This window comes from Streptomyces drozdowiczii (assembly GCF_026167665.1).
GTDB lineage: Bacteria > Actinomycetota > Actinomycetes > Streptomycetales > Streptomycetaceae > Streptomyces > Streptomyces drozdowiczii_A.
In genome coordinates this window covers 569,220-626,420 of record NZ_CP098740.1, presented here as the reverse complement: position 1 = coordinate 626,420, position 57,201 = coordinate 569,220, and the positions used below count along the sequence as shown (strand labels likewise).

At 72.2% G+C, this 57,201-nt stretch carries 46 protein-coding genes, 6 pseudogenes and 2 riboswitches (2 of these 54 running past the window's edge); of the genes and pseudogenes, 26 read left to right on the top strand and 26 right to left on the bottom strand.

The genetic code is table 11. From position 1 onward, the window contains the following. The 6 genes and pseudogenes from NEH16_RS02850 to NEH16_RS02825 all read left to right on the top strand — a co-directional run. Positions 1–2,112: pseudogene (locus tag NEH16_RS02850) on the top strand (prenyltransferase/squalene oxidase repeat-containing protein); it begins 602 nt to the left of the window's first position. A gap of 32 nt (positions 2,113–2,144) precedes the next feature. Further along, a complete protein-coding gene (locus NEH16_RS02845; RefSeq protein ID WP_265538912.1) occupies positions 2,145–3,107 on the top strand; it encodes a hypothetical protein in 963 nt (320 codons plus the stop codon). Then, positions 3,104–4,282, top strand: a complete 1,179-nt coding sequence (locus tag NEH16_RS02840; RefSeq protein WP_265538911.1) for an energy-coupling factor transporter transmembrane component T — start codon at positions 3,104–3,106, stop codon at positions 4,280–4,282. The genes NEH16_RS02845 and NEH16_RS02840 overlap by 4 nt, the downstream gene beginning before the upstream one ends. Next, positions 4,279–5,925, top strand: a complete 1,647-nt coding sequence (locus NEH16_RS02835) for an ABC transporter ATP-binding protein (protein WP_265538910.1) — start codon at positions 4,279–4,281, stop codon at positions 5,923–5,925. The genes NEH16_RS02840 and NEH16_RS02835 overlap by 4 nt, the downstream gene beginning before the upstream one ends. Positions 5,926–5,990: 65 nt before the next feature. Next, positions 5,991–6,791: an ECF transporter S component gene (locus NEH16_RS02830; protein WP_265547039.1), complete on the top strand. Its 801-nt coding sequence runs from the start codon at positions 5,991–5,993 to the stop codon at positions 6,789–6,791. Further along, positions 6,750–6,873: riboswitch (cobalamin riboswitch) on the top strand. It overlaps the preceding gene by 42 nt. A gap of 46 nt (positions 6,874–6,919) precedes the next feature. Beyond that, positions 6,920–7,303, top strand: coding sequence for a hypothetical protein (locus NEH16_RS02825; RefSeq protein WP_265538909.1), 384 nt, complete (start codon positions 6,920–6,922; stop codon positions 7,301–7,303). A gap of 24 nt (positions 7,304–7,327) precedes the next feature. On the opposite strand, the gene metE is transcribed toward NEH16_RS02825, so the two are convergent. From metE to NEH16_RS02810, 3 genes and pseudogenes are all read right to left on the bottom strand, one after another. Further along, positions 7,328–9,646, bottom strand: a complete 2,319-nt coding sequence (gene metE, locus NEH16_RS02820; RefSeq protein ID WP_265538908.1) for a 5-methyltetrahydropteroyltriglutamate--homocysteine S-methyltransferase — start codon at positions 9,644–9,646, stop codon at positions 7,328–7,330. Between the two features lie 181 nt (positions 9,647–9,827). Beyond that, positions 9,828–10,019: riboswitch (cobalamin riboswitch) on the bottom strand. A gap of 11 nt (positions 10,020–10,030) precedes the next feature. Continuing rightward, complete coding sequence (locus tag NEH16_RS02815; RefSeq protein ID WP_265538907.1) at positions 10,031–10,450, bottom strand: TetR-like C-terminal domain-containing protein; 420 nt, start codon at positions 10,448–10,450, stop codon at positions 10,031–10,033. Further along, positions 10,408–10,656 (bottom strand): annotated as a pseudogene (locus NEH16_RS02810) (TetR/AcrR family transcriptional regulator); the annotation flags it as partial. The gene NEH16_RS02815 and the pseudogene NEH16_RS02810, both read right to left, overlap by 43 nt. Before the next feature lie 198 nt (positions 10,657–10,854). On the opposite strand from NEH16_RS02810, the gene NEH16_RS02805 reads away from it, so the two are divergent. The 4 genes from NEH16_RS02805 to NEH16_RS02790 all read left to right on the top strand — a co-directional run bounded on the left by NEH16_RS02805 (position 10,855) and on the right by NEH16_RS02790 (position 13,156). After that, complete coding sequence (locus tag NEH16_RS02805; protein ID WP_265538906.1) at positions 10,855–11,556, top strand: NAD(P)-dependent oxidoreductase; 702 nt, start codon at positions 10,855–10,857, stop codon at positions 11,554–11,556. 130 nt (positions 11,557–11,686) lie between these two features. After that, positions 11,687–12,112, top strand: coding sequence for an aspartate 1-decarboxylase (gene panD / locus NEH16_RS02800; RefSeq protein WP_265538905.1), 426 nt, complete (start codon positions 11,687–11,689; stop codon positions 12,110–12,112). A gap of 30 nt (positions 12,113–12,142) precedes the next feature. Next, a complete protein-coding gene (locus NEH16_RS02795) occupies positions 12,143–12,496 on the top strand; it encodes a GNAT family N-acetyltransferase (RefSeq protein ID WP_265538904.1) in 354 nt (117 codons plus the stop codon). Between the two features lie 21 nt (positions 12,497–12,517). Beyond that, a complete protein-coding gene (locus NEH16_RS02790) occupies positions 12,518–13,156 on the top strand; it encodes an aspartate/glutamate racemase family protein (protein WP_073967298.1) in 639 nt (212 codons plus the stop codon). Positions 13,157–13,538: 382 nt separating this feature from the next. Here NEH16_RS02790 and NEH16_RS02785 read toward each other — a convergent pair whose 3' ends face one another. The 7 genes from NEH16_RS02785 to NEH16_RS02755 all read right to left on the bottom strand — a co-directional run bounded on the left by NEH16_RS02785 (position 13,539) and on the right by NEH16_RS02755 (position 20,998). Beyond that, entirely contained in the window at positions 13,539–13,973 is a 435-nt protein-coding gene (locus NEH16_RS02785; RefSeq protein ID WP_265538903.1) for a hypothetical protein, read from the bottom strand. Further along, positions 13,970–14,452: a MarR family winged helix-turn-helix transcriptional regulator gene (locus NEH16_RS02780; protein ID WP_265538902.1), complete on the bottom strand. Its 483-nt coding sequence runs from the start codon at positions 14,450–14,452 to the stop codon at positions 13,970–13,972. Before NEH16_RS02780 ends, NEH16_RS02785 begins: the two co-directional genes overlap by 4 nt. A gap of 77 nt (positions 14,453–14,529) precedes the next feature. Beyond that, positions 14,530–15,906, bottom strand: coding sequence for a diaminopimelate decarboxylase (locus tag NEH16_RS02775; protein ID WP_265538901.1), 1,377 nt, complete (start codon positions 15,904–15,906; stop codon positions 14,530–14,532). A gap of 120 nt (positions 15,907–16,026) precedes the next feature. After that, positions 16,027–17,643, bottom strand: a complete 1,617-nt coding sequence (locus NEH16_RS02770; RefSeq protein WP_265538900.1) for a PucR family transcriptional regulator — start codon at positions 17,641–17,643, stop codon at positions 16,027–16,029. A 42-nt stretch (positions 17,644–17,685) separates the two neighbouring features. Continuing rightward, on the bottom strand, positions 17,686–18,426 hold the full coding sequence (locus NEH16_RS02765) for an MgtC/SapB family protein (protein ID WP_073967292.1): 741 nt from the start codon (positions 18,424–18,426) through the stop codon (positions 17,686–17,688). A gap of 162 nt (positions 18,427–18,588) precedes the next feature. Then, positions 18,589–19,701 carry a lytic polysaccharide monooxygenase auxiliary activity family 9 protein gene (locus NEH16_RS02760; protein ID WP_265538899.1) on the bottom strand — a complete coding sequence of 371 codons (1,113 nt, stop codon included), beginning with the start codon at positions 19,699–19,701 and terminating at the stop codon, positions 18,589–18,591. Positions 19,702–19,975: 274 nt separating this feature from the next. Next, a complete protein-coding gene (locus tag NEH16_RS02755) occupies positions 19,976–20,998 on the bottom strand; it encodes a LacI family DNA-binding transcriptional regulator (RefSeq protein ID WP_073967289.1) in 1,023 nt (340 codons plus the stop codon). A 241-nt stretch (positions 20,999–21,239) separates the two neighbouring features. Here NEH16_RS02755 and NEH16_RS02750 point away from each other — a divergent pair, with 241 nt between their 5' ends. Further along, a complete protein-coding gene (locus NEH16_RS02750) occupies positions 21,240–22,628 on the top strand; it encodes a cellulase family glycosylhydrolase (protein ID WP_265538898.1) in 1,389 nt (462 codons plus the stop codon). A 272-nt stretch (positions 22,629–22,900) separates the two neighbouring features. Next, positions 22,901–23,485, top strand: a complete 585-nt coding sequence (locus NEH16_RS02745; protein ID WP_265538897.1) for a TetR/AcrR family transcriptional regulator — start codon at positions 22,901–22,903, stop codon at positions 23,483–23,485. A 43-nt stretch (positions 23,486–23,528) separates the two neighbouring features. Here NEH16_RS02745 and NEH16_RS02740 read toward each other — a convergent pair whose 3' ends face one another. From NEH16_RS02740 to NEH16_RS02715, 6 genes and pseudogenes are all read right to left on the bottom strand, one after another. Next, positions 23,529–23,711, bottom strand: coding sequence for a hypothetical protein (locus NEH16_RS02740; RefSeq protein WP_265538896.1), 183 nt, complete (start codon positions 23,709–23,711; stop codon positions 23,529–23,531). Between the two features lie 47 nt (positions 23,712–23,758). Further along, on the bottom strand, positions 23,759–24,535 hold the full coding sequence (locus NEH16_RS02735; protein ID WP_265538895.1) for a MerR family transcriptional regulator: 777 nt from the start codon (positions 24,533–24,535) through the stop codon (positions 23,759–23,761). A 162-nt stretch (positions 24,536–24,697) separates the two neighbouring features. Then, positions 24,698–26,055 (bottom strand): annotated as a pseudogene (locus NEH16_RS02730) (GH1 family beta-glucosidase). 20 nt (positions 26,056–26,075) lie between these two features. Then, positions 26,076–26,983: pseudogene (locus NEH16_RS02725) on the bottom strand (carbohydrate ABC transporter permease). Then, entirely contained in the window at positions 26,976–27,986 is a 1,011-nt protein-coding gene (locus NEH16_RS02720; protein ID WP_073967285.1) for a carbohydrate ABC transporter permease, read from the bottom strand. The pseudogene NEH16_RS02725 and the gene NEH16_RS02720 overlap by 8 nt, the downstream one beginning before the upstream one ends. A gap of 10 nt (positions 27,987–27,996) precedes the next feature. Then, the gene (locus NEH16_RS02715) at positions 27,997–29,310 is read right to left on the bottom strand and encodes an ABC transporter substrate-binding protein (protein WP_265538894.1); all 1,314 of its coding nucleotides are present in this window, start codon (positions 29,308–29,310) and stop codon (positions 27,997–27,999) included. A 145-nt stretch (positions 29,311–29,455) separates the two neighbouring features. On the opposite strand from NEH16_RS02715, the gene NEH16_RS02710 reads away from it, so the two are divergent. Continuing rightward, the gene (locus NEH16_RS02710; RefSeq protein WP_265538893.1) at positions 29,456–30,802 is read left to right on the top strand and encodes an ROK family transcriptional regulator; all 1,347 of its coding nucleotides are present in this window, start codon (positions 29,456–29,458) and stop codon (positions 30,800–30,802) included. Between the two features lie 27 nt (positions 30,803–30,829). On the opposite strand, the gene NEH16_RS02705 is transcribed toward NEH16_RS02710, so the two are convergent. Together NEH16_RS02705 and NEH16_RS02700 are read right to left on the bottom strand one after the other, a co-directional pair. Next, the gene (locus NEH16_RS02705; RefSeq protein WP_265538892.1) at positions 30,830–31,927 is read right to left on the bottom strand and encodes a LacI family DNA-binding transcriptional regulator; all 1,098 of its coding nucleotides are present in this window, start codon (positions 31,925–31,927) and stop codon (positions 30,830–30,832) included. A gap of 8 nt (positions 31,928–31,935) precedes the next feature. Then, positions 31,936–34,448, bottom strand: a pseudogene (locus NEH16_RS02700) (glycoside hydrolase family 3 C-terminal domain-containing protein). Between the two features lie 347 nt (positions 34,449–34,795). On the opposite strand from NEH16_RS02700, the gene NEH16_RS02695 reads away from it, so the two are divergent. After that, positions 34,796–36,067 (top strand): transglycosylase family protein, encoded by a 1,272-nt coding sequence (locus NEH16_RS02695; protein WP_265538891.1) that lies wholly within the window; start codon positions 34,796–34,798, stop codon positions 36,065–36,067. Here the strand turns inward: NEH16_RS02695 and NEH16_RS02690 are convergent. Further along, positions 36,037–37,185, bottom strand: coding sequence for a DMT family transporter (locus NEH16_RS02690; protein ID WP_265538890.1), 1,149 nt, complete (start codon positions 37,183–37,185; stop codon positions 36,037–36,039). The two genes, NEH16_RS02695 and NEH16_RS02690, sit on opposite strands and share 31 nt — an antisense overlap. Before the next feature lie 250 nt (positions 37,186–37,435). Between NEH16_RS02690 and NEH16_RS02685 the strand changes: the two genes are divergently transcribed. Next, the gene (locus tag NEH16_RS02685) at positions 37,436–39,784 is read left to right on the top strand and encodes a GH92 family glycosyl hydrolase (protein WP_265538889.1); all 2,349 of its coding nucleotides are present in this window, start codon (positions 37,436–37,438) and stop codon (positions 39,782–39,784) included. 72 nt (positions 39,785–39,856) lie between these two features. On the opposite strand, the gene NEH16_RS02680 is transcribed toward NEH16_RS02685, so the two are convergent. Together NEH16_RS02680 and NEH16_RS02675 are read right to left on the bottom strand one after the other, a co-directional pair. Continuing rightward, on the bottom strand, positions 39,857–40,189 hold the full coding sequence (locus tag NEH16_RS02680; RefSeq protein ID WP_073967277.1) for an STAS domain-containing protein: 333 nt from the start codon (positions 40,187–40,189) through the stop codon (positions 39,857–39,859). 260 nt (positions 40,190–40,449) lie between these two features. Next, entirely contained in the window at positions 40,450–40,962 is a 513-nt protein-coding gene (locus NEH16_RS02675) for a MarR family transcriptional regulator (protein ID WP_265538888.1), read from the bottom strand. 80 nt (positions 40,963–41,042) lie between these two features. Between NEH16_RS02675 and NEH16_RS02670 the strand changes: the two genes are divergently transcribed. Continuing rightward, a complete protein-coding gene (locus NEH16_RS02670) occupies positions 41,043–42,218 on the top strand; it encodes a PP2C family protein-serine/threonine phosphatase (protein ID WP_265538887.1) in 1,176 nt (391 codons plus the stop codon). A gap of 60 nt (positions 42,219–42,278) precedes the next feature. Here the strand turns inward: NEH16_RS02670 and NEH16_RS02665 are convergent. The 5 genes and pseudogenes from NEH16_RS02665 to NEH16_RS02645 form a co-directional block, all read right to left on the bottom strand. Next, positions 42,279–42,733, bottom strand: a pseudogene (locus NEH16_RS02665) (ATP-binding protein). Between the two features lie 98 nt (positions 42,734–42,831). Beyond that, positions 42,832–43,275: a response regulator gene (locus NEH16_RS02660; protein WP_265538886.1), complete on the bottom strand. Its 444-nt coding sequence runs from the start codon at positions 43,273–43,275 to the stop codon at positions 42,832–42,834. After that, a complete protein-coding gene (locus NEH16_RS02655) occupies positions 43,272–44,891 on the bottom strand; it encodes a sensor histidine kinase (protein WP_265538885.1) in 1,620 nt (539 codons plus the stop codon). Before NEH16_RS02655 ends, NEH16_RS02660 begins: the two co-directional genes overlap by 4 nt. Next, positions 44,881–46,140 carry a PP2C family protein-serine/threonine phosphatase gene (locus tag NEH16_RS02650; RefSeq protein WP_265547037.1) on the bottom strand — a complete coding sequence of 420 codons (1,260 nt, stop codon included), beginning with the start codon at positions 46,138–46,140 and terminating at the stop codon, positions 44,881–44,883. The genes NEH16_RS02655 and NEH16_RS02650 overlap by 11 nt, the downstream gene beginning before the upstream one ends. A 149-nt stretch (positions 46,141–46,289) precedes the next feature. Then, complete coding sequence (locus NEH16_RS02645) at positions 46,290–47,192, bottom strand: RNA polymerase sigma factor SigF (RefSeq protein ID WP_073967270.1); 903 nt, start codon at positions 47,190–47,192, stop codon at positions 46,290–46,292. 209 nt (positions 47,193–47,401) lie between these two features. Here NEH16_RS02645 and NEH16_RS02640 point away from each other — a divergent pair, with 209 nt between their 5' ends. The 10 genes from NEH16_RS02640 to NEH16_RS02595 form a co-directional block, all read left to right on the top strand. Continuing rightward, positions 47,402–48,886: an SDR family NAD(P)-dependent oxidoreductase gene (locus tag NEH16_RS02640; RefSeq protein ID WP_265538884.1), complete on the top strand. Its 1,485-nt coding sequence runs from the start codon at positions 47,402–47,404 to the stop codon at positions 48,884–48,886. Between the two features lie 346 nt (positions 48,887–49,232). Beyond that, positions 49,233–49,409 (top strand): hypothetical protein, encoded by a 177-nt coding sequence (locus NEH16_RS02635; RefSeq protein ID WP_158070809.1) that lies wholly within the window; start codon positions 49,233–49,235, stop codon positions 49,407–49,409. A gap of 242 nt (positions 49,410–49,651) precedes the next feature. Beyond that, positions 49,652–50,617 (top strand): urea transporter, encoded by a 966-nt coding sequence (locus tag NEH16_RS02630; protein ID WP_265538883.1) that lies wholly within the window; start codon positions 49,652–49,654, stop codon positions 50,615–50,617. 11 nt (positions 50,618–50,628) lie between these two features. Continuing rightward, positions 50,629–50,970 (top strand): urease subunit gamma, encoded by a 342-nt coding sequence (locus NEH16_RS02625; protein WP_265547035.1) that lies wholly within the window; start codon positions 50,629–50,631, stop codon positions 50,968–50,970. An 846-nt stretch (positions 50,971–51,816) separates the two neighbouring features. Further along, positions 51,817–52,302 carry an urease subunit beta gene (locus NEH16_RS02620; protein ID WP_265538882.1) on the top strand — a complete coding sequence of 162 codons (486 nt, stop codon included), beginning with the start codon at positions 51,817–51,819 and terminating at the stop codon, positions 52,300–52,302. Continuing rightward, positions 52,302–54,026 carry an urease subunit alpha gene (ureC, locus tag NEH16_RS02615; RefSeq protein ID WP_265538881.1) on the top strand — a complete coding sequence of 575 codons (1,725 nt, stop codon included), beginning with the start codon at positions 52,302–52,304 and terminating at the stop codon, positions 54,024–54,026. Before NEH16_RS02620 ends, ureC begins: the two co-directional genes overlap by 1 nt. Before the next feature lie 5 nt (positions 54,027–54,031). After that, on the top strand, positions 54,032–54,778 hold the full coding sequence (locus NEH16_RS02610) for an urease accessory protein UreF (protein WP_265538880.1): 747 nt from the start codon (positions 54,032–54,034) through the stop codon (positions 54,776–54,778). Between the two features lie 32 nt (positions 54,779–54,810). Then, positions 54,811–55,431, top strand: a complete 621-nt coding sequence (gene ureG / locus NEH16_RS02605) for an urease accessory protein UreG (protein WP_018523069.1) — start codon at positions 54,811–54,813, stop codon at positions 55,429–55,431. 1 nt (position 55,432) lies between these two features. Continuing rightward, on the top strand, positions 55,433–56,389 hold the full coding sequence (locus NEH16_RS02600) for an urease accessory protein UreD (protein WP_265538879.1): 957 nt from the start codon (positions 55,433–55,435) through the stop codon (positions 56,387–56,389). Positions 56,390–56,429: 40 nt separating this feature from the next. Next, positions 56,430–57,201: the 5' portion of an ammonium transporter gene (locus NEH16_RS02595; RefSeq protein ID WP_265538878.1), read on the top strand. 578 nt of this gene lie beyond the right edge of the window; the window shows 772 of its 1,350 coding nt (coding positions 1–772); the start codon lies at positions 56,430–56,432; its stop codon lies off the right edge, out of view.

Below are 57,201 nucleotides of genomic sequence, written 5' to 3'. Positions count from 1 at the left end.
GAAAAACGGCCTCACCGACAGTGAACGCATCGTGGACGAGGGCGCCGAGGCCCCCAACTACCTGCTGACCACGGAGACCGCGTACGCGCTGGCCGCCGCCGACGGCAGGAGCGACACCCTGGACAAGGTCACCTCGTTCCTCGCCGGCCACGTCGACGACTACGTCGCGCCCAACGGCAAGGACCAACCGCCCGCAACCGGCGCCGCCGCCCGGCTCGCCCTGCTCGCGGAGTCCACCGAGGGCGACGCGCGCTCCTTCGGCGGCCGGGACCTCATCGCCGACCTCACCGGCAACGTCTGTACGGAGAGGGCCCCCGGCAACGGCTGCACGGCCGCCGGAGACATCCGCGACATCACCTACGCCGACGAACAGGCCCGCGCCGTCCTCGCCCTCCTCCGCGCCGGCGAGAAGCCGCAGACCGCATCGGTCGAGCGGCTGGCCCAGGTCCAGTGCAAGGACGGCGGCATCACCAGCATCCTCATCCAACCGGGCGAGCGCTGCGAGGGCGACGCCGGCACCACCGGTCTGATCGCACTCGTCCTGCACACGGCGGGCGGCCACGAGGACGCCGTCGCCAAGGCCCGCGACTACCTCGCGAAGACGCAGCTCGACACCGGGGCCTTCCCGGGCTACGCCGGATCCACCACCGGCGACGTGATCGCCACCGCCTACGCCGCCCAGACCCTGCGCGCGCTCGGCGCCACGAAGCGGGCCGACGCCGCCGAGGGCTGGCTCTCCCGCGTCCAGCTCAAGGGCGGCGGCTTCGGGTTCGACCAGGACGCCGTCGACCCCACGCTGTACGCGACCCCCGTCGCCGTACTCGCCGGAGCGCGTACCGATCTCGCGACGCTCACCACCGAGAAGAGCGAGCCCACCGCCCCGCCGACCACCACCCCTCCCACCACGGAGGCCCCGGCCCCGGCAAGGGCCCCGACCTGAAGAAGGGCGTGGCCTACCTCACGGGCGCGGCCCAGCTCAAGCAGGCCCGGTACTACCCGGTCGGCCCCGGGTCCGGGCGCGCCGACTTCGGCCTGACCATCGACGGCGCCTACGCGCTCGCCGCCACCGGCCTGAACGACGCCAAGTTGCGCGGCATCGTGGACTTCCTGGACGACCGGGGCAAGGACGGCGAAGGACGGACGGTCAACGACTGGACGGGCGCCGGTACCGCGTACGCCGCCGGCGGATCGATCGGCAAGACCGCACTGCTGGCCGAGGCCGTCGGACGCGACCCGCGCGACTTCGCCGGGCACGACCTGATCGCCGCCCTGGACAAGGCGGTCTGCCCCGCCGCGAGCACCGCCCCGGACCGCTCCTGCGCCGCCGAGGGCGCCTACACCTACGCACCGTCCGTCTTCTCGCAGGCGCTCGCCGTCATGGCCCAGCTCCGCGCGGGGGACAAGGACAACGCGCAGGCACCGCTCGCCTACCTGGAGAGCCTTCAGAACGACGGCAACGGCGCCTGGCCGAGCCTGATCCCGCCGACCGGCGACTCCGACGTCGACTCCACCGCCATCGCCGCGATGGCCCTCGACCTCGCCGGCGGGAAGACGGCGGACGCGGCGGTCGGCAAGGCCCTGAAGTGGATCGCCTCCAAGCAGCTCCCGGACGGCGGATTCCCGGGCGCGGCGGGCAACTCCGTCAACTCCGCGGCCCTCGCCGTGCAAGGACTCTCCCTCGACAAGGCCACGTACCGGAAGGAGATCGACGCGGCGCTGACGTTCCTCGCCGGGCAGCAGAACACCGACGGCGGCTTCAAGGTCGCCAAGGAGGGCCAGCCGGGCTCCGACCTGCGGGCCTCCACCCAGGCCGTGGGCGGCGCCACCGGCATCTCCTTCGGGAAGCTGGACCGCGGCCTCGACGGCACCTCCGCCCAGCCCACCCCCAGCGACGACACCGGCGGCACCCCGCAGATCGTCACCCCGGGAGACGACAACTCCGGTTCGGGCGGCGGCATCGTGGACGCGGACGGGGGTGACGGCGGCGGGGCCCTCGCCTCCACCGGTGTCCAGGTCACCGCGCTGGCGGCCTTCGCCGTGCTGCTCACCGCCCTCGGCTGGTGGGCCGTCGTCGCTGCCCGGCGCCGGGTCGCTGCGGAGGCGGGGCGATGAGGCCGGTCCTGCGCGCGCCGAGGCCAGTCGCGATGAGGCCGGTCCCGACGAGGCCGGTCCCGCTGAAGCCGGTCCTGCGCACCCTCGCACGCCTGGTGGCCGCGCTCGGCCTCACCCTCGCGGGGCTCGGCGCGACCGCGTTCCCGGCGGCGGCCGACCCGCAGTCCATGGGCCGGTGCACCACCACGTCGGGCGCGGTCCTCGCCGTCGACTTCAGCCACTGGGGCGGGCCCATCTACCGCGCCTGCGGTACGACTCCGACGACCGGCTACGAGCTGCTGAACCAGGGCGGCTGGCGCACGGTGGGGACCGGGCACGACGGGCCCGCCTTCATCTGCCGGATCGGCTTCAGCGGCTACAGGAGCGGCAAGCAGTTCCCGCCCACGTCCGAGGAGGACTGCGTCCTCACCCCTCCGGCGTCCGCCTACTGGTCGTACTGGCACGCGAACCCCGGTGCCAACGACTGGGAGTACAGCCAGCTCGGTGCCATGCTCTACCGGCCGAAGCCGGGCAGCGTCGACCTGTGGATCTTCGGCGGCACCGACATCGGGGGCACCGAGGGCCGCCCCAAGGTCACCCCCGACCAGCTGCGGGCCCACAACACAAAGCCCACCGGGGCCGGTTCACCCGCGTCCACCGAGAAGGCGCCCGAGCTGCCGCCGGACGTAGACACGGGCCCCGCCCCGGAGCAGGGCGCCACCCAGGAGGACACACCGTCCCCGACGCACTCCAAGAAGCCGAAGGCGTCCAAGAAACCCGAGAAGAGCGAGTCGCCCTCGCCGTCGCCCTCTCCTTCGGACACTCCCACCCCCTCGGACACCCCGAGCGCGGACGCGGACGCCGCCAAGGGCAAGACGCCCGTGCTCGACGCCGAACCGACCGCCGAGGCACCTCACGACTCCGGTTCGGTCCTGCCGGTCGTCGCGGGCGCCGCCCTGGTGCTGCTCATCGGGGGCGCCGCCTTCTACGCCGCCCGCCGCAGGCCGCACGAGTGAGCGCGGTCGCCCGCACCGCCGCGCAAGCGCAGCCCGGCCCGCCCGGTCCCGTACCGGACCGGGGCGGGCGGCGGCTGCCGCGCGGCCTGCACCCGCTCGCCTGGTGGATCTGGGCGCTCGCCCTCGCCACCGCGGTCAGCCGCACCGCCAACCCGCTGCTGCTCTTCCTGGTGCTCGCCGTCCTCGGCTACGTCGTCACCGCACGCCGGACCACGGCGCCCTGGGCCCGGGGCTTCAAGTACTACCTGTTCCTGGCGCTGACCGTCGTGGCGATCCGCGTCACCTTCCGCGCGGTCTTCGCCACCGGCATCACCCCGCGCGACCACTTCCTGTTCGCCCTCCCGCACATCCCCACCCCCGACTGGTACGCGGGCATCCAGCTCGGCGGCCCGGTGTCGCTGGAGGCCGTCCTCTCCTCGGCCACGGACGGGCTCCGCCTGGCGTGCATGCTGTGCTGCATCGGCGCCGCCAACACCCTCGCCAACCCGAAACGGGCCCTGCGGGTCCTGCCGGGTGCGCTGTACGAGCTGGGCGTCGCCGTGACCGTCGCGATCAGCGTCGCCCCGCAGCTGGTGCAGAGCGTCCAACGCGTCTCCCGGGCACGGAAGCTGAGAGCCGGCCGGACCCAGGGGCTGCGCGCCCTGCGCGGCATCGTCGTACCCGTCCTGGAGGATGCCCTGGAGCGGTCGCTGCGCCTGGCCGCCGCGATGGACTCACGCGGTTACGGCCGTGCCGGCACCGCGACCCGCACCTCCCGGCGCGTCACCGGCGCCCTCATGCTCCTCGGCATGTGCGGACTGTGCGCGGGGGCGTACGGACTCCTCGACGCCACCGCCCCCGCCTTCCTGGGGCTTCCCGCGATGGGCGTCGGCGCGGCACTGTGTGTCGCCGGGCTCCGCCTCGGAGGCCGCCGTGTCACCCGCACCACCTACCGGCCCGACCTCTGGCGCGCCGCCGAGTGGCTGGTCGCCGGCAGCGGTGTGCTCTCGGCGGTCCTGCTGTTCGTGAACCTCGGCTACGACCCCGCGCAGCTCAACCCGACGTTCTACCCGCTCACCTGGCCGGACCTCCCGCTCGTGCCGACCTCGGCGATCCTGCTCGCCGGCGCGGCGGGCTTCCTCGCCCCGCCGCCCGCCGCGACCCACCGCACCGACCCGAAAGCCGGAACCGCGTGATCACCTTTGACCAGGTCACCATCGAGTACGACGACGCGGCGGCCCCAGCGCTCCGCGACGTCGACCTGACGGTCGAGGAGGGCGAGTTGTGCCTCGTCGTCGGCCACACCGGGGTCGGCAAGTCCACCCTGCTCGGCGCGGTCAACGGCCTCGTCCCGCACTTCACCGGCGGCACCCTGTACGGCAGGGTCACCGTCGACGGCCGGGACACCGCTCACCATCCTCCGCGCGAACTCGCGGACGTCGTCGGCGTGGTGGGCCAGGACCCGCTGGACGGCTTCGTCACGGACACCGTGGAGGAGGAACTCGCGTACGCCATGGAGCAGTTGGCCGTCCCGCCCGCCACCATGCGCAAGCGCGTCGAGGAGACCCTGGACCTGCTGGGGCTCGCCGACCTCCGCCACCGCGCCCTGCACGAGCTCTCCGGCGGCCAGCAGCAGCGCGTCGCCATCGGCTCGGTCCTGACGAGCCACCCCCGCGTCCTCGTCCTGGACGAACCGACGTCCGCCCTCGACCCCACCGCGGCCGAAGAGGTCCTGGCCGCCGTCACCCGCCTCGTCCACGACCTCGGCGTCACCGTCCTCATGGCGGAGCACCGCCTCGAACGCGTCGTCCAGTACGCCGACCGCGTACTCCATCTGCCCGGCGACGGCCACGTCCGCATCGGCGCCCCCGCCGACGTCCTGCGCAGCTCCACCATCGCACCCCCCATTGTGGAGCTGGGCCGAGCCGCCGGATGGGACCCCCTCCCGCTGTCCATCCGCGACGCCAGGCGCACCGCCCGCGAGCTGCGCACCCGACTGACCGGCCACACCCCGGCACCCGTCCGCCGGGCGCCCGGCCCCGACCGGCCCGACCTGCTCACCGCCCGCAAGGTGACCGTCGCCCACAAGGGGGTCCCCGCCGTCCGCGAGGTCGACCTCACCCTGCGCGCGGGCGAGGTCACCGCGCTGATGGGACGCAACGGATCCGGTAAGTCCTCGCTGCTGTGGGCGCTCCAGGGCACCGGTCCCCGGCACTCCGGCACCGTGTCCGTGGCCGACGGCACGCCACGCGGCGCCGACCCCCACACCCTGCCCGCCGCACGGGCCCGGCAACTGGTCGGCCTCGTCCCGCAGACCCCCGCCGACCTCCTCTACCTGGAAAGCGTCGGGCAGGAACTCGCCCAGGCGGACACCGAATCCGCGAACGGCCGGAAGGCACGCGAGATCCTGGACCGGCTCGCACCCGGAATCCCCGACAGCAGCCACCCGCGGGACCTGTCCGAAGGGCAGAAACTCGCCCTCGTCCTGGCCATCCAGCTCACCGCGGCCCCGGACGTCCTGCTCCTGGACGAACCGACCCGGGGCCTCGACTACCGGGCCAAGAACCGGCTCGTGGAGACGGTCGACGCCCTGGCCGCCGAAGGCCGCGCGATCGTCGTCTCCACCCACGACGTCGAGTTCGCCGCACGCGCCGCCGACCGGGTCGTCGTCATGGCCGAGGGCGAGATCGTCGCCGACGGGCCCACCACGGACGTCATCGTCGCCTCCCCGGTCTTCGCGCCCCAGACGGCGAAGATCCTGGCCCCGCTGCCCTTCCTCACCGTCGACCAGGTCACCACCGCGCTGGCCACACCTCGACCGGAGGGCGGTCAGCCGTGAGCAAGCCGACAGCACCGACCGTGCCCGCGATCGTGCTCGTGCCGCGCGCCACCGTCGTCATCGCCATGGCTGCGCTCCTAGGCATCGTCGCCTTCTTCTGGCCGTTCGTCGTGGCACCCGGGACCTTCGGGTCGAACTACGCGCCGCCCCTGATCTTCGGTGTACTGCTCGTCCTGATCCTGTGCGTCGTGCTCTCCGAGATCGCCGAGGGCGGCATCGACTCGAAGGCCCTGGCCATGCTCGGCGTCCTGTCCGCCGTCAACGCCGCGCTGCGCCCGCTCGGCGCGGGCACTGCGGGCATCGAGACCGTCTTCTTCGTCCTCGTCCTCGCCGGCCGGGTCTTCGGCCCCGGCTTCGGCTTCACCCTCGGCTGCACCTCGCTGTTCGCGTCCGCGCTCATCACCGGGGGAGTCGGCCCCTGGATGCCGTACCAGATGTTCGGCTGCGCCTTCGTCGGCATGCTCGCCGGGTTCCTCCCGCGCGCCACCGGCCGCCGCGAGGTGCTGCTGCTCGCCGTCTACGGCTCCCTGTCCGGCTATCTCTTCGGCTTCCTCCTCAACCTCTCCTTCTGGCCGTTCTCCCTCGACCCGAACAGCTCCATCGCCTACCTGCCCGGCCTGCCCTTCACCGAGCAGTGGCACCGCTACGTCGCCTTCGACCTGGCCACCTCCCTCGGCTGGGACACCGGCCGCGCCGTGACGAACTTCGTGTGCGTCCTGCTGGCGGGCCCCGCTGTGCTCACGACGTTCCGCCGCGCCGCCCGCCGCGCCCGCTTCCGGGCCCCGGCCCGCTTCACCGCACCTCAGCCGGTGGACCGCCCCGGGGGCCATGAGACGATGACCGCCGAATCGGGCGACGGGAGCTGAGGAAGCCGGTGTGAATCCGGCGCGGTCCCGCCACTGTGACCGGGCACGACCCGGGAGCCAGACACTCACACCGTCGCCACCTCCACGATGTCCGGGGCGGACCTCCCCGGTGAGAGGCGGACGGCTCCATGCCGGAATCAGCTGGACCCACCCCGACGGCCGCCGCGCCCAGCAGGGTGACGGTGTGCCGGGACTGCTGCTGCGGCACGGTCAAGGTGCCGGGCGACCACAGGGCCCAGACGGCGCGGCTGCGCTCGGCCGTCCCGGTGCGCGTCTCCGCGTGCCTGGACGTGTGCGAGCAGGCCAACGTCATCGTCGTGCAGCCATCGGCCGAGGCCCGTCGCGCCGGGGCCCGGCCGGTGTGGCTCGGCCTGGTCAACGACCCCGAGGCGACCGAGGACGTCATAGCCTGGGTCAGCGCGGGAGGCCCGGGCACGGCCCCGATGCCGGAGATCCTGGACCTGTACGCGTTCGACCCGGGCCCGGCCGGCCGGGGGCCGGGACGCGGGTGACGTCCCGGCCCCCGGCAACCCCGTTCAGGAGGCGGGCAGTTCCGCCCGGACGGTACGGGCGGCGGCGACCAGGTTCTCCAGCGAGGCGCGGGTCTCGGGCCAGCCGCGGGTCTTGAGGCCGCAGTCGGGATTCACCCAGAGCCGTTCGGCGGGGATCGCCTTCAACCCCGTACGCAGCAGCTCGGCGGCCTCCTCGGCGCTCGGGACGCGGGGCGAGTGGATGTCGTAGACGCCCGGTCCCGCCTCGCGCGGGTAGCCGTGGGCGGCCAGCTCGCGGGCCACCTGCATGTGGGAGCGGGCCGCCTCCAGGCTGATGACGTCGGCGTCCAGGTCGTCGATGGCCTGGACGATGTCACCGAACTCCGCGTAGCACATGTGCGTGTGGATCTGGGTCTCCGGCCGTACCCCGCTGGTGGTGAGCCGGAACGCCTCCGTGGCCCAGGCCAGGTAGTCCGCCCGGTCGGCGGCCCGCAGCGGCAGCGTCTCGCGCAGCGCGGGCTCGTCCACCTGGATCACCGAAGTCCCGCTCGCCTCCAGGTCGTCGACCTCGTCGCGCAGGGCGAGGGCGACCTGCCGGGCGGTCTCCCCGAGCGGCAGATCGTCGCGGACGAACGACCAGGCGAGCATGGTGACCGGGCCCGTGAGCATGCCCTTGACCGGGCGGTCGCTCAGCGACTGGGCGTACGAGGTCCAGCGCACCGTCATCGGCTCGGGGCGCGAGATGTCCCCGGCGAGGACCGGCGGACGCACGTACCGGGTGCCGTACGACTGGACCCAGCCGTGCTGGGTGGCGAGGTAGCCGGTCAGCTGCTCGGCGAAGTACTGCACCATGTCGTTGCGTTCGGGCTCGCCGTGCACCAGGACGTCGATGCCCGTCTTCTCCTGGAAGGAGATGACCTCCCGGATCTCCGTCCGGATGCGCTCCTCGTAACCCGCCGGGTCGATGCGTCCGGCCCGCAGGTCGGCACGGGCCGTCCGCAGCTCTCCGGTCTGCGGGAACGACCCGATGGTCGTCGTCGGGAGCAACGGCAGTCCCAGCTGCGCCCGTTGGGCCGCCGAGCGTTCGGCGTACGGCTGCGAACGGCGGCTGTCCGCGTCCGTCACGGCCTCGGCCCGGGCGCGCACGGCCGGGTCCCGGGTGAGGGGGGAGCCGGCCCGGGAGGCCAAGGCGGCCTTATTGGCGGAGAGTTCGGCGGCGATGAGGTCGGTGCCCTGGGCGAGCGCCTTCGCCAGGGTGACGATCTCCGCGGTCTTCTGCCGGGCGAAGGCCAGCCAACGGACGATCTGCGGGTCGATCTCCTTCTCGGCGGCGGCGTCCAGCGGTACGTGCAGCAGAGAGCAGGAGGCGGCCACGTCGACGCGGTCGGCCAGCCCCAGGAGGGTGCCGAGGGTGGACAGCGACTTCTGGAGGTCGTTGATCCAGATGTTGCGGCCGTTGACGACACCGGCGACCAGGCGCTTGCCGGGGAGCCCGCCGACGGCCGCCAGGGCGTCCAGGTTGGCGGCTGCGGCCTCGGTGAAGTCCAGCGCCAGGCCCTCGACGGGCGCCTTGGCCAGGACCGGAAGCGCCTCGCCCAGCCGGTCGAAGTAGGAGGCGACGAGCAGCTTCGGCCGGTCGGTGAGCGCGCCGAGGTCACGGTAGGCGCGTTCGGCCGCGTCGAGTTCGGCCGGGGTGCGGTCCTGGACGAGGGCCGGCTCGTCCAGCTGCACCCACTCGGCACCCGCCGCACGCAGATCCGCCAGGACCTCCGCGTACACCGGCAGCAGCCGGTCCAGCAGGGTCAGCGGCTCGAAGTCGGCGGGCACGCCGGGGGCCGGCTTGGCCAGCAGGAGGTAGGTCACGGGCCCGACCAGCACGGGCCGCGCGGTGAGGCCCTGGGCCAGGGCCTCCTTGAGCTGCGCTACCTGCTGGCTGGAGTCCGCGGTGAAGACGGTGCCGGGGCCCAGCTCGGGGACCAGGTAGTGGTAGTTCGTATCGAACCACTTGGTCATCTCCAGCGGCGCCACGTCCTGGGTGCCGCGCGCCATGGCGAAGTAGCCGTCCAGCGCGTCGGCCGCGACGGCCTCGCGGTGGCGTTCGGGGATGGCGCCGACCATGACGGTGGTGTCCAGGACGTGGTCGTACAGCGAGAAGTCACCGGTGGGGACTTCCTGGATGCCGGCGTCGGCGAGCTGCTGCCGGTTGTCGCGGCGGAGCCGTGCGGCGGTCTGCCGGAGGGCGTCCGCGGTGACGCGGCCCTTCCAGTAGCCCTCGACGGCCTTCTTGAGCTCCCGGTCGGGGCCCTGGCGGGGGTAGCCGTACACGGTGGCGCGTGCTGCCGCGGCTGCGGACTCGGTTGTCACGGAGATCTCCTTCGCGAGATGAATCCCTGAGATCCCGGGGACGGGACGAGAGCGCGAAGGTGACGACGACCCGACGGACACTGTTCTCGCGCGGCCCGGCGCGGCAGCTCCGTCTGGTGTGTACGCCGACCCGCCCTCGAGGTCACCGGAATATCCGCGTACGGAATGGTCCGCGCGCGGGCAGTTGGCAGGTCTTCGGACTCGCGGGCACACCCTCCGTACGGAGGACACCTACTGGCCGTCGCTTCCCAGACCCGTCCGGGCCCAGTGCGTATGACGGCGGTCGTTCCCGCTCACCGCTGCGGGGCAGTCCCGGATTCCCACCGGGTTCCCTCTTGCGACACCCCGCCTGGCGGACGGGGCGAACCAGCTGCTGCGGACACCTTACGCGGTGATGTCGAACGAGCGGATCAGCTGGGCCAGTTCTTCGCGGAAGAGCTTCTCCGGGCTGAGGGCCTGCCGCTGCATGTGACCGTAGACCTCCAGGGACACCAGGCCGTGCAGGTGGCTCCAGACCCGCAGGGCGAGAGCCACGGCAGCCGGGGGCAGGCCGGGGAAGGCGGGGCGGACCTTGTCCAGCAGGCCGGGGTCGAAGTCGGACCACTCGAAGTCGCTGTCCCGGTAACGGTGTTGGGCGTGCGGCCAGGCGGCGGCGGCGAGCGCCGTGATGCCGGTGCAGACCCTGCGGGCGGCATCCGGGGCGGCGCCGCCCTCGGGGGCCGGTAGCCGGGCACCGGGTCGCCGTAGATGAGCCGGAAGCCCTCCGGGTTGGCCAGCGCCCAGCTCCGGAAGGCGCGGGCCCATGCCCCGATCCGGGCGGCCGGGTCCTCGACGGGGGCAGCGGCCCAGGCGGCCTCCACGGTGTCGGCCAGCGCGGTGTAGACGTCGTTGATCAGCGTGGTGACCAGATCGTCGCGGGTGGCGAAGTACCCGTAGATGGCGTTGGCCGTCATACCCATCTCACGCGCGATGGCCCGCAGCGTGATCGCGTCCGGCCCGCCCGAGGCCATCAACGCCAGTGCGACGCTCTTGATCTCGGCCGTCGTCTCGGCCCGCAGGCGCTCACGGCGCCCCTTGGTGTTCCCCACGCTGCCCATGCCCATGGACTCTACAGAGTCACGAATCTGGGGGCCGTATCAAAACTTCACGGCGTATAGTCAACGCACGCCGTGAAGCACGGCGGTGTGAGCAGCCACCAGGGGAGAGCCATGCACATCGGAGTCATCGGGGCCACGGGCGGCATAGGAAGCCGTGTCGTCACCGAAGCCCTCGATCGGGGCCATCACGTCACGGCCTTCAGCCGGGACGCCACGCACGTCGAGGACGGCCGGAAGAACGTCGTCTGGAAGAGCGTCGACGTCCTCGACACCGACGCCGTCGCCGCCGCCCTGCCCGGCATGGACGTGCTGATCAGCGGTTTCCAGCCCGGGAACGCCGCGAAGGACATGGCGGACACCGTGACCCGCTCGATCGCCGACCCCACGGCGTACGCCACCGCCGCACGGTCACTCCTGAAGGCGTTGGAGAGCCACCCGCGGACCCGGCTCATCGTCATCGGCGGCGCCGGCAGCCTGGAGACCGAACCCGGCGTCGTCCGGGCCGATTCCGACGCGCTCCTGCACGAGACCCTGGACGCGATCGGCCTCCCCCGGGAGTACGCCGCCGCGGTACGCGGCCACCGCGACGCCCTGAACGTCCTGCGTACCTCCAACCGGCTGTGGACCTACTTCAGCCCCGCGGAGGACATCGCCCCGGGCGAGCGCACGGGCCGCTTCAGGATCGGCGGCGACCAGCCCGTGACCGACGCCGACGGACGCAGCCGGATCTCCATGGAGGACGCCGCCATCGCCCTCGTGGACGAGGCGGAACTCCCACGCTTCGTCCAGCGCCGCTTCACGATCGGCTACTGAGGGGGCGGGCCCGCACGGGTCCCGAATCACTTGAGGAGGGCTGCCCGGAGCCGACGTCTCGCTGTAGTCTGGGCAGCCAGCCCTTGACCTGTAAGAACGCAGGCAGGGAGCCGTCCTCCAGGAGTCCCGCATGCTGCGCACCATGTTCAAGTCCAAGATCCACCGTGCCACCGTGACCCAGGCCGACCTGCACTACGTGGGGTCCGTCACCGTCGACGCCGAGCTCATGGAGGCGGCGGATCTGCTGCCCGGTGAGCTGGTGCACATCGTGGACATCGACAACGGGGCCCGGCTGGAGACGTACGTCATCGAGGGCGAGCGCGGTTCCGGGGTGATCGGGATCAACGGCGCTGCCGCGCATCTGGTGCACCCGGGTGATCTGGTCATCCTCATCAGCTACGCCCAGGTCGAGGATGCCGAGGCGCGCGCCCTCGTCCCGCGTATCGTGCACGTCGACGCGGACAACCGCATCGTCGCACTCTGTGCCGACGCCTCCGCGCCCGTGCCGGGCAGTGACACCGAGCGCAGCCCGCACGCGGTGCCCGCGGCGCGCTGAGGCGGCTCGTCGAACGAGGGGCACACCGCCATGGCAGAGCAGACCGGGCCCGAGATCCATGACGACCGGGCGGCCGGCAAGCTGTCCGCGTACGAGGACGGCGAGGCCGTCGGCGTCATCGCGTACTTCGTGCTGGACGGGGAGCCCGCCGGGCTCGTCGCCGTCCACACGGTCGTCGGCTCCGGGCACGAGGGCAAGGGCATCGGCTCCGCCCTGGTCAGGGAGTTCTACGCCATGGCGGGGCGCGAGGGCGTGCCCGTCGTGCCGCTGTGCCCGTACGCCGCCAAGTGGGCCTCGCGCCATCCCGACGAGGCCCCCGAGGCGCCCGAGGGGCTGGTGGAGCGCGCGAAGACGCAGCTCGCCTCGCACCCCGAGCTGTACTGAACCGGAAGGAGCGGGCCGGCCATGACGCTCGCGCTGCTGCACACCTCACCCGTCCACGTCCCGGTCTTCGACGCCCTGCGCGACGCCGACCACCCGGGAACCGCCCTGCGCCACGTCGTACGGGAGGAGCTGCTGACCACGGCGGCGGCGCTGGGTCCCGAAGCGGTGGCCGACGAGGTGGAGGCGGTGGTCGCGGACCTGGTGGCCGAAGGGGCGGACGCCGTGCTCTGCACCTGCTCGACCATCGGGGCCGTGGCCGAGGCGGCGGGGGTCGCGGTCGGTGTCCCGGTCCTGCGCGTCGACCGGCCCATGGCCGCGGCGGCCGTCCGGGCGGGCCGGGTCACCGTCCTCGCCGCCCTCGCCTCCACCCTTGAGCCGACCCGCGCCCTGCTCACCGAGGAGGCGGCGGGAGCCGGGCTGCCGGGGGCGGACGTGCGAACCGTGCTGGTGGACGGAGCCTGGGAGCGCTTCACGGCGGGCGACAACGACGGCTTCCTCGACCTGGTCGCGGCCTCGGCCGACGCCGTGCGCGACGCGGACGTCATCGTGCTCGCCCAGGGCTCCATGGCCGGCGCGGCCGGACGTACGACCACCGGAATCCCGGTCCTGTCCAGCCCCCGCCCGGGGCTGGCCGCCGCCGTGGCGGCCGCGGGGCGGTGACCCGGCGGGGCCGTCCGCGTCGTCCTTACGCAGCAGTGTTCCGCGTTTGCACGTATGGGCTCGGCGGGCGCGGGCAGCCGCTCCGGGAGACGGTGGAAGAGGTCCACCCCCGATCGTTCGGAGGCCCGAGATGACTCATCCGTTCCCCGACCCCGTCCCTCCGGCGCCGACCCCGGGTCCGCTGCCGGAGCCGACGCCGCCCGCGCCGACCCCGCCCGCGCCCACCCCTCCGGCGCCGACGCCCACTCCGCCGGGGCCCGCGCCCGACCCGATCCCGCAGCCGCCTACGCCCAACCCCGACCCGGTGCCGCCGCCCGAGCCGGAGCCGTCACCGGTCTGACCCGGGCGCCTTCCGGGGACCGGCCGCCCGGGCCCCAAGCCCTCAGCCGGCGGCCAGCATCGCGTCGGCCCGGGCGGTGACCTCGGTCAGGACCCGGCCCGCCGCGGCCAGGTCCTCGGCCGGCAGGTCCCCGTACAGCCCGGCCGCGAGGCCGGCGACGCCCGCCTTGTACGACTGGATCAGCGCGTCGCCCGCAGGGGTGAGCGCGAGCAGCCCCCCGGGCCGCTCCTCCAGCAGGGCGGCGGAGGCCAGCTCGGCGACGGTGGCCTCCGCCGCCGGGACGCCGAGCTTCACGGCGCCGGTCAGCCGCTCGATCAGTGCGCGGCGCGCGACGGTGCCGCCCGCGGCCTCGACGGCGTTGAGCGCCAGGGCGTGGAAGAAGGTGGTGCCGGGCGGCAGGAGCCGTTCGGCGAGCGCGCGGGTGGCGTAGTGGGCCATGCCGATGACCTGGCCGTTGACAGTGGATGCGGTGCTCATGATGACTCCTCGCGGGAAGCGGTGACTGGGGGAACCGGCACGTCGAGCAGGGCCGTCAGTGCCTCGGTGAACGCCTCGGTGTCCTTGCCGCCGAGACCGCCGAGGGGCGCGAGCAGCCCGTCGACGAGCTCCCGCACCACCTCGACCGCGCGCTCCGTCGTGGCGCGGCCCTCCTCGGTCAGCGCGAGCCGGACGGCCCTGCTGTCCGAGGGGTCGGTGGTCCGTTCGACCAGGCCCGCCGCCTCCAGGGCGCGGGCCAGCTTCGAGACGTAGAGCGCTTCGAGTCCGGTGTGGTCCGCCAGCGCGCGCTGACTCGGCCGCACTCCCGCGTGCTCCATGCCCTGGAGCGAGGCGATCAGCGAATACTGCGCGTGCGTCAGGCCGAGCGGGGTCAGCGCCCGGTCGATGGCCACCCGCCACTTCATGGACAGGCGCCAGACCAGAAAACCCGGGGTCGCGCCCTCGATCGCGTTGCTCATGGCAGTTACCGTACATGGCTACTATGTCCATGGCTACTAAATTCTGCGAGGCCGAGCGCGACCCGGCCGCCGTCGGCTCAGTCCCGCAGATTCAGCAGGGCGTCGGCGTGCGCGAGGCCGCTCTCGGCGGAGACCGAGTCCAGCGACTGGGCGTCGCGTACCGGCGCGAACCGCACCATCGGCTCCTCGCGGCCGCTCGTAGCGGCGAGGCCGTATCCGTACACCGCCGGGCGCGGCAGGCTGTTGTACGACCACGGGGTGGAGAAGTAGTACGCGCCCGTGTCGTACAGCACCACGAAGTCGCCCGCCCGCAGCTCGGGCAGCTCCCGGGCGTGTGCGACGACGTCCCCGGCGAAGCAGCACGGCCCCGCGACGTCCTGGACCACCACGGGCCCGTCCTTCGGCCGTCCTTCGGCGTCGAAGGCGCCGACCCGCAGGGGCCAGGCGTCCGGCATGAAGACGGTACGGGTGGCGGTCTGCGCCCCCGCGTGGGTCAGCGCGATACGGCGGCCGCCCGCGTCCTTCGTGTACTCGACCAGCGCGCCGATGAAGCCGTTCTTCGCGAGCAGGGACCGCCCGAACTCGGTAACCAGCTCGTAGCGCCCGTCGAAGAGCCCCGGCACGGCCGCCCGCAGCGCCGCCGCGTACGCCGCGAAGGTGGGGCGCACCTCGTCGTCGGCGAAGTTGACCGGGAGGCCGCCGCCGATGTCGAGCCCGGTGACCTGCCGGCGGCCCAGCGTCTCGTTGATCTCCTCGGCCAGCGCGTACGTCTCGGCGATCCCGGCCGCGATCAGCTCCAGGGAGCAGCCCTGCGAGCCGACATGGGCGTGCAGCCGGGTCAGCCACGGGTGAGCGGCGAACGCCTTCACCACCTGTTCGCGCGCGCCGGGGTCGCGCAGCGCCACGCCGAACTTCGAGGTGGCCGTGGCCGTGCTCATCGCGCCGATCGAACCGCCGCCGACCTGCGGGTTCACCCGGAGGCCGATGGCGGACACCGCGTCCGACGGGCGCAGCGAGGCGATCCGGTGCACCTCGTCCAGATTGTCCGCGTTGATCGCCACGCCCACCGCCAGGGCGCGGCGGATCTCGTCCCGGGTCTTGGCGGGGGAGTCCAGCACGATCTTCGACGGCGCGAACCCGGCGTCCAGCGCGAGCCGCAGCTCACCCGGGCTCGCGACCTCGCAGCCCATCCCGCACCGGGCGAGCAGCCGCAACACGGGGACCAGCGAGGACGCCTTCGCGGCGAAGGTGTGCAGCACGGCGGGCACCCCGGGGAACGCCTCGTGCAGGGCGTCGACCGAGGCCCGGACGCCGTCGGTGTCGATGAAACCGGCGACCGGGTTCGCCTCGCCGAGCAGGCCGGCGGCCACGGCGTGGCGGACGACCGCCGCGACACGCGCGGAGCCCGCCTGGGCGGAGGGGGTCAGGGCGGAGGAGGGCGAAGAAGGGCTCATGGAGTCAGAGTCGGCGATGAGTGCCCCCAGGTCTCTGTCCGGGCGGCCAAGAACAGTGCGCTTGTTTGTCGGTCCGGCCAAGCCGCAGGCAGGCCCACAGCCGTACGAACAGACCGCAACCTACCCGCTGAGCCGGACGGCGAGCGTGACCAGCAGCCGGGTGTCGGGGTCCTCCAGGTCCACCCCGAACCGCTCCCGGGCGCGCCGCAGCCGGTAGCGCAGCGTGTTCGGGTGGACGACCAGCCGCGACGCGGCCCGCGCGACATCGCCGGACGCGTCCAGATAGGCCGCCAGCGAGCGGACCAGCTCCCCGCCCGCCGCCAGATCCGCCCGGACCAGCTCGTGCACGGGCCCCCGCCCCGCCTCCCAGACCGGCCGGGCGGCGTCCAGGATCCGGGCGACGTCCAGCGAGGGGCCCACGCCCGCCGCGTCCGCCGACCGCTGGGCGCCCCCCATCGCCGCCCGCTCCCGCAGCACCCGTACGACGAGCAGGGCCTCGTCGTACGAATCCCGCACCCCGGCAGCCCCGGCGGCCACCGGCCCGGCGCCCGCCAGCACCCCGGCGTCCTGCGCCTGGCCCGCCAGCTCCCGGGCCAGCGCCGCCGCGCCCCGGTCCGGCCCGGCGTCCACGGGCAGCAGCACCAGCAGCCGGTCGCCGTCGCGCAGCACCCGCACGGACGGGCGGTACGTCGCCGCCTGGAGCGCCGCCACATCGAGCGTGCGGTCGCCCGGGGCGGGCGCGGCGGCGAGGGGTTCGGCGACCACGACCGCGCAGGCGGCGTCGGGGGAGAGGCCGAGCGACCAGGCGTGCGTACGGGCGTCCCCGTCCCCGTACAGCAGCCCGCGCAGGGCGACCTCGCTGCGGCGGGCGGCGCCGCTCTCGCGCAACCGGTGCCGCACCAGCAGGGGAGCGGCGACCTCGGCGGCCCGGCGCAGCGCGTCCGGCGCGTCCGGGCGCAGCGGGCGTCCGTCACCGGCCACCCAGATCGAGCCCAGGACCTCCGGGCCGCTGCGGACCGCGATGATCAGGCGCTCGGGCCCCTCGGCGTCGGCCGCGCGGTGGATCACGTCCCGGGACGTCCACAGCGTCCGCAGCATCCCGCTGCGCCGCAGCTCCGCGACCCGCCACTCCGGGACCCGGCCGCCCAGGATGGTGGACCGGCGCAGGACGTCGGCGTCGGGACCGGTGGCGGAGTGGGCCAGGACCCGGAGGCGGGTGTCCTCGATGGTGATCGACCCGCCGGTGTACTCGGCGACCGCCGCCGCGAGCGCGCTCAGGCTCTCCGGACCCCCGGGCCCCATCCGCCCGGCGGCCCCGTCGTCCGCGCCCGCCCGGGCGCAGGCCAGCGCGGAGCGCAGCAGCGCGGCGGCGTCCGTCCAGTCGGCCCACTCCGCGCGGGTGAGCAGGGCGACCCCCGCCTCCTCGGCGGCGGCGAGCACCTGCGGCGCGGCGGCCACCCCTTCCACGGCGCGCAGCACCACACCGGAGGCGCCGCGGCGCGCGGCTTCGCGGACCGGGGCGGCGGCCGCGGGGGACGAGGCGGGCGCACCGGTGACCAGGACCAGGCAGCCGTCCAGCGACCGGGCCGGGCCCTCGTCGCCCACCGCCACCCCGCGCACCCCGATGTCACGGCCGGCGGGCGCGAGCAGCAGTCGCAGGCTTCCCCCGTCGTCGAAGGCGAGGACCTCGCGCAGCGCGACGGAGGGCTCCGGCGGGAGGGCGGCACGGCTCGTCATGGCAGCCGAGCATACGAGCACCCCGGCGCGCCGAGCGGCGGCTCACTCGTCGTTCAGGTCGCTCCGGCTGCACGCCAGGACTCCGGCCGTGCCCGCGAGCCGTGCCGTCAGCGCGTCGGGGTCACCCCGCCCCTGCACGCTCAGCGCGATCTCCACGGTCCCCTCGGTGTCCGGCTGCGCACGGCGGCGCCGGTAGCGGCCCGAGCCGGAGAGCGTGGTCAGCTCGGACACCGCGAACCCGGTCTCCGTACAGTGGTTGACCAGCTCGCGCAGAGCCCCGACGCCCTCCGTGTATGTGATGCGGTAGCCGATCGACGCGTTGCGCAGGGCGGGGAGGCGGTGGGCGAGGGGGCGTACCCCGTACGACACCAGGAAGTACGCGAGGGTGGCCAGCGTCGCGAGCACGGGCAGCCCGGCGCCGGCCGCGCAGCCCACGGCGGCGGTGAGCCAGATGGAGGCCGCCGTGGTGAGGCCCCGCACCGAGCCCCGGTGGACGAAGATGACACCGCCGCCGATGAAGCCGAGCCCGGAGACGATCTGGGCCGCGACGCGCGAGGGGTCCAGCTCCACCTGGCCGGTCACCACGACGTCGGAGAAGCCGAACTTGCTGACCAGCGTGAAGAGCGCGGCCCCGAGCCCGACGATCGTGTAGGTGCGCAGGCCGGCCGCCTTCTGGCGGATCTCACGCTCGATGCCGATCGCACACGACAGGACGAACGCGATGCCGAACTGCGCCGCGTGCGTCCAGTTCTGACCGAACGGTTCGTTGATGTCGAGTGCCACGCAGCCTCCGTGCCCGTCCGGCGGAACATGATCGGACAGAGACCACCGTACCCGGCCGATCGGGGCGCGCGAGCGCGTGGCAGGGCGGTCACGGGTCAAGGCCGGGACAAGAAGGCGGCGGCTCCCGTGTCGCCCGGGAACCGCCGCCGTCCGCGTCAGGGGTTACGGGCTGACGCAGCCGATCGAGCCGACGGGGAAGTCATTGCCCGTCGAGGTCGCCGTGAAGCCGAACGTGACGCTGCCGTCCGCGGGGATCGACCGGTTGTAGTCTGCGTTCTTCACCGTCAGCGTGCCGTCCGATCCGGTGCTCAGCACGCCGCTCCACACGCTGCTGACCTTGGTGCCGGCGCCGGGCTTCCACTGCACGGCCCAGCCGTTGAGCGCCGTCGTGTTGTGGTTCATGACCTCGACGGAGCCCTGGAAGCCGCCGCTCCACGAGTTGGTCACGTTGTAGACGGCCATGCACCCGGTGTGCGGGTCGGTGGGGTCGGTCGGGTCCGGCGTCGGGTCCGTGGGGTCCGGCGTCGGGTCGGTCGGGTCCGGCGTCGGGGTGCTGGAGCCGCGGATGCCGGTCACTTCACCGTGGCCGCCGTCGAAGACGATGTCGGAGCAGGAGAAGAAGTTCTCCTGGCTGTCCGAGCGCACCCACTGGATGTACATCACCGCGTTACCCGAGCGGCCCGAGGGCAGCGTCAGGTCCCAGTAGTAGTGACCGCCGTCGGTGCCGGGCGAGCCCACCTGGGGCGGGTTGGTCACGGTCTGGATCAACTCCAGGTCTTCCCAGCCCAGTTCGGTCGTGGGCGAGTATCCCGGCTTGGAGACGTACACCCGGAACGAACCAGGGTGCGCGGCCCAGTTGCTGTGGTCGACCTCGATCTTGGCGCCCGAGGTGAGGTGCGTACGGGGCCAGTCGCCGCGCGGCGCGTTGTAGCCGGTGAAGTTGTACGGCGAGCGGTCGCCGGCGCTGCACAGCTTGCCGTCCGGGACATAACCCTGGCCCCGGCCACCCGCGTTGGAGTCGAGCACGGCGAACCAGTTGTACAGGGAGCTCGCACCGCTCTCGGCGAGTGCGGCCTTGCACGCGGGGTTGGTCGGGTCGAGGGAGCCGGTGCTCGTCTTGGCGTCCAGCCAGCAGAGGTAGGTGCGCGAGCCCGGCGACATGGTGACACCGTGGGCCTGCGCGCTGCCCTGGCCCAGCAGCGTGAAGGCGATACCGCCGAGCAGTGTCGCCAGCACCGCCGCCAGGGAGGCGAGTTGTGTTCTGCGTCGTGCCATGGTGTCTCCTTCTGCGGGTGCGGGTGCGGGTGCGGGTGCGGGTGCGGGTGCGGGTGCGGGTGCGGGTGCGGGGGTTGTGGGGGATGCGGGGGATGCGGGGGCAGGCCGCGGAGGGGGTGCGGGGACGCGTACAGGTGGGAGCGCTCCCATGCATTCGTTGGTAGGGGACTGTAGGGCAGCCGTCGTGTCCCTGACAACCCTGCGGACGGCATCGGCCGAAACGGGGCGCGGTGAGGTGCATCGGCCCGACAGTGACCCTCAACTACGGGGAAGATCAGCCCGATTGACGCACCATCAGCCGCGTGCGCAGGATGACGTGGTGCCAGGCGACCTTCGGCCGGCTCATCTCCTCGAGAAGCAGCCGCACCATCGCCCGGCCGATCTCCTCCATCGGCTGCCGGACCGTGGTCAGCGGCGGGTCGGTCTGCTCGGCCAGCTCGAAGTCGTCGAAGCCGACCACCGCCACGTCCTCGGGCACCCGCCGCCCCGCCGCGTGCAGCGCGGCCAGCGCCCCGGCCGCCATGCTGTCCGACGCGGCGAACACCGCGTCCACCTCCGGGTGCCGCTCGATCAGCCGGGCCATCGCGCGCCGCCCGCTGGCCTCGGTGAAGTCGCCCTGGGCCACCAGGGACGGCGGCTCGGCGCAGCCCGCCTCGCGCAGGGCCTCCCGATAGCCGCGCAGCCGGCACTGGGCGACGTACATCTCGGGTGGGCCGGCGATCGCGGCGATGGTCCGGCGCCCGCCGCGCACCAGGTGGCCCACCGCGTCCCGCGCGCCGCCGACGTTGTCGGCGTCCACATAGGTGACCCGCTCGTCGCCCGAGCGCCGGCCGAGCAGCACGGTGGGCACCCCGGCGTCCGCGAGCATGTCCGGCAGCCGGTCCTCGGCGCTCACCGACATCAGCAGCACCCCGTCGACCCGGCCGCCGCGCACGTACTCCAGGAGCCGCTGCCGTTCGGTGTCCGTGCGGACGAGGGTGAGCAGCAGCTGCACGCCGCGCTCGTCCAGGGCGTCGCCGACCGCGCGCACGATCTCCGAGAAGAACGGCTCCCCGAACAGCCGCCAGTCCGTCTTCGTCATCACCAGGGCGACGGCGCCCGCGCGCTGTCCGGCCAGGGAGCGGGCGGCCAGATTGGGCACGTAACCCAGCTCGTCGATGGCGCGCTGCACGGCGCGACGGGTGGAGTCCCGGACGCCCGCGGCGTTGTTGATCACTCGGGAGACCGTGCCCCGGCCCACCCCGGCGAGCGCCGCCACCTCTTCCAGCGTCGGCGTGCCGGAACCCCTGTTCAGCATGGACCACCCCCAAGAGCCACCGATCCTACGGCCCGGAGGGTGGGCGGCCGAAGGAGTCGGATCAATTGGCGCCTGATCCCGCCACTCCTCTGGGAGCGCTCCCAAAGTTTATTTGTGCATGACAGCGTCGGAAGGCTATGCGTGGGCCTCCGCGCCGTGTACGGTCTCGGGCCGATGGGTTCTGGGAGCGCTCCCATCCAGTTGTTCCTCAGTTGTTCCCCTTCGAACGAGGAGAAATGCTGTGAAACGCTTCTTGGCTCTGCTGGCGTCCGGCGCCACGGTCATGGGCCTGACGGTCCTGGCCAGCCCACCGGCGGCGGCCGCCACCGGATGCAAGGTGGAGTACACGGTCACCAGCCAGTGGCAGGGCGGCTTCCAGGGCGGGGTGAAGGTCACCAACCTCGGTGACGCCGTCAGCGGATGGCAGCTCAAGTTCACCCTGCCGGGCTCGGGTCAGAAGGTGGTCCAGGGCTGGAACGCGACCTGGTCGCAGTCCGGCTCCACGGTCACCGCGGCCGGCATCGACTGGAACAAGAACCTGGCCACCGGCGGCACGGCGGACGTGGGCTTCGTCGGCTCCTTCTCGGGCGCCAACCCGGCACCCACGGGCTTCACGCTCAACGGCGTCGCCTGTACGGGGACCGTCGGCGGCGGGGGCGACGACGACGATCCGCCGCCGGCCACGGGTGGCGGCACGCCGGTGGAGACCAACGGCCAGCTCCATGTGTGCGGCACGAACCTGTGCAACCAGTACAACCGCCCGATCCAGCTGCGCGGCATGAGCACGCACGGTCTCCAGTGGTTCAGCAAGTGCTACAACAACGCGTCGCTGGACGCGCTGGCGAACGACTGGAAGGCGGACCTGCTGCGCACCGCGATGTATGTGCAGGAGGACGGTTACGAGACCGACCCGGCGGGCTTCACCAGCAAGGTCAACAGCCTGGTCGACATGGCCGAGGCCCGTGGCATGTACGCCCTGATCGACTTCCACACCCTCACGCCGGGCGACCCGAACTACAACCTGGAGCGCGCCAAGACCTTCTTCGCGTCCGTCGCCGCCCGTAACGCCTCGAAGAAGAACGTCATCTACGAGATCGCCAACGAGCCCAACGGTGTGAGCTGGGCCGGCATCAAGAACTACGCCGAGCAGGTCATCCCGGTCATCCGGGCCGCCGACCCGGACGCGGTCGTCATCGTCGGTACGCGCGGCTGGTCGTCCCTCGGTGTCTCGGACGGCTCCAACGAGAGCGAGGTCGTCAACAGCCCCGTCAACGCCACCAACATCATGTACGCGTTCCACTTCTACGCCGCCAGCCACAAGGACAACTACCGCGCGACGGTGAGCCGGGCCGCCTCGAAACTCCCGCTCTTCGTCACGGAGTTCGGCACGGTGAGCGCCACCGGCGGCGGCGCGCTGGACCGGGCGAGCACCACCGCCTGGCTGGACCTGCTCGACCAGCTGAAGATCAGCTACGCGAACTGGACCTACTCGGACGCCAATGAGAGCAGTGCCGCCTTCAAGCCCGGCACCTGCGACGGCGGCGACTACAGCAGCAGCGGTGTGCTCACCGAGTCGGGCGCGCTGCTCAAGTCCCGGATCAGCACCCCGGACAACTTCCCCACCAGCTGATCCGTGAGCGTGCGGGGCCCCGGCGGCGGCCGGGGCCCCGCACCCATGTGTCCAACAGCTGAACCTTGACACCTTGTCGACAGCGGCGAGACACTGGGACCGTTATGGGAGAGCGCTCTCCCGAGCGATCTCGACCTCCGTGTCGACCCACTCCCCGCTGTCGGCGCGGTCCAGAAGCCCGCGGTGGCCACGGCTCTCCGTGGCCACCGCGGGCTTCTGTGTATATTTCGGCAAAGCTAAGGGTCCTAGGAAACGCACAGGCGGGGGTGGGAATGGTTCGCGCGGGGCTCACGACCGAACGGGTCGTGGCGGCTGCGGCCGATCTGGCGGACTCGGCCGGCTTCGACAAGGTCACCATCTCCGCGCTGGCCCGGGGCTTCGGCGTCAAGGACGCGAGCCTCTACTCCCACGTCAAGAACCTGGGCGACCTGCGGACCCGCGTCGCCCTCCTGGCCGCCGAGGAGTTCATCGACCGCATCGAGGCGGCGGTGGCCGGCCGGGCCGGAAAGGACGCGCTGATCGCGTTCGCCGACGCGTACCGCACCTTCGCGCTGGAGCACCCCGGCCGCTACGCCGCCACCCGCTACCACGTCGACCCGGCGATCGTCGCCGAGGCCCCCGCGTACCACCGCACCCTCCGCACCACCTCCGCGATGCTCCGCGCGTACGGCCTGACCGACCCGGACCTCACGGACGCGGTACGCCTGCTGCGCAGCACCTTCCACGGCTTCACGGACCTGGAGGCGGAGGGCGGCTTCGAGGCGGCGCGCCCCGTACAGACGTCGTGGGAACGGGCGGTGGAGGGGCTGCACTTCCTGCTGTCGAACTGGGCGTCGGCGACCGGCGCGAAGGCGTGACCCGCGGCTGACGAGTCCGCGACCCGCCGGCCGGGACGCTCTCTCAAGGCACCTGGTTCAGGCGGGCGAAGGTGGCGGCGGCCTGGACCACCAGCACCACGGGCAGGGCCAGGAGAACGGCCCATGGCATCGCACCGACGGCGGCCAGGACGCAGAGGACGGGGAGGGCGAGGAGGGTGGGGACGGTCGAGGCCAGAGCGATACGGACACGGGGTCGCAGGTTCATCACCGAACTCCTTGAAACAGATGCGGGTCGACCACGGCGGGCATGCGTCAGTCGGAGATCCCGCGCGCGCGGTCCAGGTACGCGGCCAGCTCCCGCCAGTCCTCGGCGGGAGCTTCGGGTTCCCCCGACATGGCGGCCGGGTCGTCGTGCCAGGCGGCCTTCACACCGGCGGAGATGCCGGCGTCGCCGCCGGTGAACAACGCGCTCAGCTCGTCCATCCGAGCCACGATCCGGCGGACCTGTCGGTCGGTGGCGGGAGTTCCGGCGGTACGGAGCCGGTCCGCCCTGCGGTACAGCTCGGGCCACTCGACTTCGAGCAGGTAGTGGCGCGCCGGCCCCAGGGCCGCGGCACGGGTCCGCAGCACCCGCATCTGCTCGGCGTCCAGGTGGCGGTCGAGGGCGTGCCCGCCCTCCGGACCGGTGCGGCCGACCGCCCGCACCGCGTCGACCAGGGCCGTGGCCGACGGATCGTGCCCCGCCGACAGCTCCTCGTCCAGGCGTACGAGCCGGTCGCGCAGGACGCCGAGCGCCTCGATGGACGTCTCGACACCGGCCAGGTGATCGCGGACCAGCCGCGTCGGGTCGACGCCCGCGTCGAGGCAGACGGCGATGGTGTCCAGCGCCAGCCCCAGACTGCGGAGCGCCAGCACCTGATACAGACGCGCGAGGTCGGCCTCGGTGTACTCCCTGTGACCCCCGGCGGTGCGTCGCGAGGGGCTGAGCAGGCCGATGGTGTCCCAGTGGTGCAGCGTGCGCACGGTCAGCCCGCTGGCCTCCGCGAGGCGGCCCACCCGCCAGGATTCGCTCGTCGATTCGCTCGTCATGGTTCCACGATGCATCCTCACACCGCGTGAGGTTCAAGTCCGCAGGCTCCGTGGATTCGGGCGGGCCCCTCCGGCCGCGTCACCGGGGGCTCGCCCAGCCCGAAACCCCCGGCGGCGGCGGTGGTCCGTCGCGGCCGGGGGCTGCCTGGGTGCGTGGCCGGGTCAGGCGGCCTTGCGGGAGCGGGGAGTCGTCGCCTCGCGGATGAGTTCCGCGTAGCGGCGGCCGCTGGTCTTCACCGTGCGGCGCTGCGTCGCGTAATCGACGTGGACCAGGCCGAACCGCTTGTCGTAGCCGTACGCCCACTCGAAGTTGTCCAGGAGCGACCAGGCGAAGTAGCCGGCCAGCGGGGCGCCCTTGCGGACGGCGCGGGCGCAGGCCGCCAGGTGCTCCTCCAGGTACTGCGTCCGCTCGGGGTCGTGCACGGAGCCGTCGGGGAGTACGACGTCCTGGTAGGCCGAGCCGTTCTCCGTGACGTAGATGCGCTCGACGCCGTACTCCTCCGTCAGGCGCAGGAGCAGCTGCTCCAGGCCCTGGGCGTGCACCTCCCAGTCCATGTGGGTGTGGCGGGACCCGGGCAGGTAGACCTGCTTGGCGTGCGGGACGGGGCCGGACGGGTCGGCGGTGACGACCTGGCGGAAGTAGTAGTTGACGCCCAGCCAGTCCAGCGGCGCGGAGATGAGCTCCATGTCGCCTTCACGCACGGGGAGTTCGACTCCGTACAGGTCGACCATGTCCTGCGGGTAGCCGCGCCCGAGTATCGGGTCGAGCCACCAGCGGTTGACGTGGCCGTCGCCGCGCACCGCCGCAGCCCGGTCGGCCTCGCGGTCCGTGGCGGCCTCCACCGGGCTGAGGTTGTTGACGATGCCGACCCGGGCGTCGGGGGAGATGCCCCGGATCGCCCGGACCGCGAGGCCGTGGCCCAGGTGCAGGTGGTAGGAGGCCCGGACGGCGGCGGTCAGGTCGGTGAGACCCGGTGCCATCGTGCCCTCCAGATGGCCGATCCACGCCGAGCACAGCGGCTCGTTGAGGGTCGCCCAGTCCTTGACGCGGTCGCCGAGGCGTTCCACGACCACCGAGGTGTACGCGGCGAAGTGCTCCGCGGTCTCCCGTACGGTCCAGCCGCCCCGGTCCTGGAGGGCCTGCGGCAGGTCCCAGTGGTAGAGCGTGGCGAACGGGGTGATCCCGGCCTCCAGGAGCCCGTCCACCAGCCGGTCGTAGAAGTCGAGGCCGGCCGCGTTGACCGGTCCGTCGCCGCCGGGCACGATGCGCGGCCAGGCGAGCGAGAAGCGGTACGCGTGCGCGCCCACCTCCTTGATCAGGCCGATGTCCTCCGGGACCCGGTGGTAGTGGTCGCAGGCGACGTCACCGGTGTCGCCGCCGGCCACCTTGCCGGGGTGTGCGAGAAGGTGTCCCAGATGGAGGGGGCGCGGCCGTCCTCGGCCACCGCTCCCTCGATCTGGTACGCGGCGGTGGCGACGCCCCAGGTGAAGCCGGCCGGCAAGGCGCTGAGGTCGTTCACGGACTTCCTTTCCGGGGCGGTCACTTGACGGCTCCCGCGGTCAGGCCGGCCACCAGGTAACGCTGGAGGAGCAGGAAGCCGGCGACGATCGGCACACTGACGACGAGCGAGGCGGCCATGACCTGGTTCCAGTACACGTCGTTCTGGGTGGCGTAGCCCTGGAGGCCGACGGCCAGGGTGCGGGTGGTGTCGTTGGTCATGACGGAGGCGAAGAGGACCTCGCCCCAGGCCGTCATGAACGCGTACACGGCGACGGCCACGATGCCCGGCACGGCGGCCGGCACCACGACCCGGAACAGGGCGCGGATCGGCCCACAGCCGTCGACGAGAGCGGCCTCGTCCAGATCCCGGGGATCGAGTCGAAGTAGCCGATGAGCATCCAGATGGAGAACGGCAGCGAGAAGGTCAGATACGTGAGGATCAGACCGCCGCGCGAGCCGTACAGGGCGACGCCCGTGCTGTTGCCGATGTTCACGAAGATCAGGAACAGCGGCAGCAGGAAGAGGATGCCCGGGAACATCTGCGTGGAGAGCACCGTCACGGTGAAGACGCGCTTGCCGCGGAACCGGTAGCGGCTCACCGCGTACGCCGAGAACACCGCGATGATCACCGAGAGGACCGTCGCCGCGCCCGCCACGATCAGCGAGTTCACGAAGTAGCGGGCGAGCGGGACGGTCTTCCAGATGTCGAAGTACGGCTTGACCGTCAGCCCGGACGGGATCCAGTGGAACTTCCCGGACACGTCCTGGAGCGGCTTGAGCGAGCTGCTGATCATCACGTAGACGGGCAGCAGCGCGAAGACGGTCAGGAAGGTCAGGATGATCCGGCGGACCCAGAGGAAGGACTGCGGTGCGGCCATCGGGGAACGGGGGCGCGAACGCCCCGTCGTCTTCGCGGGCAGCACGGACGGCTGGGCAGGGCTAGGCATCGGCACCCTTCCTTCCGCGTGAGGTGATGAACAGGTAGATCGCCGTCACGACCAGCAGGAACAGCAGCAGCAGCACGGACATCGCGGAGCCGGTGCCGAAGTTCCAGGTGACGAACGAGGACTGGTAGATGTGGATCGAGATCAGGTCGGCGTTCTCCGGGGCGGCCTTCCCGAACAGCACGTACGGGGTGTTGAAGTCGTTGAACGTCCACAGGAACAGGACGAGCACCAGGACCTGGTTGACCGGGCGCAGCGAGGGCAGCGTGATCTTGCGGATCTGCTGCCAGATGCCGGCGCCGTCGATCGAGGCGGCCTCGTACAGCTCGCGCGGGATGTTCTGGAGCCCGGCCATCACGATCAGGAAGGCGAAGGGCCAGCCCTTCCAGACCGAGACGATGATCAGCGCGTAGATGCTGTTGTCGCCGATCAGCCAGAACGAGGGCTGGTCGGTGATCCCGAGCTGGTCGTGGAGCACATGGTTGACCAGGCCGTTGTCGCGCTGGAACATGAACGCCCAGGTGATCACGGCCGCGTAGACCGGCAGGGCGTACGGGACGAGGAAGATCGCCCGCAGGAAGCCCCTGCCGCGGAAGTTCTCCTGCAGCATGATCGCCGCCGCGACCCCGAACAGCCACGCCAGGCCGACGGCGAAGAACGTGAAGACGCAGGTGACGAAGAACGAGTGGAGCAGTGCCTCGCCGATCGGGGCGTTGACGTCGACGGCGATCTTGTAGTTGTCGAAGCCACTCCAGGGCGCCCCGCCCCAGTTGTTGATGTAGAACTGCGTGAACTGGCGGAAGCTCATCACGATTCCGATGATCATCGGAATCACATGGACGAGGAGTTCGAGCAGGACGGCCGGCAGGAGCAGGAGATAGGGCAGTCCGCCCTGGCGGATCCGGTCGGGGATGCGCGGCAGTCTCCCGCGCGCACCCCCGCTGCCCCGGCTCGTCACCCTGTCCGACTTTTCCGTCAGGCTGTCGGTGGTCACGGTGGCGGTCATGAAGGGAGCCTTACTGCTGCATCGTCTGCTGGGCCTTTTCCAGGCGCGCCTTGACGGATTCGGTGGTCACGGGGCGGCCGGCCGCTGCGTCGGCCCACAGCTCCTTGACCGCGGTGCCGACGGCGGTCTCGAACTGCGACTCGTTGGGGACCTGCGGCAGCGGGGCCGCGCTCTTGGCCAGCGTGTCGCGCAGGACCGCGAGGTCGGGCGCCGAGAACGCCTCGTCCGCCTGGGCGGTCTTGACCGGCGGGATCGACCCGTAGGTCTTGTTGAGCAGCTTCTGCTCGTCGTCGCTCGTCATGAACTTCACGAACTTCTTGGCGCCGTCGAGGTTCTTGGTGTTCTTGAACACCGCCATGTTGATGCCGGCGACCATCGAGTTCGTGTTCTTGCCCGTGCCGGGAGTGCCGGAGGCGACCGGGACGGGGGCCGCGCCCCAGTCCTCGGGCTTCATGCCCTGCGAGGCGAAGGTGGAGGCGGCGGCCTGCCACAGCACCATCGCGGTCTTGCCCTTGGCGAAGTCCGTCAGCGACTGGTTCTGGGCGTACTCCGCGTTGCCCGGGGCGATGATCTTGTCCTTGGCCATGAAGTCGATGTACTGCTTCACGGCCGCGACCGCGCCGTCCGAGGTGAAGGTCGGCTTGCCGTCGGCGTCGAAGAAGTCGGCGCCGTGCTGCTGGCCCAGGACGAACGTCTGGTGGATGTTGTTGGAGAGGTTCGAGCCCTCGGCGCCCAGCCCCCACTTGCCGTTCTTGGAGAGCTTCTTGCCGTCCGCGACCAGCTCGTCCCAGGTGGCCGGGGGCTTCTCGATGCCCGCCTCGGCGAAGCTCTTCTTGTTGTAGTAGAGGGCGTACGCGAGTGAGTACAGCGGGACCGCGGCGGGGTCCTGGCCCTCCGCACCGGCCGAGGCGACCGCCGAGTCGACGAACCGGTCACGGCCGCCGATCGCGTCGAAGTTCTCCTTGCTCCAGGGGAGCAGCGCGCCGGTGGCCTGGAGCGAGGCCGACCAGGTGTTGCCGATGTTCAGCACGTCCGGGCCCTGACCGGACGTGGTGGCGGCGAGGATCCGGTTGAGCAGGTCGGCCCACGGCACGACCTCCAGCTTGACCTTGATGCCGGTCTGCTTCTCGAACTTCTTCAGCTCGGGAGTCAGGATCTTCTTGTCGGCCTCGATGCTGGGTCCCTGGTTCGAGGCCCAGTACGTGAGGGTCTTCGGCGCATCGTTGCTGCCGCCGCCCGAGGACGTACCGCCTCCGCAGCCGGTGACACCGGCGGCTATGGAGATCGCGAGGGTGACGGCTGCCGCGGCTCTGATGGTGCGCATACGGGATGGCCCCTTTCCGGGGAGGAAGGCTGTGTTCGAGAACCGAACCACCTTCAGGGCTTAATTTATGACGTGATTTAAGAGGTGAGAGAAGGTCGCGTCAAGTCCCGGGGTCGCGGTATGTTTCCGCCAGGGAAGGAGCCACATGGCTGAGCGCAACAGACGGACCGTGCGTGACCTGCGACGCGGCAACCGGTCGCGGGTATTGCAACGGTTGTATTTCGACGGCCCGCTGAGCCGCCAGGAGCTGGGTCCCGCGACCGGGCTGAGTTCGGGTTCCATCAGCAACGTCGTCGCGGAGCTCGCCGCGGAGAACCTCCTGGAGGAGGCCGGAGTCGTGGACTCCGACGGCGGCCGCCCCCGCACCCTGCTGCGCGTCGCCCCCGGCGGCGGACTCCTCATCGGCATCGACATCGGTGAGACCCGGATCAGGGTCGAGCTCTTCGACCTCTCCCTGACCGAACTCGCCCGCACCGAACGGCTGCTCGCCCAGCACGGCTACGACGTGGACCGCATCGTCGGCCATGTCCGCAGCGGCGTCGCCGACGTGCTGCGGGACGCCGGCGCCGACCCGCACCGGCTGCTCGGCATAGGGATCGGCGTCCCCGGCATCATCGAGCGCCACGCGCCGGACGGTTCCGTCGGCGACGTCGGCTCCGTCGTCCACGGCCAGACCATCGACTGGAGTGCCGTCCCCTTCGAGCGGCTGCTCCGGGACGCCGTGCGGGTGCCGCCCGAGGTCCCGTTCTTCATCGACAACGGCGCCAAGACGCTCGGCCAGGCCGAGATGTGGTTCGGGGGCGGGCGGGGCGCGGGCGCCTCCGCGATCGCCCTCATCGGTTCCGGCGTCGGCGCCTGCGTGAACCACGGCGACCTGCTGGACGAGGACCGCAGCAGCCAGGCCCTGGAGTGGGGCCACAGCACCGTGCAGCTGCGCGGCCGGCGGTGCCGCTGCGGCTCGATCGGCTGCCTGGAGGCGTACGCGGGCGCCGAGGCGATGCGCGAGCGCTGGCACGAGGCGGGCGGCCCGCTGCCCGCCGACGCCGACGACGAGACCGCGCTAGCCGCGCTCCTCGGCGCCGCCTACCCGCCCCCCGGGGTCGAGCCCGACCCGGTGGCGGTCGCCCTCCTCGACGAGACGGCCGAGTGCCTGGGCGCCGCGCTGGGCGACCTGATCAACCTCTTCCTGCCCGAGCGCATCCTGCTCGGCGGCTGGGCGGGTCTCCTCATCGGCCCGCATCTGCTGCCCGACATCCGGCGGTACGCCCAGGAGTACGCGCTGAAGCACGCGGCGGCCCGGACCACCATCGAGATGGGCCGCCTCGGCCCGGACGCGGTCACGGTCGGCGCGGCCACACTGCCCCTGGCGGACTTCCTGGCGCGCGGCGGGAGCCGCCCCGCACCGGCGACCCGTCCCGGCCCCACTTCACCGGCGGCGCTCCGGACCCCGGCGGACGCGGTACGCGGCAGGGAGCGGCCCCGGACGGGGTGAGCGGGGTTCTCGGCGGACCGAGGGCCCTCACGCCGAGTCCCGCACCACCAGCGACGGCTCGAAGATCACGGACGTCGCGGCGCCCTCCGGCTTGCCCAGCCGCTCGATCAGCAGCCGGGCCATCTCGGCGGCCATCGCCTCCACCGGCTGGCGGACCGTGGTCAGCGGCGGGCGGCAGGCCAGGGCCGCGCTGCTGTCGTCGAAGCCGATCACCGCGACGTCCTCCGGGACCCGCTTGCCGCGCTCCCGCAGGACATGGCAGGCGCCCGTGGCCATCAGGTCGTTGGCCGCGAACACCCCGTCCAGGTCCGGGTGTTCGGCGAGCAGCCGCTCCATCGCGGTCTCGCCGCTCTCCTGGGTGAACCGCCCCTCGGCGATCGCGATGTAGGGGTGCCCGTTCTGCGCCATCGCGTCCCGGAAGCCGGCCAGCCGCTCCTGCACCGCGGGCACGTCGAGCGGGCCGGTGATGGTCGCGATCCGGCGGCAGCCCCGGGCCAGCAGATGCTCGGCGGCCAGCCGCGCGCCGTCCTGGTGGGCGACGTCCACATAGCTGATCCGGGCCGCCCGCGCCGGGCGCGCGTACAGCACGGCGGGCAGCCCCGCGTCCGTCAGCATGCCCGGCAGCGGGTCCTCCGCGTGCGTGGAGACGACCAGCGCGCCGTCCGCGCTGCCCTGGCGCAGGAAAGCCACCACGTCCTCCCGCGCCCGTGACGTCTCGGCGAACATCAGGACCGGGTGCATCCCGCGCGGCCGCAGATAGTTGACGACCCCGGTCACCACCCGCCCGAAGAACGGGTCCGCGAAGACCTGTCCGGTGAACGAGGCCCCCTCGCCCCCGTCCGCCTCGTCCGCCGACGCGTCCGCGTCCGCCTCCGTCTCCGGCTCGACGCCCGCGCCGGACACCACCAGCGCGATGGCGTCCGTGCGCCGGGTCACCAGCGAACGCGCCGCGCGGTTGGGCGCGTAGCCGGTGGAGGCGACCGCATGGCGCACCGCCTCCTGGATCACCGGGTCGACATTCCGTACGCCGTTGATCACCCGGGAGACGGTGGCGCGGGAAACACCGGCCGCCCTCGCCACGTCCTCAAGGGTGGGTGTTCCGGCCGGTCGCAGATCATCCGTCATGAGCGCATTTATAGCATCAGCGGAGAGCGCTCTCCATCGTGCTCCGAACCGTTACCGGATCCTTTCCCGGCCGAGTCCGCACCCGGCCCCGCCACGATGCGCGCGGTGAGCGGCAGATCGCCCGCCGAACGGCCCCCGAGCAGCGTGAACGCACCCGTCTCCGTCTCCCAGCCGCGCCCCCGGGCGACCAGTGGGCCAGCGCCCGCCCGTCCACCCGGACCACCGCGACCGCGCTCTCCCCGGGCCCCGCCTCCACCGCCGCGTAACCGATGAGCTTGCGCACCGGGCGCTCGACCGCGGACCCGCTCCGCGCCAGGTAGACCTGCACCACCTCCCGCCCGCGCCGCCGTCCGGTGTTCCGCACCCGCACCCGTACGTCGAAGGGCTCCCCGGCCCGCACCGCTGCCGGGGCCGTCAGCTCCTCGTACGCCCAGCCGGTGTAGCCGAGCCCGTGGCCGAACCAGTACGCCGGAGCCGCCCCCGCCCGCAACCAGGCCCGGTAACCGATGTGCGGGCCCTCCGCGTAGCGCAGCCGGCCGTCGCCGTCGGGCGCGGTCCCGAGCACCGGTACCTCGTCCTGGGCGGCGGCCCAGGTGGTCGGCAGCCGCCCGCCGGGCTCGGCGCGCCCGAACAGCACGTCGGCCAGCCCGTCCCCGGCCTCCTGGCCCGGGAACCAGGTGAGCAGCAGCGCGGGCACCCGCTCGTGCCAGGGCAGGGCGACCGGGCCGCCCGCGTTGACCACCACGACGGTGCGCGGGTTGGCCCACACCACCGCCCGCACCAGTGCGTCCTGGCCCTCCGGCAGGTCCAGGCTCTCCCGGTCGTGGCCCTCGGACTCGCTCTGCTCCGTCGTGCCCACGACGACCACCGCCACGTCGGCCGCGCGTGCGGCGGCGACCGCTCCGGCGAGCGCGGCGGCCGGGTCACCGGCGGGCGGGGCGGCGGCGAGGACCGTCGCGACCCCGGATCCCGGGGCGAGCGAGCGGAGCGCGACGACCTCCACCTCGCGGCCCGCCGTCAGTTCCGCGCGGGCCGTGTGCAGGGGCGGGGCGACGTGCACCCGGGTCGGGTCGTCGCTGTCCAGCGGGAAGGTGCCGGACAGCACCTCCTGGCCGTCGACGGTGAGCGAGATGTCGCCCCAGCCGCCGACCGCCCAGGTCCACGCGCCGCTCTCGGCCGGTCGGAACAGGGCCCGGATCTCCACCGCGGCGGCGCCCTCGGCCCGGACCGACGGCTCCACGATCCGCCCGGACAGCCGGTGCTCCGCGTGGAGTTCGGCGCCTTGCGCGTCGAGCAGCCGCACCAGCACCCCGGGCTCACCGTCGCGCGGATCGCGTGCCCGGTCGCGGCCGAGCGGTTCGGGCCGACCGGACGGGGGAAGACCCGGCCGGTACATCACCGCCGCCACGCCGTCGAGCGCCCGCTCGATCCCGGCCAGCGGGGTCACGACGTGCTCCGGAAACACCTCCGCGCTGCCGCCGCCCTGGATGCGTACGGCGGTCGCGTGCGGCCCGATGACGGCGACGGATTTCAGCCTTTCCGCGTCGAGCGGCAGCAGTGCGCCCTCGTTGCGGAGGAGCACCGCCCCGGCCGACACGGCACGGCGCAGCAGGGCGCGCCCGGCCTGCGTCGCGGGGCGGGGAGCCGGGCGGTCCGGGCCCAGCGCGCCCACCCGGCGGGCCAGCCGCAGCAGCCTGCGTACCTTGTCGTCCACGGCCTCGGCGGGAACCAGGCCCTCTTCGAGCGCCGCGAGCAGACCGGCCGCCCAGGGGCCGTCCGGCCCCGGCATCGCCAGGTCCTGGCCGGAGCGGGCAGAGTCGAGAAGGGTGCGCACGCCGCCCCAGTCGGAGACCACGAGGCCGTCGAAACCCCAGTCGCCCTTGAGGGGATGCTCCAGGAGCGGCGACGCCGACATGGTGACGCCTTCGACCTTGTTGTACGCGGACATGACCGCCCAGACCCCGGCCGCGACGGCTTCTTCGAACGGGGCGAGATACACCTCGTGCAGGGTGCGTTCATCCATACGGACGTCGACGGTCAGCCGGTCCGTCTCGGCGTCGTTGCCGACGAAGTGCTTCGCGGTGGCGGCGACTCCGCCCGACTGGATGCCCCGGACGAGCGCCGCGCCGGTGCGGCCGGTGAGCAGCGGGTCCTCGGAGAAGCACTCGAAGTGCCGGCCGCCCAGCGGTGAGCGGTGCAGGTTGAGGGTGGGGGCCAGGAGCACGTCGACGCCCTTGCGTCTCGCCTCCGAGGCGAGCAGCGCGCCGAGGTCCGTCAGCAGCCGTTCGTCCCAGGAGGCGGCGAGCGCGGTGGGGGAGGGGAGGACGAGGGAGGTTCCGCGTTCGTCCCAGGTCTCGCCCCGGACCCCGGCCGGGCCGTCGGAGAGGGTGAGCGCGCGCAGCCCGGCGGCCGGTTCGGCGTGTGTGCGCCAGGTGCTGGCACCGGTGAGCAGACGAACCTTCTGCGCCGCGTCCAGCTTGTCGAGCAGCGGTTCGGTCTCTTCGTCCGTCATGGCGGCCATGCTCCTTCGCGCACCGCGCTCCCACGCATATCGGAGAGCGCTCTCCCAGCTGTCGCGCCCAGCGTCCCCGCTCGCCGTCGACCGTGTCAATGGGGGCCTGGGTGCACATCGGGGCCGCCGGCGACCTCCACGGCGAGGACCGCCTGCTCGCGATCACGACCTCGGTCGACGGCTGGGGCGTCAGCGCTTCCGAACGCTTCCCGGGCGCCGGTCCGCCGCTGGCCTACGCCCTGCGCCGACCGGGCCGCGCCGGTGGCCGAAACGTACCGTGGTCTTGTCATCACCCGCTGTCTGCCCATAAGTTGACCGCTTGCGACATGTCCTACAGCCAGCGGGGGAGCCACGTCATGGCCGCGAACGGACGGCACCGCAGATACCAGCCGAGCCGCATCAACCGGGCTTCGCTCACCGTCACGGCAGGAGGCGCGGGCCTCGCCCTCCCGCTGATCACCGCCGCCTCGGCCGGGGCCGCGTCCACGGACGTCTGGGAGAAGGTCGCCGCCTGCGAGTCCACCGGCAACTGGCACATCAACAGCGGCAACGGCTACTTCGGCGGCCTCCAGTTCACCCGCTCGACCTGGGCGGCGTACGGCGGCACGGTCTACGCGGCGCGCGCCGACCTCGCCACCAAGGACCAGCAGATCGCCATCGCGGAGAAGGTCCTGGACGGCCAGGGCCCCGGCGCCTGGCCGGTCTGCTCCGGAAAGGCGGGCCTGACCCGGGGCGGCGCCGCGCCCGACATCAGCACGCAGAGCGAGCGCACGGCGAGCGTCTCCACGCCGAAGAAGCCGGACAACGCGTCGTTGTCGTCCCGCCCTACGAAGACCAAGAAGGCCACACCCCCGGCCACGCCGACCACCGTGCCGGGCAAGCGCGAGTCGTACACCGTGACACCCGGCGACTCGCTCTCCGGCATCGCGGACGACCAGCACCTCCAGGGCGGCTGGCAGCGGCTCTACGCCGCGAATCGCGCGGTCGTCGGCGACGACCCGGACCTCATCTTCCCCGGCCAGCGCCTGACCCTGAACGGAACGCCCAGGACGGCCACGAAGGCCAAGCCGAGGACGGCGACCGAGGCCCCACCGAAGACGGCCCCGAAGGCGGCTTCCAAAGCGGCGCCGAAACCCGCCCGGAAACCCGCGCCGCAGCCGAAGCAGCACAGCAAGCCGCAGCCCAAGAAGACCCAGACGCACAAGACCGAGCACGCGCAGAAGCACAGCGGGCTCACCGCCCCCGTCGCGGCCCGCACCGGAACCCCGTACCACCAGGCCGGTTCCTGGTCCAGCGGCTATCACACGGGCGTCGACTTCCCCGTGCCCACCGGCACCTCCGTCAAGGCGATGGCGCCCGGCACCGTCGTATCGGCGGGCTGGGCGGGGCCGTACGGCTACCAGATCGTCATCCGGCACGGCGACGGCAAGTACAGCCAGTACGCACACCTGTCCTCGCTGCTCGTGCGCGGCGGGCAGCACGTAGGCGGCGGACAGCGGATCGCCCGTTCCGGCGCCACCGGCAACGTCACGGGCCCGCACCTGCACTTCGAGGTCCGCACCGGCCCCGACTACGGCTCCGACATCGACCCGCTGGCCTACCTCAGAGCGGGCGGCGTCAGGGTCTGAACGCCTCCGTCAGCGGCCTCCCCGGCGGCCCTTCGCCCGGCGCCCGGGGGAGGGCCGAACTCCACCCGGCCGGCCAGGCCGTCCAGCGGCATCCGCGCGGGCAGCGCCGGGCGAGGCGTCCGCGGCCCCGCCGCCCCGCGACCGGCCGCGGCGGCCGGACCCGGCTCCACCGCGCGAGACAGGGTGCCCGTCGAGGCCGGCGGCCCGGCGGGCCCGGCGAAATCCGCGGACCCCGCCGTGTCTTCCGTATCCGAGGTCTCCGGCGCCTCGGACGCCGAGCGCTCGGCGCCCATCCGTTCCGTGGTCAGCATGATCAGTCCGCCGGCCGCGACCGCCCCGCAGACCAGGGCCAGCACCGTCCCCGTGACCCCGTGCCGGAACTGCTCGCCGAACAGCGTGATCCCCACCGCCGCGGCCACCACCGGATTCACCACGGTCACCGTGGCCAGCGGGGCCGTCAGACCGGCACCCCGGTACGCCGCCTGGGACAGCAGCAGACCGGAGCCCGCCAGCGCCGCGATCACCAGCAGCGGCAGCAGCCCGGACTTCACGGCGCCCGCCGTCCACTCCATGGCCACGGTCTTCGTGTAGACCGACGCGATGCCGAACGCGACGCCCGCCGCCCCGGCCAGCACCACGCTCCGCATCACCGGCCGGCGCATCGCCCGCGAGAGCAGGACCAGCGCGGCCACCGCGCCGAAGGTCACCATCGCCAGCATCAGCTGCTGCGGCGCCCCCAGGCTGTGCGCGTCGGAGCTGCCGGTCAGCGCGAGCAGCCCGGCCAGACCCGCCGTCGCCATGACCGCGCCGCGCCAGGCCGTGGCCCCGGCCCTGCGGCGTACGAACAGCGCGGCCATCGGCAGCGCGAAGACGATCGTGAGCGCCCCCAGCGGCTGTACGAGGCTCAGCGGGCCGTACGCCAGCGCCACGACGTGCAGCACGGCGCCCAGCCCGTTGAGCGTCACGGCCGCCCACCAGACCCGGTTGCGCAGCGGTGCGAGCGAGCGGCCGTCGGAGGCCGTGGCCACGCGCTCCTGGACGATCGCCCCGGCCGCGTAGGCGACCGCGGAGACCAGTGACAGGAGCACGGACAACGCAAGGGAACTCATGTACACCACGATCCCCTTTTCCAGCCGCCGCGTCGTCGTCCCTGAGGCGGCGATCCGGCGTACTGCTCTGGTAGTACGGCAGTGGCCCGGGTGTCCTCCTCCTGACGGTAGTCCTCCCCGCGGCGGACGTCAGAAGGATCTTGCCGACGGCCTCCTTCACCGGACCGACACGCGCGGTATCCGTCCGACCCCTTGACGCGGTCACGGCGGAATCCAAGAATGATCGCGCTCTGACAACGTTGTCCTAAGGAGTCTCCCCATGCATCGGACCCCACGGCCGGGACTGCGCGGCCCGGCGGCCGTACTCGCCGCCGCCGCGCTCCTGGGCGGTGTCCTCCTCCCCGGGGCCACGGCCGAGGCCGCCCCCCGGAGCGACGGCCGGCTGACCGATCTGGTCAACCCGTTCATCGGCACCCAGAACGAGGGCAACACCTACCCCGGTGCCTCCGTGCCCTTCGGCATGGTGCAGCTCTCGCCGGACACCGGCCACAACACCGGTTACGACTACGGCGAGAACCACATCCGCGGCTTCTCCTCCGTCCACCTCTCCGGCGTCGGCTGCGGCCTCGGCGGCGACCTGCCGACGCTGCCCACCACCGGCGAGGTCACCGAGACCGACTACGCGAAGTACGCGGCGGAGTTCAGCCACGACGACGAGAAGGCGAGCCCCGGTTACTACAAGGTCGGGCTCAAGACCGGCATCGGGGCCGAGCTGACCGCCACCAAGCGCACCGGCGTCCAGCGCTACACCTTCCCGGCCACCGACAAGGCCAACGTCCTGCTGAACGCCGGCCAGTCGCTGCACCGGACGCTCTCCTCCGACGTGGAGATCCTGGACAACCGCACCGTCCGGACCGCCATCACCGGCAGCGGCTTCTGCCAGGACACCAAGCCGTACACGGTCTACACGATCACCCGCTTCGACCGTCCCTTCACCACCTCGGGCACCTGGAACGGCGACACCGTCACCGAAGCGAAGAAGTCGAAGGCCACCGACGCCCGCAACGGCGCCTGGCTGCGGTTCGACACCACCAAGGACCGCACCGTCGAGGCCACCACGGCCCTCAGCTACGTCGACGCCAAGGGCGCCGCGCTCAACCTCCGCGCCGAGGGCGGCCACAGCTTCGACCACGTCCTGCGCGCCGCCGAACGCACCTGGGAGGACCGCCTCGAAGGAGTGAAGGCCCAGGGCGGCAGCGACAAGCTGCGCCGCACCTTCTACTCCTCGCTCTACCGGTCCTTCCTCGCGCCCAACGTGGGCAGCGACGTGGACGGCCGCTACACCGGCTGGGACCAGAAGAAGCACACCGCCAAGGGCTTCACGTACTACCAGAACTGGTCGCTCTGGGACACGTACCGCACCCAGGCCCAGCTGCTTTCCCTGCTCGCGCCGCGCGAATCCCGCGACATGGCGATATCCGTCCTGCGCATCGACGCGGAGAGCGGCTGGCTGCCCAAGTGGGGCTACGGCACGGTCGAGACCAACATCATGACCGGCGACCCGGTCACCCCCTTCCTCACCAACGCCTACCAGCAGGGCCTGCTGAAGGGGTACGAGGAGGAGGCGTACCGCGCCCTGAAGAAGAACGCGGACGGGGTGCCGCCCACCGACTCCGCACCCGTGGGCCGGGAGGCCAACGTCCAGTACCTGAAGGACGGCTTCGCCCCGTACATCAAGGACCGGCCGCACGCCAAGCCCGGTGACTCCGACTTCGACCACGGCGCCTCCGCGACGCTGGAGTACGCCCTCGCCGACGGCATGCTCGCCGAGATGGCCCGGGACCTCGGCCACAAGGCCGACGCGGCACGCTACGAGGCCCGCGCCCAGAACTACCGGAAGATCTTCGACCCCTCGACCGGCTTCTTCCGCGCCCGCGACGCCGCCGGCGCCTTCACCGGCCCCGCCGACCCGGCCGAGAGCGAGGGCTTCCACGAGGGCACGTCCTGGCAGTACCAGTGGATGGTCCCGCAGGACATCCCCGGCATGGTCGACCTCATCGGCGGGAAGGACGCGGCCAACCAGCGCCTCGACTCCTTCTTCGCGTACGACAAGCTCCTCGCCGACCCGGCGAAGACCGCCCGCGAGGTGTGGGTGAACGGCCCGTACGCGTACTACAACGCCGACAAGTACAACCCGCAGAACGAGCCCGACCTCATCGCCCCGTACACGTACCTCTCCACCGGCCAGCCGTGGAAGACGACCGACGTCGTCCACGCGGCCCTGACGCTCTTCACCAACGGCCCGACCGGGATGACCGGCAACGACGACCTCGGCACGATGTCCGCCTGGATGGTGCTCTCGTCCATCGGCGTCTTCCCGGTCCAGCCGGGCACCGACACCTGGGGCCTGTCCACGCCCGCGTTCGAACGCGTCGACATCAAGCTCGACCGGCGCTACTACCCGCACGGCGCGCTGACCGTCAGCGCCCCCGGCACCTCGGACGCCGACCGCTACATCCAGTCCGCCCGGCTCGACCGCGCGACGCAGTCGCGTACCTACCTGACCACGGACGACATCCGCTCGGCCCGCTCGCTCTCCTTCACGGTGGGCGACGAACCGTCGGCGTGGGGCACCTCCCCCGAGGACGCCCCGCCCGCCCTGGACTGACCGGGCGGCCGCACGGCCGAGCGCCCTTCTCCCCGCCGACGGGGAGAAGGGCGCTCGGTGTTTTCCTCTTCGCTACGCGGGAAGCGGCGGGTCGATCGCCTCGCTGACGCTCGGGAAGACCGGGACCGCGCTGTCCAGGCCGAGAACGGAGATCAGCCTTTCCATGAAGACCGAGGGTGCGGCGAGCCGCAGCCGGGGACCGAGGGCCGTCTGTCCCTGCAGCAGCACGTTCACCGTCGTGGAGTCGGCGAAACTCACGTCCGAGAGGTCGACGACGACCGGCCCGGCACCCTCCCGCGACGCGTTCTCCAGCGCGGTGCCGAGAGGCGCCACGTTGTCGATGTCGAGGTCACCGGTTACAGCGAGCACCAACGCCCCACGTTCATGCCGTGGGACGATCTGCATGGCTCGGCCGGCGCTGGGCGGTGGAAGCACGTTCACCTCGTGTTGCACTGGGCGGCGGGGGTAACGCCGCGATCGGACGGGCAGTTCGATTCTGCTCCGATTCTGCTCCGTCCCTGCTCGCGGCGGGAATGCTCAACGATAAAAGTAACAGTTGCCATTTGACAACATTCTTCGTGGGGCAACAATCTGTACCGAACGATCAACGTGAGCGCCCGTCCGAGCGGCGCCTTCGGAACGCGGAAGCAGGGGCGTGCATGAAGCTAGGCGCTGTCCGCGACATCGTCGCGAAGCCGGGCGGCGGTCCTCCGCTCACCGGTGAGCCGCTGCGATGCCGCCGAACGGAAGGCGGCGAGCCCCACGGCCAGGGCCGCCACATCGGAAGGCTGCATCCGCTCCAGCACGGCGGTCAGCTCCCGCGTGCGGATCGCCCGGTACTCCTCCAGCAGCTCCCGCCCCTGAAGGGTCAGCCGGAGCTCGACCTCCCGGCGGCTCGTCGGGCTCGGGTCGCGCTGGACCAGACCCATGGCCTCCATCCGGTCGCACAACCGGCTCACCGACGGCGCCCGCGAGCCGAGCGCCTCCCCGAGGGAGCGCAGGTTGCTCCCTTCCTGCTGCTCGATGACGAGGAGCGCGCGAAGCTGGGAGGGGGAGACAACTCCCCGGGCGGCGGTCTCCTGGCCACGCCCCCACAACACCTCCAGAAGCTCGGACGCGGCACAGACGTCCTCGGACACCTGTTCAGGGCGGTGAGGGAGTCCGGTGCGGTGGGGCATTCTTCCACTCTGTCACCCGTAGCGTGCTCCTGTCAGCCTGGCTCCGCTCCCGCCACCCACCGAAGAATGGGCGAAACAGCGTGAATGCCCCCACGGATATTGAACGAGCGCTCCGCGCGGCGCCGCCGTATGCCCTGGTGGAGACGGTGCGCGAGATCCTCGCGAAGTCGTACGGGGCCCTCTCGGTACAGCTCCTCCTGGCGGATTACGGAATGACCGTGCTCAACCCGGTCGACGCCGGCGACGGCCCCGGCCAGCCGCTCTCCCTGAACAACAGCCCGCAGGGCCGCGCCTTCGGCAGCCAGCGCCCGCACCAGGGCCGCACCGGCCCCGACGACGCGGCCGACCACCACTTCCCGGTCACCGTCCGGGGCGAGCGCCTCGGCATCCTCACCGTCCGGCTGCCCTCCGCGCGCGCCACCCCGCAGATCACCGACGACCTCACCCATGTGGCGGACCTCCTCGGACACGAGATCGTCGTCGCCGAACGGGACACCGACCACTACCAGCGCGCCCGGCGCACCACGCGCCTCACCCTCGCCGCCGAGATGCAGTGGCAGCTGCTCCCCGCCAGGTCCTTCATCGCCGCCGAATACGCCATAGGAGCCCAGCTCGAACCCGCCTACGCCATCCACGGCGACAACTTCGACTGGGCGGCGGAGGGCGACCAGCTCAGCGTCGCCGTGACAAACGGCATGGGGGAGGGCATCCGCGCCTCCCTCCTCACCAACCTCGCCGTCAACGCCCTGCGCAACGCCAGGCGGGCCGGGATCGGCATCGCCGACCAGGCGGCCCTGGCCGACCAGGCCATCTACGAGCAGCACCGCGGCGCCGCCCACGTCTCCACCCTGCTGCTCCGCTTCGACCTGCCCACGGGATCGGTCGAGGCGGTGGACGCGGGCTCCCCGCAGCTGTGGCGCCTGCGCGGCCGTACGGTCACCCGGGTCGCGCTGGACGCCCAGCTGCCGCTGGGGATGTTCGAGGAGTCGCAGTACGCCGTCCAGCACCTCCAGGCCCGCCCCGGCGACCGGCTGCTGCTCGTCAGCGACGGGGTCTACGACGCGATCTCGCCGTCCGGCGAGCCATTCGCGGAACGCGGCCTGCCCAGGGCCGTCCTCGCCACCCGGCTCCTGCCGGCGGCCGCCGTGCCCGGCGCGGTCCTGCGTGAACTTGCGGAACACCGGGCGTCCGACACGCTGGACGACGCCCTGGTCATGTGTATCGACTGGTTCGGCCGGTCCCAGGCCGGGGGCTGAGCCCGGCACCATCGCCTGAGCCCGGGCCGGGAGTCCGCCCGCCCGGCGCTCCCCGCCGGCTCAGCTGCTCAGCGTGAACTCGGCCCTGATGCGCTTGCCGACCGGCACCCGCTCGGCCGTGACGCGGTCGCACAGGGCCACCACGATCTCCATGCCGTGGCCGCCCAGGCGGCTCGGGTCGGGGGCGTAGAAAACGGGCAGCGCGCTGCTGCTGTCGTACACCGTGATGCTGACCCGCTCCGCCGTGCCCTCGAGCTCCAGCAGATACGGGCCGTGGCTGTAGCGCTCCGCGTTGGTGACCAGCTCGCTGACGGCCAGCATGAGGTCGTTACGGGTGTGCGTGCCCAGCACGGCCATCCACTCGGACACCAGCCGGCCGAGAAAGCGGTCTGCCAGCGCCCGCGCCTGGGAAATGCACCCCGGCTCACCGTCGAACACTTCGGCGCTGTGCAAAGTCTCCGTGGGCGGACAGCTCCGGGGGAGTCGTCCGGCGGGGAGATCGCCTGTTCGTTCATGTGCTCCAGCCAGGGCGCAGCGGGGAGGTCGCAGACCTCTTTCTTGTGATCGTGTACCCGCGTCGGGAGATCCCACTCCCATGCGTCGTCAGCGAATACTACGCGCGGCCGGGAAGCCGCACCACGGTGACGAAGAAGTCGTCGATCTGCCGGACGGCCGCGATGAACTGGTCCAGGTCGACCGGCTTGGTGACATAGGCGTTGGCGTGCAGTTTGTAGCTGCGCAGGATGTCCTCCTCGGCGGAGGAGGTCGTGAGCACGACGACCGGGATCAGCGCGAGCTCCGGGTCCTGCTTGATCTGTTCCAGCACCTGGCGGCCGTCGTACTTCGGCAGGTTCAGGTCGAGCAGGATCAGATCGGGCCGGGGCGCCTCGGTGTGGGCCCCGCGGCGGTAGAGGAAGTCGAGGGCCTCCTCGCCGTCGCGCACCACATGGAGCGTGTTGCGGATCTTGTTGTCCTCGAATGCCTCACGCGTCATCAGTTCGTCGCCCGGGTCGTCCTCGACGAGCAGGACCTCGATGGGCTGTGCGGGAGCGTTCACTGGGTCTCTCCGGAGATCTCCGCAGGGGATGCGGTGTCGTTGGTTTCCGCGGGCGCGGCATCGGCGGGCAGCGAGAAGTGGACCCGCGCCCCCTGACGGGAATCGGGATCGAGCCAGATCCTGCCCCCGTGGAACTCGATGATCTTGCGGCACAGGGCGAGGCCGATGCCCGTCCCGTCGTACTCGTCACGGCCGTGCAGGCGCTGGAAGATGACGAAGACCTTCTCGGCGAACTCGGGCGCGATGCCGATCCCGTTGTCGGCCACCGTGAAGTGCCAGTCGTCGCCCTCCCGCTCGCACCCGACCGTGATCACGCACGGCTCGTCGGCGCGGCGGAACTTCACGGCGTTCCCGAGCAGGTTCTGCCAGATCATCGCGAGCGTCGTGGGGTCGCCGGTGACCGAGGGAAGCGGGTTCTCGCGGACGACCGTGGTCCCCGACTCCTCGATCACCATCGCCAGGTTGGCCAGCGCCCGGTCGAGCGACTTGTCGAGCTCGACGGGGGTCCAGCTGTCGTGCACCCGGCCGACCCGGGAGAAGGTCAGCAGGTCGTTGATGAGGACCTGCATGCGCTTGGCGCCGTCGACCGCGAAGTCGATGTACTGCTTGCCGCGGCCGTCCAGCTCGTTCCCGTACCGCTTGTCCAGCAGCTGGCAGAACGAGGCGACCTTCCGCAGCGGTTCCTGGAGGTCGTGCGAGGCGACGTACGCGAACTGCTCCAGCTCCGAATTGGACCGGCGCAGCTCCACGGTCTGCTGCGCCAGGACGTTCTCGCGCTCCTGCGTGGCATCCAGCTCGGCGACCAGTCTGCTCCGCATGTCCTCGACCGCGGCGGCCACGGCCCGTACGTCGGACGGGCCGTCCACCTCGATCCGCTGGGCCCGGAAGTTTCCGGTGCGGACCCGCCGGGACGCCTCGGCCAGTGCGTTCAGCGGCCGGCCCACGGTGCGCTGGAGCAGCACGCTGAGGGCGACCACGCAGAGCGCGAAGACGATCAGCAGGATGGCCAGGACCCGGTCGCGGGTGTGCCGGGCGTCGTCCAGCTGGGCGCGTGCCCGGTCCCGGGCGGCGTCGAGATGAGCCTGCTGGGTGCCGTAGAGCTGCCGCAGCTTGTCGAAGGCGGCCTTGCTCTCGGCGGTCCTGGCGGACGAGCGCGTCCCGGCCCCGTCCCGCCGGACGTCGGCGATCAGCGGGTCGGCATGCACCCGGCGCCAGTCCGCGGCGGCGGCGGCGATCCGGTCCAGGTCGCGGTTGTACGGCTCCCCGTCGCCCATCGCGGAGCGCACCCGGGCCAGCCGTTCCGCCTCCTCCTTCTTGCCGGCGGCGAACGGCTCCAGGAACGACTCGTCACCGGTCAGCGCGTAGCCACGTACCCCCGTCTCCTGGTTCAGCAGCGCGTTCTGGAGCTGGAAGGAGGCGGAGCGGGCCGGCTGGATGCGGTCGACCAGCTCGGTGGTCCGGTCCGAGATGCTGGCCAGGACGAGACCGCCCGCCACCACGCAGCCGCAGACCACGAGGACGAAGGCGGCCAGGATGAGGTGGACCCAGTTCTGTACGGACAGGCGGGACCACCGGCCGGCCGACGGGACCGGGGCTTCCGGTATTTCAGTGTTCATGAGCGGTGTTTCTCCAGCCGAGGTGCAGGACGGCGACATCGTCGGCAAGGCCACCGTGCGGGGCCGCGGCCTCCGAGGCACCCGCGACCAGCGCGTCGACGAATGAGCGGGCGGCGAGCGGGGCCATGTCCCGGGCCATGTCGAGCAGCCCCTCCTCGCCCAGCCGGCTGTGCGGTCCGGTGCGTCCCTCGAAGAGGCCGTCGGTGAACAGGACGAGGGCGGCGCCGGGCGCGAGTTCGAGATCGGTGACCGACCACTGGCCGTGCCCGGGCAGCAGCCCGAGCGCCATCCCGCCCTCGGGCTCCACCCACTCGACCGCCGAGCCGTTCCGGAGCAGCAGCCCCGGGTGGCCGGCCCGCATGACGCGGACGCGGTCGCCGCCGGGCGGAAAGGCCAGCGAGGTGACGGTCGCGAAGACATGGGGGTCGGAGCGCTCGGCGACCAGGATCGACTCCAGGAGCCCGAGCTGTTCCAGCGGGTCGGTGCCGCACAGGACGGCGGTGCGCCAGGCGACCCGCAGGCACACCCCGAGCGCCGCCTCCGCCGCGCCGTGCCCCGACACGTCGCCGATGACCGCCCACACCGTGCCGTCCGGCGTCTGGACCACGTCGTAGAAGTCACCGCTGAGCAGCCCGTGGGCCCGGCCCGGTTCGTAGCGGGCGACGGCCTGGAAGCTGTCGTCGTTCAGCAGGGGGACGGGCAGCAGGCCGCGTTCCAGGCGTGCGTTCTCCTGCGCCATCAGCTGGTTGGCGCGCAGCGCGGACGCCGCCCGCTCGACCTGCTTGCGCTGGAGCGCGTAACGGATCGCGCGCGCGAGGGCCTGCGGGTCGAGCAGCCCCTTCATCAGGTAGTCCTGCGCGCCCGTCGCCACCGCGGCGAGCCCCGCGTCGGCCTCGGCGAGGCCGGTCAGCACCACGATCGCCGCGTCGGGGGACGAGTCGACGATCTGGGTGACGGCCCGCAGGCCGTGCACGTCGGGCAGATGCAGGTCGAGCAGGACACAGACGGGGGCCTGGTGCGACCGCAGGAAGGTCAGCGCCTCGGACAGGGTCTTGCACCACGTCAGTGTCGGGTCCAGCTCGCCGTCGGCGAGCATCTCCTCGACGAGCAGGGCGTCGCCCGCGTCGTCCTCGACCAGCAGGATGGTGCCGCTGACGTCCCACACGGAGTCCCGGTCATCCGCCTCGGACGCCGCCTGGACCGGGAAGGTCCCTGGGACGGGAGGTCGGGCCGGGGCGCCCATGCGCATCTCAGCCACGTTTCACTCTCTCCTTGCACCGTGCGGGCCGCCCGCCGGTGTTGCGCAGCATATGTGAACGACGCCCGGCGATTTGCCGCCGGGCGTCGTTCACATTGCCTTCGGCCACACTCCGTCGGTGTGTGACCGGATCGCGAGGGTCAGGCTTCCACGGACATCCCGGCCCGCAGCCGCTTGACGATACGGGCGAGCAGCCGGGAGACGTGCATCTGCGAGACCCCCAGCTCCGCGCCGATCTGGGCCTGCGTCATCTCCTCGCCGAACCGCATCTGGACGATCCGGCGCTCGCGCTCGTCCAGCTGCTCCAGCAGGGGCGCCAGGGTGTGCAGGTTCTCGACGGTCTCCATGCCGGGGTCGGCCTCACCGATCACATCGGCGAGCGAGCGCTGCTCGTTGCCGGAGTCCGTCTCCGCGGTGGGGGTGTCGATCGAACCGGCCGAGTACCCGTTGGCCGCGACCAGGCCCTCGATGATCTCCTCCTCGGAGAGATCGAGGTGGGCGGCCAGCTCGGCGACCGTCGGATCGCGGTCCAGCCGCGCGGACAGGGCCTCCTTCGCCTTCGCGAGATCGACCCGCAGCTCCTGGAGCCGGCGCGGCACGTGCACCGCCCAGGTGGTGTCCCGGAAGAAGCGCTTGATCTCGCCGACGATGTAGGGGACGGCGAATGTGGCGAACTCCACTTCGCGCGAGAGGTCGAAACGGTCGATCGCCTTGATCAGGCCGATGGTGCCGACCTGGATGATGTCCTCGGTGTCGTCACCGCCGCGGTTGCGGAACCGCGAGGCGGCGTACCGCACCAGCGAGAGATTCATCTCGATGAGGGTGTTGCGCGCGTACTGGTACTCGCGCGTGCCCTCCTCCAGCGTCTGCAGCTGGTCCAGGAACATCTTCGAAAGGGCCCGGGCGTCCTTGGGGGCGACCTTTCCGGTGTCCTCGATCCACGGCAGCTCCGCAGTCCCCGCACCGAGGGGCGCGCCGTCCTGTCCGGTGAGCGTGCACACGTCGCCGAGAACTCCGTCGGTCTGCTCCGTCGTGGTCGCCATGATGTGTGGCCCCTCCTGCTGGTCGCCAAGTGCTTCGCACACCGCTTGCCCCGGATTCGCGATGCCATGCACAACCGATGCGAATCTTTTTCGCGCTCCGTCCGCAGGGCCCGTTACTCACCCGATCGGAGCAGCTCGCGGATCATGGCAAACTTGACCGAGCCCCACGCCCCCGGTGAGGCCGGCGGCACGAGCACAGAGGAACGGCGATGACGGTGACAGAGGACGGCCCCGAGATCGTGGCCGGGACCGAGGCATTCGGCCCCGGTATCGACCCCGACCGGCTGGCCGTCTGCCTGAGCGTGCTGGACGAACTCGACACCATCGAGGTCGACCACCCGGATGCCGTCGCGGTACGCCGGGCCACCGCCGGGATCTACCGGACCGTGAAGCAGCGCCGCCGCCAGGAGCGCCGGGCCGCCAAGACCGCGCACGACAAGGCGGTGACCGAGGCCACCGCCACCGGCTCGGCCGAGCGCATCGACGACGAGACCCAGGGCGTCCTGCCCTCCTCGTCCGCCAAGAGCGAGATCGCCGGCATCCTCCAGCGGCCCCGGTCCTGCTACGTGTGCAAGACGCGGTACGTCGAGGTCGACGCGTTCTACCACCAGCTCTGCCAGGACTGCGCCCGGGAGAACCGCGCCCGCCGCGACGCGCGCACCGACCTGACGGGCCGCCGGGCGCTGCTCACCGGCGGCCGTGCCAAGATCGGCATGTACATCGCGCTGCGGCTGCTCCGTGACGGGGCGCACACCACGATCACCACGCGCTTCCCCAACGACGCGATCCGCCGCTTCAAGGCGATGGAGGACAGCGACGAGTGGATCCACCGCCTGAAGATCGTCGGCATCGACCTGCGCGACCCGGCCCAGGTCGTCGCGCTCGCCGACTCGGTGGCGGCCGAGGGCCCGCTCGACATCCTGATCAACAACGCGGCGCAGACGGTCCGCCGGTCCCAGCAGGCGTACAGCGAACTGCTGGCCGCCGAGTCCGCCCCGCTGCCCGCGGGTGAGCTGCCCGCCGCCGAGGTCATCGGCACCTTCGGCAGCGGCAGCGTCGACCGGGTCGCCGCGCTCCCCGCCGCCCGCAAGGAGGTGCTGAGCGCGCAGGAGGTCACGGACCTGGCCCTGGTGATCGGTTCGGCGTCCCCGGCCCGGATCGCCGCCGGCACCGCGATCGACGCGGGCGGTCTCGTCCCGGACCTGCACGACACCAACAGCTGGATCCAGACAGTCGACGAGGTCGAGCCGATCGAGCTGCTGGAAGTCCAGCTCTGCAACTCCACCGCGCCGTTCATCCTGATCAGCCGGCTCCGCCCGGCCATGGCGGCGACCGCGGCCAAGCACTCCTACGTGGTCAACGTCTCCGCGATGGAGGGCGTGTTCGGGCGCGGCTACAAGGGTGCGGGCCACCCGCACACCAACATGGCCAAGGCCGCCCTGAACATGCTGACCCGCACCAGCGCCCAGGAGATGTTCGAGAAGGACGGCATCCTGATGACCGCCGTCGACACCGGCTGGATCACCGACGAGCGCCCGCACCCGGACAAGATGCGGCTGGCCGAAGAGGGCTTCCACGCCCCGCTCGACCTGGTCGACGGCGCTGCCCGGGTCTACGACCCCATCGTCCGCGGCGAGGCCGGCGAGGCGCTGTACGGCTGCTTCCTGAAGGACTACGCCCCCGCCAACTGGTAAGGGGAGCGGGGGCTGTGGGCCCGGAGTGCGGAGACCCGGCGGGGATGATTTCCTGGCCGGGTCTTTTCCGTACGCGGTGGCTCAAAGTGACCCATGGCACACGTTCCATCGAGCGCGGACGCGCTCATTTGGTTACTCTGATGTGAACGGACGTCATCGAGGAGTCCACGAACCTTCCTCGACCGTCCTGGGACAGGCTTGTCAACCAAGTCGCCGTCCCGCCCCGTACCCGGCGCCACCGCGACCGAACTGTTCCTGCCCCTGCCCCGCATGGGCGGCTGATTCCCGGCAATGAGAACCGGAGCGTCGGCGACGCCCGGGGCTACGCGACACGAAGGAGTGCGCGGTGACGACACCGGAATTGACGAAGCAAGAGGAGCGTCCGGCCGAACGGCACGGAAAGCCGGGGCGCGGCAGCGACAAGCTCCAGAACATCGAGGTCTGGGCCAGGTCCGCGCCGATCCGCCTGGCCGGCTACGAGGAGGACCTCGCCGAGCCGCACATCCTGCCCGGCATCGACTGATCCCTCTCGGACACCGACTGTGGCCCGCCCCCTCCCGGGGCGGGCCACAGTGCGTTCCGGCGCTCTCCGGGACGCCGCGCGCCGGCCCGAAGCCGGGCGTGCCCCGGCGGTGTACCCGAGTGGGCTACCGGAAACGCCCCCGGCATGAGAAGCGCATCTTCGTGTGACTTCATGGCATATGACGGACTTCCGCGTGTCCGTCCCGCCCGAAGCGCACCGCCGAAGAGCCGCTGGAGCACGCCGTGTCCCTCGCCGAGCCGGATGTCGTCCGGCGGCTGGAGAGCCGTCAGCCGTCCGCGTACCTGCTGGCATCCCTGCGCGGCGTCGGCCAGGTCGACTTCCAGGCGGGCCTGTTCACCGGTGCGGCGATCCTCGCGGGGCTGTGGGCGGCGGGCTGGGAGACCGGCCTCTTCGCCACGCTGGGGACGCTGATCGCCACCGCCGCCGCCTATGCGCTGGCCGTCGACCGGGGGAGCATCGCCCTCGGCATGCAGGGGTTCGCGGGCTGTCTGACCGGCATCGCCCTGGTCTCGACGCTCGGCAACCACCCCGCCACCTATGTGCTGACCGTCGTGGGCGCCGTCCTGTGCGTCATCCTCATGGCGACACTCGCCACCCTCCTCACGCCGTACCGCCTCAGCCCCATGACCGCGCCGTTCTGCCTGGTCTCCGGCGTGATGGTGGTCGGCGCCCCCTCCTTCGACCGCGTCTGGCACGGACCCCCGGCCGCCGTCTCCAGCACGACGAGCGGTGACACCGGGATCACCTGGAACGACCTGTGGCACGCCTTCTTCAACAACGTCTCGCAGGTCTTCCTGGTCGAGAGCTGGTACGTCGGGCTGATCATGCTCGTCGGACTCGCCCTGGCCGGCCCACGCGTCGTGCTCTGGGCCGCCGCCGGCAGCGTGGCCGGGATCGTCGCCGCCTGGCTGCTGGGCGCGCCGACGGCGCTGATCGCCAACGGCATCTACGGATACAACGCGGTACTCGTCGCCATCGGCCTCGGAGCCGTCTTCCTGGCCCCCACGGTCTGGAACGGGATCTACGCGCTGTTCGGCGCGGTGGTGAGCACGGGCCTGACCGCGTCCCTGACCTCCTTCTTCAAACCCTTCGGCGGCCACACCTTCACCTGGCCGTTCATCCTCACCACCTGGACGCTGCTGGCCGCCGTGCCCCTGCTGCCGCGTCTGCGCCGCGGCGACGGCTGACGAGGCCCCGCATCCCCGCACCCGTACATCCCGAGGAAGGCACCCACGATGAACCTCGCCCCCGCGAGATCGACAAACTGCTCGTCTACGTCGTGGCCGACCTGGCCCGCAAGCGCCAGGCCCGCGGCCTCAAGCTCAACTACAGCGAGTCGGTCGCGCTGATCACCGAGGCGATCCTGGAGGCGGCCCGCGACGGCAGGAGCGTCGCGGACTGCATGGAGCTGGGCCGCCATGTGGTGGGCGAGGACGACACCATGCCCGGGGTACGGGAGATGCTCGGCCTCCTCCAGGTCGAGGCGTCCTTCGTGGACGGCACCAAGCTGGTCTCCTGCCACGACCCCATCGGCGGCTGACCGTGACGGGGAACGCGGCCGTCATCGCCGTCTGCGGCCACGAAGCCGCGTACGGCAGAGCGCTGGAGGGCCTGCTCGGCCCGGACGTGAGCGTCGTCCCCAACGGCCGCGCGCTCTTCCGCGCCGTCGCCGCGCACCAGCGCCGGGGCGAGCCCGCCGTGGTCGTCCCGATGACGCTGGGCCGCGACCCCGGACTCGTCGCGGACACCGCGCGCACCCTGCGCGCCGTCCCCGTCGCCGGCCCCGGAGCCGTGCTGCTCGCCGAGCCCTTCGGCACCGCCCAGCACCTCGTCGCCTGGCTGCGCGCGGCGGCCGGCCGGGCACCCGCGGACGCGGCGCTCCTCGTCACCGCCCCCTCCGGCGACCCGTTCGAGGACGCCGAGCTGTACCGCGTCGCCGCGCTCGTCCGCCGCTACGGGCGCCACTCGCTGGTCGAGGTCGCCTTCGACGGCGGCGACCCGGACCCGGCCGAAGGCGTCCGGCGCTGCGGGCTGCTGGGCGCGGAGCGCGTGGCGCTGCTGCCCGCGTCGTTCACGGCGGCCGGGCCGGTCGGCGCGCAGCCGGTGCCGGTGACGGACGCCGGGCCCCTCGTGCCGGTCCCCGCGCTGCGGCGGGTGCTGGCCGAGCGCGCGACCGAAGCGCACCGGCGGCTGCGCGAGCACGGCGACGACGGCATCACCGCCGGGCTCGCCGCCGCCGACCACCACGGCCACGCGCACACCCACCCGCCGGGGAGGGCCACGGCCACGCGCACGGCCATCCCCACGACCACGGCCCGGGGGACGCGCACCGGCATCACCACCACCCGTCCGCCGCCGAAGCGGACCGAGGCATCAGGAGCATCGCATGACGTTCCGTCAGCAGTACCTGTACGGAGACGGCCCGATCGAGCTCAACGCGGGCCGCCGCACGCTCAAGGTCACCGTGAGCAACACCGGCGACCGGGCCGTCCAGATCGGATCGCACTACCACTTCTTCGAGGTCAACTCGGCGCTCTCGTTCGACCGCGAGGCGACCCTCGGCATGCACCTCAACATCGCAGCCGGCACCTCCGTACGGTTCGAGCCCGGCGGGACGCGCGAGGTCGAGCTGTGCGCGTACGCCGGAACCGGCCGGCTCACCGGCTTCAGCGGGCTGCTCAACGGCAGCCTCTCCTCCCACCCCGCCCGCGTCGAAGCCGTCCGCCGGGCCATCGAACGCGGCTTCCAGGGGGCCGAGGCCGCTCGGCCCGCCGAGGCCGCGAAACCCTCGAAGGCCGCGAAGTCCTCCAAGGCGGACCGGCCCGCCAAGCCCGCGAAGTCCGGCAAGGACAAGAAGAAGGGGTCGCGCTGATGCCCATCCTGCCGCGCAAGCAGTACACCGACATGTTCGGCCCGACGGTCGGTGACCGCTTCCACCTCGCCGACACCAACCTCGTCGTCGAGGTCGAGAAGGACTACAGCGAGGGCCTCTACGGCGACGAGGTCGTCTACGGCGGCGGCAAGACCATGCGCGACGGCATGGCCTCCGACCCGCAGGCCACCGCCGCCCAGGGCGCGCTCGACACCGTGATCACCAACGTGGTGGTCATCGACCCCATGGTCGGCGTCGTCAAGTGCGACATCGGCATCAAGGACGGCTTCATCGTCGGCATCGGCAAGTCCGGCAACCCGCAGACGCAGAACAACGTCGACCCGGACCTGGTCGTCGGCCCCGGCACGGAGGCCATCGCGGGCGAGCACCTGATCGCCACCGCGGGCGCCATCGACACCCATGTGCACCTCATCGCCCCGCAACAGGCCGAACAGGCGCTGACCAACGGCATCACCACGCTCATCGGCGGCGGTACCGGCCCGACAGACGGCTCCAACGGGACGACCTGCACCCCGGGCCCGTACAACATCGGCAAGCTGCTCCAGGCCGCCGAGGCGTTCCCCGTCAACCTCGGCATCATGGCGAAGGGCAACGGAAGCCTGCCCGAGGCCCTCAACGAGCAGGTCACCGCGGGCGCCTGCGGACTCAAGGTGCACGAGGACTGGGGCGCGACCCCGGCCGTCATCGACAACGCGCTGACCGTCGCCGACGCCCACGACGTCCAGGTGTCCATCCACACCGACAGCCTCAACGAGAGCGGGTTCTTCGAGGACACCCGCTCCGCCATCGACGGCAGGGCCATCCACACCTTCCACAGCGAGGGCGCGGGCGGCGGCCACGCCCCCGACATCCTCCGCGTCACCGGCGAACCGAACGTCCTGCCGTCCTCCACCAACCCGACGCTGCCGTACACCCGGAACTCGGTGGACGAACTCCTCGACATGGTCATGGTCTGCCACCACCTGAGCCGCGACATCCCCGAGGACGTGTCGTTCGCCGACAGCCGGGTGCGGGCCGAGACCATCGCCGCCGAGTCCGTGCTGCACGACCTCGGCGTGATCAGCATGTTCTCCTCCGACTCCCAGGCCATGGGCCGCATCGGCGAGTCCGTCACCCGGGCCTTCCAGACCGCGCACCACTGCAAGGACAAGCTGGGAATCCTGGAGGGCGACTCGGAGCGCAACGACAACCAGCGGGTGCTGCGCTACCTCGCCAAGGTCACCATCAACCCCGCCATCGCCTCCGGGATCTCCGACTACGTGGGCTCGATCGAGAAGGGCAAGCTCGCCGACATCGTGCTGTGGCCCATCCACTCCTTCGCCGCCAAGCCGAAGATGATCATCAAGGGCGGCATCGTCTCCTGGGCGCAGATGGGCGACCCCAACGCCTCCCTGCCCACCCCGCAACCGGTGATCTACCGGCCGATGTTCGGGCAGTACGGCAAGGCGCTCCCGGCCACCCACGCCACGTTCATGTCGCAGGCGGGCATCGCCGCCGGAGTGCCGGCCGAACTCGGCCTGGAGCGCCAGGTGCTCCCGGTGCGCCGTACCCGCACGATCGGCAAGCACAACATGATCCGCAACGATGCCCTGCCCGACGTCCAGGTCGACCCGGAGACGTTCAAGGTCACGCTCAACGGCAAGGTCGCCACCATCGACCCGGCCGAGACGCTGCCCCTGAACCACCTCTACTTCCTGGTCTAGGGCCGATGTACCGCAAGGAGGGCGACATCGCGGGCGACCCCGGCCCGGCGGGAACCACGGCGGCCACCGGCCTCGGACCGCTGCTGGTCAGCCTCCAGCTGACCGACTCGGCGTTCCCGAGCGGCTTCTACACCCTCTCGCACAGTCTGGAGGGCTACGCCCAGGCGGGTGCCGTGGACCCGGAGAGCCTGCCGGCGCTGCTGGCGGACCTGCTGCTGCACGGCGTCGGGCCGGCCGACGCCACCGCGCTCGCCCTCGCCCACCGGGCGACCGCGGCGGGCGACCCGGAGACCGTGGTCCGGACCGACGAGCACCTGTTCGCCACGAAGCTGGGCCGGGAGATGCGCCAGGCCGCCACCCGGACCGGACGGCAGCTCCTGGACCTGGGCCACGAGGTCTTCGGCCGCCCGGAGATCGGCGACTACTACGAGCGGGTCGTGCGCCGCGAGGCCCCCGGCACCCAGGCGGTGGCCGCCGGGATCGTGTACGCGGCGACCGGCGTCCCGGTCCGGCAGGCGGTCGCCGCCGACCTGTTCGCGTTCTGCGTCAGCTTCGCGGGCGCCGCCCTGCGGCTCCGGCTGACCGACCACCGTACGGCGCAGACCCTGCTCAGGGGCGCCGCGCCCGTGATCGAGACCACCGTCGACGCGGCGCTGCGCGGGGAGCTGGACGACATCGGCGCCACCGTCTTCGCCTCCGACGTCATGTCGGGCCGTCATGAACGGGCCGAGGCCCGCCTCTTCGCCAGCTGAGCACCACCCACCACGACACCCCGAGGAGCACCATGGACGACAACGTACTCAGGGTCGGCATCGGCGGACCCGTCGGTTCCGGCAAGACGGCGCTCATCGAGGCGCTGGTCCCGGTCCTGATCGCACGAGGCCACCGCCCCGCCGTCATCACCAACGACATCTACACCCAGGAGGACGCCCAGCACGTCCGCCGCACCCTGGCCGGTGTCCTCGAACCCGAGCGCGTCGTCGGCGTCGAGACGGGCGCCTGCCCGCACACCGCCGTACGCGACGACCCGACGATGAACCTCGCGGCCGGCGCGGAGATGCTGGAGCGCTTCCCGGACACCGACACGCTCCTGTACGAGTCCGGCGGCGACAACCTCACCCTGACGTTCAGCCCCGCCCTGGTCGACCTCTTCCTCTTCGTGCTCGACACCGCGGAGGGCGAGAAGATGCCCCGCAAGCGCGGACCGGGCATCACCGACTCCGACCTGCTGGTCATCAACAAGATCGACATCGCGCAGTACGTGCGTACGGACATCGGCGTCATGGAGTCCGACGCCCACCGGGTGCGGGGCGACCGCCCCGTCGTCCTCACCGACTGCCTGACCGGCGTGGGCGTGGACGAGATCGCCGGCTACCTCGAATCGCGCCGCAAGGTGCTGATCTGACATGCCGCTCGCCCCGCGGCGGCCGAAGGCCCGGCTCACCGAGGAGTACTACGCCCCCGTCCGCGTCCCCCCGGACGTGGCGGCCCTGGCCTCCGTCCCGGACACCCTGGCGCCCGGCTCCCCGGCCAAGGTGGGCATCCTCGACCTCGCCTTCGCCGTGCGGGGCGGGCGCACCGAACTCGTCGGGCGCTACCAGAAGACCCCGCTCCAGATCATGCGCCCGCTGTGGATCGACCCCGCGCAGCCCGGCATGAGTTACGTGTACCTGATGGCGACCGGCGGCGGCATCGCCCAGGCCGACCGCTACCGGATGGACTTCCACTGCGGCCCCGGCACCCAGGTCCACCTGACGACCCAGGCCGCGACCAAGGTCTTCCGGATGGAGCACGACTACGCGAGCCAGCGCTTCCACCTCACCGCCGAGGCCGGCAGCTACGTCGAATACCTCCCCGACCCGCTCATCCCGTTCCGGGACGCGCGGTTCTACCAGCGCACCGAGGTCACCGTCGCGCCCGGCGCCACCGTCCTCGTGGGCGACACCCTCACCGCCGGCCGGCTCGCCCGGGGCGAGCGCCACGCGTACCGGATGCTCGCCACCGACCTCCGCGTCAGCCGGCCCGACGGCACCCTCCTCGCCATCGACACCCTCCGCCTGGCGCCGGGGCAGCCGGGGAGCGGAGTGCTCGGGCCCGGGGTCTTCGCCGGGCACGACCACGTCGCCTCGCTGTTCGTGGTGACCGACCGCGTTCCCGCCGCCGGGCTCGCCGACACCCTGCACGAGGCGCTGGCCGGGCTCGGCGTCCTGTACGGCGTGAGCGTGCTGCCCCGGGACTGCGGGGCGTGGGTGCGGCTGCTCGACGACAGCCCGGTCCGGGTCGCGGAGGCGCACCGGGCCGCCTGGCACGCCGTACGCCGACTGCTGACCGGCCACCCGCCGCCCGACCTGCGCAAGCCGTAGCACTTCCCCGCCCCGACCCTCCCTACACGAGGTACCGCCGATGATCACCGCTCCCGCGCCCATGCCGGCCGCGTACGACTCCGGGGACACCGCCTGGCTGCTCGCCGCCACCGCCATGGTCCTGCTGATGACGCCCGGACTCGCGTTCTTCTACGGCGGCATGGTGCGCACCCGGCATGTGCTCATGATGATCAAGATGAGCTTCGCCGCGCTGGCCTTCGGCACCCTCGTCTGGTGGGTCCTCGGGTACACCCTGGCGTTCGGGCCGGACGTCGGCGGCGCCGGACTCATCGGCAACCTCGACCACGTCTTCATGAAGGGCATCGAACTCAACACGCTGACCGGCGCCATCCCCACGTACATCTACAGCACCTTCCAGATGGGCTTCGCCGTCATCACCGTGGCGCTGATCAGCGGCTCCATCGCCGACCGCGCCACGATGCGGGGCTGGCTCGTCTTCGTGGTGCTCTGGCTGCTCCTCGTCTACATCCCCATCGCGCACTGGGTGTTCGACAAGGACGGCTGGATCGTGAAGCACCTCGGCGCCCTCGACTTCGCCGGCGGCCTGCCGGTGGAACTCAACTCCGGTGTCGCCGGGCTCGCCGTCGCCCTCGTGCTGCGCGCACCCCGCGACTTCGCCCGCCGCGAGGAACGCCCCAACAACATCCCGCTCGTGGTCGTCGGCGTCGGGCTGCTGTGGTTCGGCTGGTTCGGCTTCAACTCGGGCTCCGCACTCACCGATCAGGGCACGGCCGCGGCCGCCTTCATCAACACGCAGCTCGGCGCGGCGGGCGCCATGGTGACCTGGCCGC

Excerpts from the sequence above, each read along its gene's own strand:
- NEH16_RS02775 (WP_265538901.1), bottom strand. The coding sequence starts at position 15,906 with ATGAGCCCTTCTTCGCCCTCCTCCGCCCTGACCCCCTCCGCCCAGGCG.
- NEH16_RS02600 (WP_265538879.1), top strand. The coding sequence starts at position 55,433 with ATGCCGCTCGCCCCGCGGCGGCCGAAGGCCCGGCTCACCGAGGAGTAC.
- NEH16_RS02790 (WP_073967298.1), top strand. The coding sequence starts at position 12,518 with ATGACGCTCGCGCTGCTGCACACCTCACCCGTCCACGTCCCGGTCTTC.
- NEH16_RS02620 (WP_265538882.1), top strand. The coding sequence starts at position 51,817 with ATGACGTTCCGTCAGCAGTACCTGTACGGAGACGGCCCGATCGAGCTC.
- NEH16_RS02655 (WP_265538885.1), bottom strand. The coding sequence starts at position 44,891 with ATGAACACTGAAATACCGGAAGCCCCGGTCCCGTCGGCCGGCCGGTGG.
- NEH16_RS02745 (WP_265538897.1), top strand. The coding sequence starts at position 22,901 with ATGGTTCGCGCGGGGCTCACGACCGAACGGGTCGTGGCGGCTGCGGCC.
- NEH16_RS02735 (WP_265538895.1), bottom strand. The coding sequence starts at position 24,535 with ATGACGAGCGAATCGACGAGCGAATCCTGGCGGGTGGGCCGCCTCGCG.
- NEH16_RS02675 (WP_265538888.1), bottom strand. The coding sequence starts at position 40,962 with ATGCCCCACCGCACCGGACTCCCTCACCGCCCTGAACAGGTGTCCGAG.
- NEH16_RS02795 (WP_265538904.1), top strand. The coding sequence starts at position 12,143 with ATGGCAGAGCAGACCGGGCCCGAGATCCATGACGACCGGGCGGCCGGC.
- NEH16_RS02770 (WP_265538900.1), bottom strand. The coding sequence starts at position 17,643 with ATGACGAGCCGTGCCGCCCTCCCGCCGGAGCCCTCCGTCGCGCTGCGC.
- NEH16_RS02720 (WP_073967285.1), bottom strand. The coding sequence starts at position 27,986 with ATGACCGCCACCGTGACCACCGACAGCCTGACGGAAAAGTCGGACAGG.
- ureC (WP_265538881.1), top strand. The coding sequence starts at position 52,302 with ATGCCCATCCTGCCGCGCAAGCAGTACACCGACATGTTCGGCCCGACG.
- NEH16_RS02640 (WP_265538884.1), top strand. The coding sequence starts at position 47,402 with ATGACGGTGACAGAGGACGGCCCCGAGATCGTGGCCGGGACCGAGGCA.
- NEH16_RS02780 (WP_265538902.1), bottom strand. The coding sequence starts at position 14,452 with ATGAGCAACGCGATCGAGGGCGCGACCCCGGGTTTTCTGGTCTGGCGC.
- NEH16_RS02805 (WP_265538906.1), top strand. The coding sequence starts at position 10,855 with ATGCACATCGGAGTCATCGGGGCCACGGGCGGCATAGGAAGCCGTGTC.
- NEH16_RS02610 (WP_265538880.1), top strand. The coding sequence starts at position 54,032 with ATGTACCGCAAGGAGGGCGACATCGCGGGCGACCCCGGCCCGGCGGGA.
- panD (WP_265538905.1), top strand. The coding sequence starts at position 11,687 with ATGCTGCGCACCATGTTCAAGTCCAAGATCCACCGTGCCACCGTGACC.
- NEH16_RS02645 (WP_073967270.1), bottom strand. The coding sequence starts at position 47,192 with ATGGCGACCACGACGGAGCAGACCGACGGAGTTCTCGGCGACGTGTGC.
- NEH16_RS02680 (WP_073967277.1), bottom strand. The coding sequence starts at position 40,189 with ATGCAGATCGTCCCACGGCATGAACGTGGGGCGTTGGTGCTCGCTGTA.
- NEH16_RS02845 (WP_265538912.1), top strand. The coding sequence starts at position 2,145 with ATGAGGCCGGTCCCGACGAGGCCGGTCCCGCTGAAGCCGGTCCTGCGC.
- NEH16_RS02830 (WP_265547039.1), top strand. The coding sequence starts at position 5,991 with ATGGCTGCGCTCCTAGGCATCGTCGCCTTCTTCTGGCCGTTCGTCGTG.
- NEH16_RS02695 (WP_265538891.1), top strand. The coding sequence starts at position 34,796 with ATGGCCGCGAACGGACGGCACCGCAGATACCAGCCGAGCCGCATCAAC.
- NEH16_RS02740 (WP_265538896.1), bottom strand. The coding sequence starts at position 23,711 with ATGAACCTGCGACCCCGTGTCCGTATCGCTCTGGCCTCGACCGTCCCC.
- ureG (WP_018523069.1), top strand. The coding sequence starts at position 54,811 with ATGGACGACAACGTACTCAGGGTCGGCATCGGCGGACCCGTCGGTTCC.
- NEH16_RS02755 (WP_073967289.1), bottom strand. The coding sequence starts at position 20,998 with ATGCTGAACAGGGGTTCCGGCACGCCGACGCTGGAAGAGGTGGCGGCG.
- NEH16_RS02685 (WP_265538889.1), top strand. The coding sequence starts at position 37,436 with ATGCATCGGACCCCACGGCCGGGACTGCGCGGCCCGGCGGCCGTACTC.
- NEH16_RS02705 (WP_265538892.1), bottom strand. The coding sequence starts at position 31,927 with ATGACGGATGATCTGCGACCGGCCGGAACACCCACCCTTGAGGACGTG.
- NEH16_RS02815 (WP_265538907.1), bottom strand. The coding sequence starts at position 10,450 with ATGGGCCCGCGCCTTCCGGAGCTGGGCGCTGGCCAACCCGGAGGGCTT.
- NEH16_RS02650 (WP_265547037.1), bottom strand. The coding sequence starts at position 46,140 with ATGCGCATGGGCGCCCCGGCCCGACCTCCCGTCCCAGGGACCTTCCCG.
- NEH16_RS02710 (WP_265538893.1), top strand. The coding sequence starts at position 29,456 with ATGGCTGAGCGCAACAGACGGACCGTGCGTGACCTGCGACGCGGCAAC.
- NEH16_RS02825 (WP_265538909.1), top strand. The coding sequence starts at position 6,920 with ATGCCGGAATCAGCTGGACCCACCCCGACGGCCGCCGCGCCCAGCAGG.
- NEH16_RS02715 (WP_265538894.1), bottom strand. The coding sequence starts at position 29,310 with ATGCGCACCATCAGAGCCGCGGCAGCCGTCACCCTCGCGATCTCCATA.
- NEH16_RS02785 (WP_265538903.1), bottom strand. The coding sequence starts at position 13,973 with ATGAGCACCGCATCCACTGTCAACGGCCAGGTCATCGGCATGGCCCAC.
- NEH16_RS02760 (WP_265538899.1), bottom strand. The coding sequence starts at position 19,701 with ATGGCACGACGCAGAACACAACTCGCCTCCCTGGCGGCGGTGCTGGCG.